Annotated in this window: 52 protein-coding genes, 1 rRNA gene and 1 pseudogene (1 of these 54 running past the window's edge); 13 read left to right on the top strand and 41 right to left on the bottom strand. The window is 53.7% G+C overall.

Annotated elements, in window-relative coordinates:
* From ACO0U8_RS21685 to pepQ, 5 genes are all read right to left on the bottom strand, one after another.
* Positions 1-74, bottom strand: a 16S ribosomal RNA gene (locus ACO0U8_RS21685); the annotation flags it as partial.
* 434 nt (positions 75-508) lie between these two features.
* On the bottom strand, positions 509-1048 hold the full coding sequence (gene hemG, locus ACO0U8_RS21690) for a menaquinone-dependent protoporphyrinogen IX dehydrogenase (RefSeq protein WP_056772043.1): 540 nt from the start codon (positions 1046-1048) through the stop codon (positions 509-511).
* A 21-nt stretch (positions 1049-1069) separates the two neighbouring features.
* Positions 1070-2521, bottom strand: coding sequence for a Trk system potassium transporter TrkH (gene trkH, locus ACO0U8_RS21695; protein ID WP_056772045.1), 1452 nt, complete (start codon positions 2519-2521; stop codon positions 1070-1072).
* A 37-nt stretch (positions 2522-2558) separates the two neighbouring features.
* Positions 2559-3170 carry an IMPACT family protein gene (locus ACO0U8_RS21700; protein WP_122096563.1) on the bottom strand — a complete coding sequence of 204 codons (612 nt, stop codon included), beginning with the start codon at positions 3168-3170 and terminating at the stop codon, positions 2559-2561.
* Positions 3170-4501, bottom strand: a complete 1332-nt coding sequence (gene pepQ / locus ACO0U8_RS21705; RefSeq protein ID WP_421671605.1) for a Xaa-Pro dipeptidase — start codon at positions 4499-4501, stop codon at positions 3170-3172. Before pepQ ends, ACO0U8_RS21700 begins: the two co-directional genes overlap by 1 nt.
* 189 nt (positions 4502-4690) lie before the next feature.
* Between pepQ and fadB the strand changes: the two genes are divergently transcribed.
* Both fadB and fadA read left to right on the top strand, forming a co-directional pair.
* A complete protein-coding gene (gene fadB, locus ACO0U8_RS21710; RefSeq protein WP_421671606.1) occupies positions 4691-6883 on the top strand; it encodes a fatty acid oxidation complex subunit alpha FadB in 2193 nt (730 codons plus the stop codon).
* A gap of 11 nt (positions 6884-6894) precedes the next feature.
* Positions 6895-8058 (top strand): acetyl-CoA C-acyltransferase FadA, encoded by a 1164-nt coding sequence (gene fadA, locus ACO0U8_RS21715; protein ID WP_056772057.1) that lies wholly within the window; start codon positions 6895-6897, stop codon positions 8056-8058.
* A gap of 126 nt (positions 8059-8184) precedes the next feature.
* Here the strand turns inward: fadA and fre are convergent, their stop codons facing one another.
* The 3 genes from fre to pepE form a co-directional block, all read right to left on the bottom strand.
* Positions 8185-8886, bottom strand: a complete 702-nt coding sequence (fre, locus tag ACO0U8_RS21720; RefSeq protein WP_056772058.1) for an NAD(P)H-flavin reductase — start codon at positions 8884-8886, stop codon at positions 8185-8187.
* Positions 8887-8934: 48 nt separating this feature from the next.
* Positions 8935-10425, bottom strand: a complete 1491-nt coding sequence (gene ubiD / locus ACO0U8_RS21725; RefSeq protein ID WP_421671607.1) for a 4-hydroxy-3-polyprenylbenzoate decarboxylase — start codon at positions 10423-10425, stop codon at positions 8935-8937.
* 167 nt (positions 10426-10592) lie between these two features.
* Positions 10593-11318 (bottom strand): dipeptidase PepE, encoded by a 726-nt coding sequence (gene pepE, locus ACO0U8_RS21730; RefSeq protein ID WP_421671608.1) that lies wholly within the window; start codon positions 11316-11318, stop codon positions 10593-10595.
* Between the two features lie 174 nt (positions 11319-11492).
* On the opposite strand from pepE, the gene rfaH reads away from it, so the two are divergent.
* Positions 11493-11981 carry a transcription/translation regulatory transformer protein RfaH gene (rfaH, locus tag ACO0U8_RS21735; protein WP_122096578.1) on the top strand — a complete coding sequence of 163 codons (489 nt, stop codon included), beginning with the start codon at positions 11493-11495 and terminating at the stop codon, positions 11979-11981.
* A 66-nt stretch (positions 11982-12047) separates the two neighbouring features.
* On the opposite strand, the gene tatD is transcribed toward rfaH, so the two are convergent.
* The 11 genes from tatD to katE all read right to left on the bottom strand — a co-directional run bounded on the left by tatD (position 12048) and on the right by katE (position 23505).
* Positions 12048-12836 carry a 3'-5' ssDNA/RNA exonuclease TatD gene (gene tatD / locus ACO0U8_RS21740; protein ID WP_421671609.1) on the bottom strand — a complete coding sequence of 263 codons (789 nt, stop codon included), beginning with the start codon at positions 12834-12836 and terminating at the stop codon, positions 12048-12050.
* A 68-nt stretch (positions 12837-12904) separates the two neighbouring features.
* Positions 12905-13672, bottom strand: a complete 768-nt coding sequence (gene tatC, locus ACO0U8_RS21745; RefSeq protein ID WP_056772070.1) for a Sec-independent protein translocase subunit TatC — start codon at positions 13670-13672, stop codon at positions 12905-12907.
* A 2-nt stretch (positions 13673-13674) separates the two neighbouring features.
* On the bottom strand, positions 13675-14337 hold the full coding sequence (gene tatB / locus ACO0U8_RS21750) for a Sec-independent protein translocase protein TatB (protein WP_421671610.1): 663 nt from the start codon (positions 14335-14337) through the stop codon (positions 13675-13677).
* Between the two features lie 3 nt (positions 14338-14340).
* Complete coding sequence (tatA, locus tag ACO0U8_RS21755; protein WP_056772075.1) at positions 14341-14610, bottom strand: twin-arginine translocase TatA/TatE family subunit; 270 nt, start codon at positions 14608-14610, stop codon at positions 14341-14343.
* 72 nt (positions 14611-14682) lie between these two features.
* Positions 14683-16314: a ubiquinone biosynthesis regulatory protein kinase UbiB gene (gene ubiB / locus ACO0U8_RS21760; RefSeq protein WP_056772077.1), complete on the bottom strand. Its 1632-nt coding sequence runs from the start codon at positions 16312-16314 to the stop codon at positions 14683-14685.
* Complete coding sequence (gene ubiJ / locus ACO0U8_RS21765; RefSeq protein ID WP_056772390.1) at positions 16311-16919, bottom strand: ubiquinone biosynthesis protein UbiJ; 609 nt, start codon at positions 16917-16919, stop codon at positions 16311-16313. Before ubiJ ends, ubiB begins: the two co-directional genes overlap by 4 nt.
* 13 nt (positions 16920-16932) lie before the next feature.
* The gene (gene ubiE, locus ACO0U8_RS21770; protein ID WP_056772081.1) at positions 16933-17688 is read right to left on the bottom strand and encodes a bifunctional demethylmenaquinone methyltransferase/2-methoxy-6-polyprenyl-1,4-benzoquinol methylase UbiE; all 756 of its coding nucleotides are present in this window, start codon (positions 17686-17688) and stop codon (positions 16933-16935) included.
* 153 nt (positions 17689-17841) lie between these two features.
* Positions 17842-19362, bottom strand: coding sequence for a DNA recombination protein RmuC (gene rmuC, locus ACO0U8_RS21775; RefSeq protein WP_122096556.1), 1521 nt, complete (start codon positions 19360-19362; stop codon positions 17842-17844).
* A gap of 157 nt (positions 19363-19519) precedes the next feature.
* A complete protein-coding gene (locus ACO0U8_RS21780; protein ID WP_390973918.1) occupies positions 19520-20068 on the bottom strand; it encodes a DedA family protein in 549 nt (182 codons plus the stop codon).
* 136 nt (positions 20069-20204) lie between these two features.
* Complete coding sequence (udp, locus tag ACO0U8_RS21785) at positions 20205-20966, bottom strand: uridine phosphorylase (protein ID WP_056772087.1); 762 nt, start codon at positions 20964-20966, stop codon at positions 20205-20207.
* Positions 20967-21222: 256 nt separating this feature from the next.
* A complete protein-coding gene (gene katE / locus ACO0U8_RS21790) occupies positions 21223-23505 on the bottom strand; it encodes a catalase HPII (RefSeq protein WP_414070147.1) in 2283 nt (760 codons plus the stop codon).
* Between the two features lie 159 nt (positions 23506-23664).
* On the opposite strand from katE, the gene ACO0U8_RS21795 reads away from it, so the two are divergent.
* A complete protein-coding gene (locus tag ACO0U8_RS21795) occupies positions 23665-24492 on the top strand; it encodes a dienelactone hydrolase family protein (protein WP_136374947.1) in 828 nt (275 codons plus the stop codon).
* 105 nt (positions 24493-24597) lie between these two features.
* On the opposite strand, the gene fsa is transcribed toward ACO0U8_RS21795, so the two are convergent.
* Complete coding sequence (gene fsa, locus ACO0U8_RS21800) at positions 24598-25263, bottom strand: fructose-6-phosphate aldolase (RefSeq protein WP_056772089.1); 666 nt, start codon at positions 25261-25263, stop codon at positions 24598-24600.
* An 11-nt stretch (positions 25264-25274) separates the two neighbouring features.
* Positions 25275-27779, bottom strand: a complete 2505-nt coding sequence (gene ptsP, locus ACO0U8_RS21805; protein ID WP_421671611.1) for a phosphoenolpyruvate--protein phosphotransferase — start codon at positions 27777-27779, stop codon at positions 25275-25277.
* 369 nt (positions 27780-28148) lie between these two features.
* Here ptsP and ACO0U8_RS21810 point away from each other — a divergent pair, with 369 nt between their 5' ends.
* The 5 genes from ACO0U8_RS21810 to ACO0U8_RS21830 are packed head-to-tail and all read left to right on the top strand — an operon-like array spanning position 28149 to position 33109.
* Positions 28149-29228, top strand: a complete 1080-nt coding sequence (locus tag ACO0U8_RS21810) for a PTS fructose transporter subunit EIIC (protein ID WP_421671612.1) — start codon at positions 28149-28151, stop codon at positions 29226-29228.
* Between the two features lie 16 nt (positions 29229-29244).
* Positions 29245-29574 (top strand): PTS fructose-like transporter subunit IIB, encoded by a 330-nt coding sequence (locus ACO0U8_RS21815; protein WP_122096552.1) that lies wholly within the window; start codon positions 29245-29247, stop codon positions 29572-29574.
* Between the two features lie 16 nt (positions 29575-29590).
* Positions 29591-31888, top strand: coding sequence for a formate C-acetyltransferase (locus ACO0U8_RS21820; RefSeq protein WP_421671647.1), 2298 nt, complete (start codon positions 29591-29593; stop codon positions 31886-31888).
* Positions 31854-32741: a [formate-C-acetyltransferase]-activating enzyme gene (locus ACO0U8_RS21825; protein WP_421671613.1), complete on the top strand. Its 888-nt coding sequence runs from the start codon at positions 31854-31856 to the stop codon at positions 32739-32741. Before ACO0U8_RS21820 ends, ACO0U8_RS21825 begins: the two co-directional genes overlap by 35 nt.
* Positions 32742-32764: 23 nt before the next feature.
* On the top strand, positions 32765-33109 hold the full coding sequence (locus tag ACO0U8_RS21830; protein ID WP_390973905.1) for a PTS fructose-like transporter subunit IIB: 345 nt from the start codon (positions 32765-32767) through the stop codon (positions 33107-33109).
* A gap of 39 nt (positions 33110-33148) precedes the next feature.
* Here the strand turns inward: ACO0U8_RS21830 and ACO0U8_RS21835 are convergent, their stop codons facing one another.
* From ACO0U8_RS21835 to metE, 3 genes are all read right to left on the bottom strand, one after another.
* Positions 33149-34012, bottom strand: a complete 864-nt coding sequence (locus tag ACO0U8_RS21835) for a helix-turn-helix transcriptional regulator (protein WP_421671614.1) — start codon at positions 34010-34012, stop codon at positions 33149-33151.
* A 158-nt stretch (positions 34013-34170) separates the two neighbouring features.
* Positions 34171-34935 (bottom strand): SDR family NAD(P)-dependent oxidoreductase, encoded by a 765-nt coding sequence (locus ACO0U8_RS21840; RefSeq protein WP_056772109.1) that lies wholly within the window; start codon positions 34933-34935, stop codon positions 34171-34173.
* Positions 34936-35158: 223 nt separating this feature from the next.
* Entirely contained in the window at positions 35159-37438 is a 2280-nt protein-coding gene (gene metE, locus ACO0U8_RS21845) for a 5-methyltetrahydropteroyltriglutamate--homocysteine S-methyltransferase (protein WP_421671615.1), read from the bottom strand.
* Positions 37439-37542: 104 nt separating this feature from the next.
* Here metE and metR point away from each other — a divergent pair, with 104 nt between their 5' ends.
* Positions 37543-38478, top strand: a complete 936-nt coding sequence (gene metR, locus ACO0U8_RS21850; RefSeq protein ID WP_056772115.1) for an HTH-type transcriptional regulator MetR — start codon at positions 37543-37545, stop codon at positions 38476-38478.
* Here metR and ACO0U8_RS21855 read toward each other — a convergent pair.
* Positions 38384-39283 carry a carboxylate/amino acid/amine transporter gene (locus tag ACO0U8_RS21855; protein WP_183850413.1) on the bottom strand — a complete coding sequence of 300 codons (900 nt, stop codon included), beginning with the start codon at positions 39281-39283 and terminating at the stop codon, positions 38384-38386. The genes metR and ACO0U8_RS21855 overlap by 95 nt on opposite strands.
* Before the next feature lie 202 nt (positions 39284-39485).
* Between ACO0U8_RS21855 and ACO0U8_RS21860 the strand changes: the two genes are divergently transcribed.
* Both ACO0U8_RS21860 and ACO0U8_RS21865 read left to right on the top strand, forming a co-directional pair.
* On the top strand, positions 39486-39788 hold the full coding sequence (locus ACO0U8_RS21860) for a DUF2756 domain-containing protein (RefSeq protein ID WP_056772401.1): 303 nt from the start codon (positions 39486-39488) through the stop codon (positions 39786-39788).
* Positions 39789-40035: 247 nt separating this feature from the next.
* Positions 40036-40710 carry a hypothetical protein gene (locus ACO0U8_RS21865; RefSeq protein ID WP_414070156.1) on the top strand — a complete coding sequence of 225 codons (675 nt, stop codon included), beginning with the start codon at positions 40036-40038 and terminating at the stop codon, positions 40708-40710.
* Between the two features lie 54 nt (positions 40711-40764).
* On the opposite strand, the gene ugpQ is transcribed toward ACO0U8_RS21865, so the two are convergent.
* From ugpQ to ACO0U8_RS21935, 14 genes and pseudogenes are all read right to left on the bottom strand, one after another.
* Entirely contained in the window at positions 40765-41505 is a 741-nt protein-coding gene (gene ugpQ, locus ACO0U8_RS21870) for a glycerophosphodiester phosphodiesterase (protein ID WP_420804199.1), read from the bottom strand.
* A 2-nt stretch (positions 41506-41507) separates the two neighbouring features.
* The gene (locus ACO0U8_RS21875) at positions 41508-42581 is read right to left on the bottom strand and encodes a sn-glycerol-3-phosphate import ATP-binding protein UgpC (RefSeq protein WP_217202721.1); all 1074 of its coding nucleotides are present in this window, start codon (positions 42579-42581) and stop codon (positions 41508-41510) included.
* Positions 42582-42587: 6 nt separating this feature from the next.
* Positions 42588-43433 carry a sn-glycerol-3-phosphate ABC transporter permease UgpE gene (gene ugpE, locus ACO0U8_RS21880; RefSeq protein WP_056772126.1) on the bottom strand — a complete coding sequence of 282 codons (846 nt, stop codon included), beginning with the start codon at positions 43431-43433 and terminating at the stop codon, positions 42588-42590.
* Entirely contained in the window at positions 43430-44317 is an 888-nt protein-coding gene (ugpA, locus tag ACO0U8_RS21885; RefSeq protein WP_421671616.1) for a sn-glycerol-3-phosphate ABC transporter permease UgpA, read from the bottom strand. The genes ugpE and ugpA overlap by 4 nt, the downstream gene beginning before the upstream one ends.
* Positions 44318-44483: 166 nt before the next feature.
* On the bottom strand, positions 44484-45797 hold the full coding sequence (ugpB, locus tag ACO0U8_RS21890; RefSeq protein ID WP_421671617.1) for a sn-glycerol-3-phosphate ABC transporter substrate-binding protein UgpB: 1314 nt from the start codon (positions 45795-45797) through the stop codon (positions 44484-44486).
* A gap of 202 nt (positions 45798-45999) precedes the next feature.
* Positions 46000-46479, bottom strand: a pseudogene (locus ACO0U8_RS21895) (Hcp family type VI secretion system effector).
* Between the two features lie 3 nt (positions 46480-46482).
* Positions 46483-46743 carry a hypothetical protein gene (locus ACO0U8_RS21900; protein WP_183850402.1) on the bottom strand — a complete coding sequence of 87 codons (261 nt, stop codon included), beginning with the start codon at positions 46741-46743 and terminating at the stop codon, positions 46483-46485.
* A complete protein-coding gene (locus tag ACO0U8_RS21905) occupies positions 46730-47344 on the bottom strand; it encodes a hypothetical protein (RefSeq protein ID WP_238485032.1) in 615 nt (204 codons plus the stop codon). Before ACO0U8_RS21905 ends, ACO0U8_RS21900 begins: the two co-directional genes overlap by 14 nt.
* 340 nt (positions 47345-47684) lie before the next feature.
* Complete coding sequence (locus ACO0U8_RS21910; RefSeq protein ID WP_421671618.1) at positions 47685-48872, bottom strand: PLP-dependent aminotransferase family protein; 1188 nt, start codon at positions 48870-48872, stop codon at positions 47685-47687.
* 131 nt (positions 48873-49003) lie between these two features.
* On the bottom strand, positions 49004-49705 hold the full coding sequence (gene livF / locus ACO0U8_RS21915) for a high-affinity branched-chain amino acid ABC transporter ATP-binding protein LivF (protein WP_122096540.1): 702 nt from the start codon (positions 49703-49705) through the stop codon (positions 49004-49006).
* 13 nt (positions 49706-49718) lie between these two features.
* A complete protein-coding gene (livG, locus tag ACO0U8_RS21920) occupies positions 49719-50489 on the bottom strand; it encodes a high-affinity branched-chain amino acid ABC transporter ATP-binding protein LivG (protein WP_013577465.1) in 771 nt (256 codons plus the stop codon).
* Positions 50486-51775: a high-affinity branched-chain amino acid ABC transporter permease LivM gene (locus ACO0U8_RS21925; protein WP_056772153.1), complete on the bottom strand. Its 1290-nt coding sequence runs from the start codon at positions 51773-51775 to the stop codon at positions 50486-50488. The genes livG and ACO0U8_RS21925 overlap by 4 nt, the downstream gene beginning before the upstream one ends.
* A complete protein-coding gene (livH, locus tag ACO0U8_RS21930) occupies positions 51772-52698 on the bottom strand; it encodes a high-affinity branched-chain amino acid ABC transporter permease LivH (RefSeq protein WP_056772157.1) in 927 nt (308 codons plus the stop codon). The genes ACO0U8_RS21925 and livH overlap by 4 nt, the downstream gene beginning before the upstream one ends.
* A gap of 174 nt (positions 52699-52872) precedes the next feature.
* Positions 52873-53985, bottom strand: coding sequence for a branched-chain amino acid ABC transporter substrate-binding protein (locus tag ACO0U8_RS21935; protein WP_056772160.1), 1113 nt, complete (start codon positions 53983-53985; stop codon positions 52873-52875).
* Positions 53986-54389: 404 nt separating this feature from the next.
* Here ACO0U8_RS21935 and panM point away from each other — a divergent pair, with 404 nt between their 5' ends.
* On the top strand, positions 54390-54791 hold the full coding sequence (gene panM / locus ACO0U8_RS21940; protein WP_421671619.1) for an aspartate 1-decarboxylase autocleavage activator PanM: 402 nt from the start codon (positions 54390-54392) through the stop codon (positions 54789-54791).
* A gap of 44 nt (positions 54792-54835) precedes the next feature.
* Here panM and ACO0U8_RS21945 read toward each other — a convergent pair whose 3' ends face one another.
* Positions 54836-55753 carry a LysR family transcriptional regulator gene (locus ACO0U8_RS21945; RefSeq protein ID WP_421671620.1) on the bottom strand — a complete coding sequence of 306 codons (918 nt, stop codon included), beginning with the start codon at positions 55751-55753 and terminating at the stop codon, positions 54836-54838.
* 117 nt (positions 55754-55870) lie between these two features.
* Positions 55871-57671, bottom strand: partial view of an autotransporter domain-containing protein gene (locus tag ACO0U8_RS21950; RefSeq protein ID WP_421671621.1) — the 3' portion only. 1352 nt of this gene lie beyond the right edge of the window; only the last 1801 of its 3153 coding nucleotides appear in the window; its start codon lies beyond the right edge, outside the window — the gene reads right to left on this strand; the stop codon is at positions 55871-55873.

Consider the following 57671-nt stretch of genomic DNA (forward strand, 5'->3'; position numbering starts at 1 on the left):
TGCTACCGCTCGACTTGCATGTGTTAGGCCTGCCGCCAGCGTTCAATCTGAGCCATGATCAAACTCTTCAATTAAAAGTTCGATTTGCTTAAACAAGTTAAGCGATGCTCAAAAATTAACTTTCGTAGTACTCTTATAAGTGAACAAGTCACCTAAATGAATTACTGCTTGGTCACTCTTTAAGACTTGATATTTTTTGCCACCGAGGTGGCTGATATCGTCTTGTGAGTGCCCACACAGATTGTCTGATAAATTGTTAAAGAGCATGCCGCGGTTCGCAAGGAATCTTATGCGGCGCGGGAGGCGTATATTACGTTTTCCCGCTGAAGAGTCAAGAGATTATTCATTCGAACTTTCATCTTTTTCTCTTCCTGTCCGAGCGACTTCTCAGTCGTTGTTCCCGGTCAGTGGAGGCGCATTATAGGGAGTTCTCAGAAGGCCGCAACCCCTAATTTCAAAAAAATTTCTGAGTGCTTTTTTTTTGGTCTAAACGTTGATAAAGACCGCATTACAGCGATTTTTTATACGATATTTGCCCAAAATCCTCAGCGAATTTGGCAACCTGCTGCCAGTCGGTGTACTCCACTTCTTTACGGGTATCCGTTTCCCCACCGGTCATACGCATAATAAGTTGGATCATGACCTTATCGAACCAGCGATATCGTGGATAACGTAATGCTCCGGCGAAAACGCCACAAATTGCCGGTTCCCACGGAGAGGCCAGCAGAAACTTACGCACATAGGCATTGGTTTGCGGGCTGCGCTTCTCAGGCTTACGGGCGGTGAGATTCACGCCAAAGAATGCAGACGGCATTTGATTCAAGGTGTCGGCATGTTTTTTAACGAATTTATCCAGCACCGGATTGAAGTGGCCGTAACGTATAGAAGCGCCAATCATCACCTGGTCGTAGCTTTTCAAATCCACATGCTCAGCGTGTGCCAGATCGATGACATCACAGTTGCACTTCTCTTTAAGCACACTGGCTATATAAGAAGAGATGGCATGGGTCTGCCCGTCACGACTTGAGTAAAGTATCAACGCTTTCATTCTTGTTTCCCTTTCATAAACTTATTCGCGCCAGAACGTCGGCGTGAACAGGACTAATAGTGTGAAGACCTCGAGACGGCCAAACAACATGGTGACGATCAGGATCCATTTCGCCACAGAGTTCATGGATGCAAAATTATCGGCGACAACGCCCAGACCCGGCCCCAGGTTATTGAGCGTGGCCGTGACCGCAGCAAACGCCGAGAAGTTATCGACCCCCGTCGCGACAATCGCCAGCATGCTGACTATAAATACCAGCGCGTAAGCGGAAAAGAATCCCCACACGGCTTCGATGATGCGTTCAGGCAGCGCACGGTTACCCAGCTTGATGGTGTAAACCGCATTGGGGTGGACCAACCTTTTCAGCTCGCGCGTCCCCTGTAAGTAAAGCAGCAGGATACGGATAACCTTCAGACCGCCACCGGTTGAACCAGCACAACCTCCGATAAACGCAGAGCACAATAATAGAAGAGGCAAAAACAGCGGCCATTTCGAAATACTGTCGGTGGTGTACCCCGCAGTGGTTGCCATGGAAACCACCTGGAAGAAGGCCTGATTAATGGTTTCCAGACCTGAGCCGTAAACATTGTGGATCCACAGAACCAGCGTACAGATGACCACCAGCGTAAATTGCACCCCGATGAACATCCGGAATTCCGGGTCACGCCAGTACACTTTGAGATTACGTCCGCTGAGTACCGCAAAATGCAGGCCGTAGTTACAACCGGATATCAGCAGGAACACAGCGATAATGCTGTTGATGGTGCCGCTGTGAAAATATCCAATACTGGCGTCATGGGTTGAAAAGCCGCCGATAGCGATCGTCGAGAAGCTATGCCCGATAGCATCAAACGCGGACATCCCCGCGCCCCACAGCGATAATGCACAGGCAATAGTCAGAAGTACGTAAATCAGCCAAAGGGTTTTCGCCGTTTCCGCAATACGTGGCCGCATCTTGTTATCTTTCAGCGGTCCCGGCATTTCAGCACGGTACAGCTGCATCCCGCCGACGCCCAATATCGGCAGAATCGCCACCGCGAGCACAATGATCCCCATACCGCCAAACCATTGCAGCATCTGTCGGTAGAACAAAATGGCTTTAGGTAATGAGTCCAGCCCCACCAGCGTCGTCGCGCCCGTCGTTGTCAGGCCAGAGAAGGATTCAAAGAAAGCGTCGGTCAGCGACAGATTCGGCCGCTCGGAAAACAGAAAGGGCAATGCCCCGACGCTGCCCAGCACCGTCCAGAACAGCACCACGATCAGGAAACCCTCGCGCGGCTTCAGCTCACTTTTCTGCTTTCGGTTGGGAAGCCAGAGGAATAAACCAATCGTCAGGGCGACAAAAAACGTCTGGCTGAACGCACGTCCTGCGCCGTCGCGGTAAATCAGGGCGACCAGGCCGGGAATAATCATCGTTCCGGAGAACAGGATGACGAGCACCCCGACGATGCGTGTTATGGCACGAAAATGCATGCTGGTGCGTTCCTCAGCGAATTAACCATAGAAAAAATTATGAAACCGGACGCAGGATGAGCGTGCCACGGCTGATATCGAATAAGTGACTGACGGTTGCTGTTGCCTCTGCAGCAGGCAGCGCCAGAACGAGATCGACAGCAGCGCCATACTCACTGCGTAAGATATGTCCGCCGACTTGCGAAAGCAGCGTTTCCACCAGCTGTAACTGGCTGTAATCACACTGCACCGCGTATTCTGCCAGCGGAACTTTTTGTTGCACGGTAAGTTGTTTTAAAGCTTGCTGAACGCCGCCACCATAGGCTTTCACCAGCCCGCCGGTGCCCAGCATAATACCGCCATAATAGCGCACGACGACGGCGGTGATCTCCCCGACACCGCTTCCCATCAGTTGGCTGAGGATCGGTTTACCCGCTGTACCTGCAGGTTCGCCGTCATCAGAAAATCCCAGTTGCTGAGAATCATCCGGCGCGCCAGCCACAAACGCCCAGCAATGATGACGCGCTGCCGGATGCTGATGGCGGATATCCTGAATAAACGCTTTGGCCGCTTCAACGCCTTCTGTTCGTGCCAGTAGGGTAATGAAGCGGCTTTTCTTTATTTCCTCGCTGAAACTGACTGACTCAGCGGGAACCCGATACGGCTGCATCAGGCCAGCTTCAGGTCACGGGTCATGTTTTCGATGCGATTATCGTGGATAACAATGTTGTCCTCGATACGGATCCCGCCAAAAGGCTTCAGCGCTTCAATGCGATCCCAGGCGAAGTGCTTACTGAATTGCCCCTCGCGCAACGGTGCCAGCAGCGAATCGATGAAATACAGACCCGGTTCAATGGTCAGCACCATACCCGGCTCAATCACACGGGTACAACGCAGGAAAGGATATTGCGAAGGGGCGGCCTGATGGGTGCCCTTATCATCCTGCATGAAACCGGCAACGTCATGCACCTGTAACCCCAGCGGATGCCCAAGACCATGTGGCAGGAAAGGCCCGGTCAGGTTCTGTTCCACCATGGCGTCTTCGCTGATATCAACCACCAGCTTGTGCGCTTTCAGCAATTTGGCGATACGGTGATGCATCTGAACATGATAGTCGGTGTAGCGCACACCGGCCTTGATCGTGTCAATTAAAGCCAGTTCCTCCGTATTGAGGTCTTTCACCAGTGCGGCGAAATCGCTGTCCGGCTTCCCGGCGTAGGTACGGGTCAGATCAGCGGCGTAACCGTTATATTCCGCACCGGCATCCAGCAGGAAGCTGCGCATGTCGGCAGGCGGCTGGTTATCAAGCGTGGTGTAGTGAAGTACCGACGCATGTTCATTGAGCGCAACAATATTGTCGTACGGCACATCGGTATCACGGTGGCCGGTGGCGGTGAGATACGCCAGGTTGATGTCGAACTCACTCATGCCGGAAAGGAACGCTTCTTTCGCCGCACGATGACCGCTGACCGCCACTTTCTGCGCTTCACGCATACAGGCCAGTTCATAGCCGGTTTTATACGAGCGATGATAATGCAGGAAATCCAGCACCGCTTTCGGGTTCACGTTGGCAGCAGGCACGCCCAGGCTGATAGCACGATCCTGGCTCGAACCGATGTAACCCACGCGCTTAAGATCCACCGGCAACTGGCCTTTGATCTCGTCGGCATTGGCCAGCGGCGTAATCGCGATTTCTTTGGTCCAGAATGAATCCGGCAGGGGCTCGTGGCTGTGCCAGTAGTCAACCGGCGAATAGAACCACAACTTAGGCGCATTCACGCCATCCACCCATAACCAGCAATTTGGCACTTTGGTGACCGGCACCCAGGCTTTGAATTGCGGGTTCACTTTGAACGGATAACTGTGATCATCAAGGAAGGTCGTTATCAGTTCACCGGAGTGAATCAGTAACGCATCAAGCTGAGAACGTTGCAGAATTTCGCGGGCACGCGACTGCAACGTGGCGATATGTTCTTTATAAAGCGTAGAAAGCGATTCCATCCAACTGTCCTTATTTCACCGGAAAGACGATGCAGCATCTTACCACAGCCTTACGGCTGCCATAGTCCCGGAAGGTTTGTGATCTTGCCTGCAAATAAAACACATCTCATTTGCAAATTATTAACATAATAACCACACTCGAAAGCATCTGGTCATACCAGATCATCACAGATGATTCAGGAGAGACACATGCTTTACCAAGGCGAAACATTACACCTGCACTGGCTCGACGACGGGATCGCCGAGCTGGTCTTCGATGCTCCGGGCTCCGTAAACAAGCTCGATACCCAAACGGTTGCCAGCCTGGGCGAGGCGATCGCAGTGCTCGAGAAACAGTCGGGTCTGAAAGGTTTACTGCTGAGCTCAGCAAAACCGGCATTTATTGTCGGGGCAGATATCACCGAATTTTTATCCCTGTTCAACGCGCCCGCCGAGAAACTGCATGAGTGGCTGAATTTCGCCAACAGCATTTTTAACCGGCTGGAAGATTTACCGGTACCCACACTTTCCGCCATCAGCGGATATGCCCTGGGCGGCGGCTGTGAATGCGTGCTGGCGACGGATTTTCGTATCAGTACCGCCGATGCGCGCATTGGCCTGCCGGAAACCAGCTTAGGGATAATGCCGGGTTTTGGCGGTTCCGTGCGTCTGCCGCGCCTGATTGGCACTGACAGCGCACTGGAAATTATCGCCGCCGGAAAAAATATCAGCGGGAAAGAAGCCCTGAAAATCGGGCTGGTGGATGCGGTTGTCGACGCCGACACACTGCGCGACGCCGGGATCACCATGCTGAAAAATGCCGTGGCCGGCAAACTGGAATGGCAAAGCCGTCGCGAACCCAAACGTCTGCCGCTGAAACTCAGCCAGATTGAAGCGACGATGAGTTTCAGCGTCGCCAAAAGCATGGTCATGCAGAACGCGGGGAAACATTACCCTGCGCCGATGACCGCGGTGAAAACCATTGAAGCCGCCGCACGTCTGGGCCGTGACGATGCGCTGAAACTGGAAACAGCCAGTTTCGTTCCCCTCGCGCAATCTAAAGAAGCCCGCGCGCTGGTCAGCATTTTCCTCAACGATCAGTTCGTCAAAGCGAAAGCCAAAAAACTGGCGCAAGGCAGCGAAAAACCAAAGCAGGCTGCGGTGCTGGGGGCGGGCATTATGGGTGGCGGGATTGCGTATCAGTCTGCCCTGAAAGGCGTACCGGTTGTGATGAAAGACATCAGCGACCAGTCCCTGACGCTCGGCATGAACGAAGCGGCCAAGTTGCTGAATAAACAGCTGGAGCGCGGCAAACTCGACGGTCTGAAAATGGCCAACGTGCTGTCGACCATTCATCCGACGCTGGATTACAGCGGAATCGAACGCGCCAGCGTCGTGGTCGAAGCCGTCGTGGAGAATCCGAAAGTGAAAGCTGCGGTGCTGGCGGAAGCGGAATCGCTGCTCGACGCCGATACCGTGCTGGCTTCCAACACCTCAACCATTCCGATCGACCAGCTGGCTTCTTCACTGAAACGCCCGGAAAACTTCTGCGGCATGCACTTCTTCAATCCGGTGCATCGTATGCCGCTGGTTGAAATTGTGCGTGGCGCGAAAACCTCAGACAAAACCCTTTCACGCATTGTCTCTTACGCGCTGGCAATGGGTAAAACGCCGATCGTGGTGAACGACTGCCCGGGCTTCTTCGTCAACCGCGTGCTGTTCCCGTATTTCTCCGGTTTCAGTTTACTGCTGCGTGACGGGGCCGATTTCCGCCAGATCGACAAAGTGATGGAAAAACAGTTCGGCTGGCCGATGGGCCCGGCATATCTGCTGGACGTCGTGGGCATCGACACCGCGCATCACGCGCAGGCCGTTATGGCCGCCGGATTCCCGCAGCGTATGGCGCGAAACTACCGTGACGCCATCGACGTGCTGTTCGATAACCGCCGTTTCGGCCAGAAAAATCAGCTGGGCTTCTACCGCTACAGTGAAGACAGCAAAGGCAAGCCGCGTAAAGACGTCGACGAACAGGCTGTCAGCCTGCTGGCTGATAATCTGAAACCGGCACATGCAGAATTCTCACCGCAGGACATCATTGCCCGCATGATGATCCCGATGATTAACGAAGTGGTGCGCTGCTTCGAAGAAGGCATTATTGCCAGCCCGGCCGAAGCCGATATGGCGCTGGTATACGGCATCGGTTTCCCTCCGTTCCACGGCGGCCCGTTCCGTTATCTGGACACGCTTGGCACGGCTGAGTATCTGAAAATGACCGAACATTACGCGCACCTGGGGCCAATGTATCAGGCACCGGACGGGCTTCGCGCCAAAGCGCAAACCAATGAAAGTTACTACCCGGTTGCGGCTGCGCTGGAAAACATCAGCACCGGCAATCAGGCATAAGGACCGAAATCATGGAAAACGTAGTCATTGTTGACGCAGTCCGCACGCCGATGGGCCGTTCAAAGGGCGGCGCATTTCGCCACGTCAGGGCTGAAGATCTCTCCGCGCATCTGATGCGCGCCGTGCTGGCCCGAAATCCGGCGCTGAACGCCAAAGATATTGATGATATTTACTGGGGCTGCGTGCAGCAGACGCTGGAACAAGGCTTCAACATTGCCCGCAATGCGGCGCTGCTGGCGGAAATTCCCCACAGCGTCCCGGCGACCACGGTTAACCGCCTTTGCGGTTCTTCCATGCAGGCACTGCACGACGCTGCCCGCGCCATTATGGTCGGCGACGCACAGGTCAGCCTGATTGGCGGTGTGGAACATATGGGTCACGTGCCGATGAATCACGGCGTGGATTTCCATCCGGGGCTGAGCAAAACCGTGGCGAAAGCGGCGGGAATGATGGGGCTGACCGCTGAAATGCTGGCGAAAATGCACCAGATCAGCCGTGAAATGCAGGATGAGTTTGCAGCACGTTCGCATCATCGCGCCCACGCGGCCACGCTCGCCGGACACTTTGCCAATGAAATCGTCCCGACCGAAGGCCATAACGCAGAAGGCGTGCTGACCCGTTATGATTTTGACGAGGTGATCCGCCCGGAAACTACCGTCGCAACGCTGGCGGCACTGCGTCCGGCGTTTGACCCGGTCAACGGCACCGTCACTGCGGGCACGTCCTCTGCCCTCTCCGATGGCGCATCGGCGATGCTGCTGATGAGTGAATCGCATGCCAAATCTTTGGGCCTGAAAGCCCGCGCGCGAATTCGGGCGATGGCGGTGGTCGGCTGCGATCCGTCGATTATGGGTTACGGCCCGGTCCCGGCGACGCGCCTGGCACTGAAACGCGCCGGACTGAGCGTGCAGGATATCGGCCTGTTCGAACTGAACGAAGCCTTCGCGGCACAAGCCTTACCCTGCGTGAAAGATTTGGGGCTGCTGGAAACCATGGAAGAGCGCGTCAACCTGAACGGCGGCGCGATTGCACTCGGTCATCCGCTTGGCTGCTCCGGTTCACGTATCTCTACGACGCTGCTGAACCTGATGGAACGCCGCGACGTGCAGTTTGGCGTTGCGACCATGTGCATCGGTTTGGGTCAGGGCATCGCGACCGTTTTCGAACGCGTCTGAGTTTTACGCTTTTCTGCATAAACAAAAAGCGGACAGATTGTCCGCTTTTATGAATCTTATCTGCCCGTTTTAGTTGCCGTTTTCCCGCCTGTCAGGGGCGGGTTTTTTCACGACGGTGGCGTCACATCAAATGAAAGAGAACGCATCACCAAACAGTCGATCTTCCAGCGCGCCGCGCTCTGCAACAAAGCGCTCGCGGGCGATTTTTGCCATCTCAAAACGGCCTGCGATATAAATATCGTGCTCCGCCAGCGAGGTGAAATCCTGCAACACCGCGCTCAGAACGGTACCGCTTCTGCCCTGCCAGCCGTCTTCAGGCTGTTCCACCACCGGGATCACTTTCAGATTCGGGTGATGAATGCTCAGTGCTTCCAGCTCGCCCAAATCGTACAGATGCTTCAGCTCGCGCCCGCCCCAGTAAATGGAAATATCGCGATGAGGCTGTTGCTCAAGCGCGGTGATCAGAATGGAACGCACATAAGAAAAACCGGTGCCGCCCGCAATCAGCACCAGCGGACGCTGGCCTTCTTCGCGCAGCCAGGCATCGCCGTGAGGAATATCCACGGTAATCGCCTGTTCTTTCAGAATGCGATCCATCACCGCCATCGCGTACAGATTCAGTTCGGAGGCGCCGATGTGCAACTCAATCACGTTGTGTTCAGCAGGCGTGGAGGCCAGAGAGAACGGACGCTTATCGCGCTCGTCCATCACGACCATCAGATACTGACCCGCGCGGAAAGAAAAAGGCGCTTCCGGCAACAACCGGACCCGATACACCGTATCGGTAATCGCCTCAACGGAGGTCACTTTACAGCTCAAAGTTGTCATGCGTTCCCTCTGTGGGTCATCAAAGCAAAGCGTGGGACAAAGAGTCGATTATTTTTTCGCATCGTCTTTATCATTAAAAATAGCGAGCTCATCCCAGATGGCATCGATACGGGCGGTGACGGCAGGATCCTTCACTATCGGACGCCCCCACTCACGCTGTGTTTCACCCGGCCATTTGTTGGTCGCATCCATCCCCATTTTCGAACCGAGGCCCGATACAGGCGAGGCAAAATCGAGATAATCGATCGGCGTATTTTCGACCAAAACCGTATCCCGTGCGGGATCCATTCTGGTGGTAATCGCCCAAATCACGTCGTTCCAGTCACGGGCATTCACATCGTCATCGCACACAATCACAAACTTGGTGTACATGAACTGACGCAGGAATGACCAGACACCCATCATCACGCGCTTTGCATGACCAGGGTACTGTTTCTTCATGGTAACGACAGCCATACGGTAGGAGCAACCCTCCGGCGGCAGATAAAAATCAACAATTTCCGGGAATTGTTTCTTCAGAATCGGCACAAAGACTTCATTCAGCGCCACGCCCAGCACCGCGGGCTCATCCGGCGGACGGCCGGTATAGGTCGAATGATAGATGGGATCTTTACGCTGCGTCATATGTGTGATGGTGAAGACCGGGAAGCTGTCTACTTCATTATAGTAGCCGGTATGGTCACCATACGGGCCTTCCGGCGCCATCTCGCCCGGCTCGATATACCCTTCGAGCACGATTTCCGCACTGGCAGGGACTTCGAGATCGTTGGAAATACACTTCACCACTTCGGTTTTATTACCGCGCAGCAAACCGGCGAACGCGTATTCAGACAACGAATCCGGCACCGGCGTCACCGCGCCCAGAATGGTGGCGGGATCTGCACCCAACGCCACAGAAACCGGGAAACGCTGGCCGGGATTCTTCTGGCACCACTCCTGAAAATCAAGCGCACCGCCGCGATGGGATAACCAGCGCATGATGACTTTGTTTTTCCCGAGAACCTGCTGGCGATAAATGCCCAGATTCTGACGGGATTTTTCCGGCCCACGGGTGACAGTCAGACCCCAGGTGATCAACGGCGCGGCATCTTCCGGCCAGCACTGCATCACCGGAATGCGGGTGATATCCACCTCGTCGCCTTCCCAAATCTCCTGCTGACAAGGTGCGGAATGCAGCACTTTTGTCGGCATGTTCAGCACCTGCTTAAACTTCGGTGCCTTATCGTATAAATCGCGCAAACCGCGTGGCGGCTCAGGCTCTTTCAGAAACGCCAGCAACTCACCGACTTCACGTAACGCACTGACGTCCTCTTTGCCCATGCCCATCGCCACACGCTCAGGTGTGCCGAATAAATTACACAGCACCGGCATGTCGTACCCTTTTGGATTTTCAAACAACAACGCCGGGCCGCCCGCACGCAGGGTACGGTCAGCAATTTCGGTCATTTCCAGGTAGGGATCGACAGACTGAGTAATGCGTTTCAGTTGGCCTCTCTTTTCGAGTAACGAGAGGAAGTCACGTAAATCACGGTATTTCATGCTGATTCTGAGTCGCCGGGTTGAAGGAGAGCATTATAGAGCCTCTCCGGGGTTGTTGCTGCCTTTTTGTTATCAGCAGGTAAACGCCGATAATGAAAAACCAGTGTAACCGCCAGAAACCAACGCTGTTGGTCTGACGGTGCGCAAATCGTCTGCCGATGATCCGATCACAAACAGGTAAAGGGTACCCACGCGCTCAACGCCTGGGTGTCATGATATTCCTGAATCTCATGACCATGCCGGAACACTTTGAAGCCCTGATTTCTGGCGCTGAAATAGCTCAGCTCATCGCCGGATACCTGCAACAAACTGCCTTCACGCAGCGCAATGACCGCCTCTGACGGATTCACCGCGCAAAATTCGGCAATGCGCTCGTCACGGGTTTCACCCATGTGGCCACTCAGGTGTGCATCGATGTAATGCGGATTGATTTGTACCGGGAACAGACCAAGAGAGGGCAGCACCACTGAATTGCGGACTGGCATATCATTGGTGGTACGAATACTTGGCGTTGCCACGTTACAACCCGCACTCCAGCCGATATACGGCACATTGCGTTCACGCACAGCGCGCTGAACAGGGACGATCAGCCCCTTCTCATGCAGCATCTGGTTGAGCATCCAGGTATTGCCGCCGCTGACCAAAATACATTGCGCACTGGCAATAGCGTGTGCCGGATTATCTGCGTGATGAATGCTGGTGACTTCAATGCCCAGCACATCGGCCAGCGCACCGGCGCGCTCATCATAATCGCTGCGGATCAGTGCGTAGGGGATCAGCACGGCGGAGGTGATCCCGCGGGATTTCAGCACCGCCTGGATACGATCTTTTGCATAGCCCAGTAATTCAGATTCACCGGAAAGCTTACCGTTGCTCAGTAAGAACAGCTCCATGACGCTTCTCCTGACTGTAATAAGAGGAAGATAAAGGGATAAGTGTGCACTTTTCTTCGATAATAAAAGATAACAGACCGACAATCAGCAAACGTCTGCACAGAATCTCACTGCCTGTATCTCAGGGGCAGCTTTTGTTATGCTGCCGGAATCAACGTTTTAATGTGGGAAACTATGGAATCCTGGTACTTACTCTATTGCAAACGCGGCCAGTTGCTCCGCGCCAAAGAACATCTTGAGCGCCAGCAAGTAAACTGCCTGACGCCCATGATCACCCTGGAAAAGATGGTGCGCGGACGCCGCACGCCTGTCAGCGAACCCATGTTCCCGAACTACATGTTCATTGAGTTTGACCCTGAACGGATCCACACGACGACGATCAGCGCCACGCGTGGTGTCAGCCATTTCATCCGCTTCGGGCCAAAACTGGCGACCGTGCAACCTCAGGTGATCAAACAACTGATGGAACCGCCGACGATTGACATTCGCGATCCTGAAACGCCGTATGAAGGCGATATTGTTTTGATCACTGAAGGGATTTTCGAGGGCATCGAAGCCATTTATACCGAGCCTGACGGCGAAGCCCGTTCGCTGCTGATGCTGAATCTGATTAATCAGCCTGTCCGTCAGAGCATAGACAATACGCATTTCCAGAAACTCTGAGCGCATTTTCTCTGTCTGTGCCCTGCAAAAAAGCACCGTTAAACGGTGCTTTTTTATGTGAAACATTCAGCGCGCTGGCAGGGCAAACATTTTGCGCGCGTTATCATCGGTGATATCCGCCAGCCACTGCGGGTCTTCCCCGCGCCACTGCGCGACCTGATGAACAATGTGCGGTAAAAACGCCGGTTCATTGCGTCGGTTCTTCGGTTTGTTTTCCATATCTCTTGGTAATAAATAGGGCGCGTCGGTTTCCAGCATTAAGCGCTCAGCCGGGATCATCGGCAGCATTTCACGCAACTCCAGCCCGCGCCGCTCATCGCAGACCCACCCCGTAATTCCTATCGACAGGCCGAGAGACAAATACAGTTCAAGCTCATGCCGCGTACCGGTAAAGCAGTGAACGACACCGCCCGGTAAATCCGCAAGCCGGGGCTTGAGTAATGCAGCGAAACGTTCCCCGGCATCACGACAATGTAAAAACACCGGTAACTGCAACTCTGATGCCAGCGCAAGCTGTGCGGTAAACGCCGATTCCTGCTGCAAGGCAGGCGAAAAATTGCGATTGAAATCCAGTCCGCATTCACCGATCGCCACAACATTCGCTAATCCGGCCAGCTCACGGATGTCAGCTTCCACCTGCGCATTCCATTCACTGGCCTGATGTGGATGCACACCCGCCGTAGACCAGCAGAAATCAGGGTACTCAGCCGCCATTTTCTGCGCCTCACCACTTTCCTGCGCAGACGTACCTGTGATCAACATACCGCTCAGACCGGCGGCTCGTGCTCTTTCCACCACCTGCGGGCGATCTTTATCAAACTGATTACTGGTGAGGTTTATGCCAATTTCAAACATACATTGTCCTGAAACAGAAACCGCCCAGCAGGGCGGTTTCTGTTTTATAACGAAATAATCAAAGAGACTTACTCAGCCTGATCCGGATCGTTCTCTTTATCGACATCAGCGCGACGACGTCCGCCTACGTAGAAACGGGCAAAGAACACGCCGATTTCAAACAGCAGATACATCGGGATAGCCAGCAGCGTCTGAGAGAAGACATCCGGCGGCGTTAACAACATCCCGACCACAAACGCCCCGACCAGCACATACGGACGTTTCTTTTTCAGGTCTTCCGGTGTCGTCACACCACTCCAGCACAGTAAAACGATGGCAATCGGCACTTCAAATGAGACGCCAAACGCCATGAACAACGCCATCACGAAATCGAGATAGTTGTTGATGTCAGTCGCAATCTGCACGCCAGCCGGTGCGGTTTTCGCAAAAAAAGCAAACGCCAGCGGAAACACCACGAAGTAAGCAAAAGCCACGCCGAGGTAAAATAATGCAGAACTGGAGAACAATAACGGCATCATCAGGCGGCGTTCATGCTTGTACAGCGCGGGAGCAACGAATGCCCACACCTGATACAAAATGAACGGCGCGGAAACAAATACCGAGACAATCATGGTCAGCTTGATTGGCGTAAAGAACGGTGATGCTACGTCAGTAGCAATCATGCTCGCACCCAAAGGCATTTGCTCAATCAACGGTGAAGCCACCAGCTGATAGATGTCATTGGCAAAATAAACCAGACATAAAAACACCACTAAAATACAGACAATGGCGTTCAGTAGACGCTTACGCAGCTCAATCAGATGGCTGATAAGCGGTTGAGTATCTTCAACAGCCATGTTTAGCGCTCGCCTGTCGGTTTAGTGAGTGAAACCGGTGTTTCCGGCGCAGAAGGTTCAGCCACCGGTGCGTCAACGGCAACCGGTTTGGTCACGGGCGCAGAGGCAACGGAAGAGTCAGCGACAGGCGATTGTGCCGCCGCTGCCTGCACTTCAGCCTGTGCTGCCGCAGCATGGGCCGTTTTATTTGAAGCCAGTGCCGCATTCACCGCACTCAGTGGCGCAGCAGCCGGTGCTGAGGCCACGTTGTCAGCCGTGGCCGGCGAAATACCGGCATCATGGTGGGCTTCTGCATCATCGATCACAGGATTATGGATAGTGTTGCCTTCCGCTTTCGCTTCTTCCATCGCTTTATCGGCAGGATTGAGCCCTGAATTGATAGATTGCTTCATGGATTCAGCCGCTTCTTTCAGCTCATCCATGGAGGCTTTGATTTCCGGCGTGAGATTCTTCAGACCCGCCTCTTCGGCTTTCTTCAGGCTATCCTGCAATTCCTGAAGTTTCAGCTCCTGCGACAGCTCGCTTTGTACTGACGCGGCCATCGCCCGAAGCGTGCGGATCCAGCCTGCTACTGTTCTGACTGCTACAGGTAAACGCTCCGGCCCGAGAACAACCAGGCCAATCACCAATACCAGCAGCAGTTCACTAAATCCAATATCGAACACGGTTTATACCTGCTCTTTGTTTTGGCTCTTGGTGTCTTCTGCTTTAGCGTCCGGCTTGCCCTCGATAGACCTGGCAGCGAAATCAGCATCAGTTGGCGTAATGTCAGCGTCTTTATTTGCTTTTGACTGGCTATCATCTTCACTCATGGCTTTTTTGAAGCCTTTGATGGAAGCCCCCAGATCAGCACCCAGACCACGCAGTTTCTTAGTACCGAACAGCAGTACCACAATCACAACGAGAATCAGGATCTTAGTAATACTAATACCACCCATTATTTTCACCTCAAATAGGAAGGAACGACATTCATTGCCGTCCGCAAACGGCATTCAATTTTAAAACATGTTTTAGCTGGCGCGTCGCCAGCCAATCAGCCAGGAAACCGCGCCCGCGGTCATCAGGCAAGCCGGATAAATCTCGACGTTGCCTAACAGCAAAAGGGTGCCGCTTAATAACAACGTCGCCCCTATCCCCAAAAGATAACGAGACTGACCCTGACGGGAGTTCTGGTTGTGCATTTGGGAGGAAAGCTTTTCGATGTTGTACTGCAACAGCTTGTGCTGTTGCAGGCTCTGATAAACCAGATCGGGTAATTCAGGCAGTTTCTCAACCCAGAATGGCGCGCGCTCTTTCAGTGCGCGGATCATTGCCGGCAGACCTACCTGATCACGTACCCAGCTTTCCAGGAAAGGTTTCGCCGTTGTCCACAAATCCAGCTGCGGATAAAGCTGACGCCCCAGACCTTCTACATACAACAGTGTTTTTTGCAGCAACACCAGTTGAGGCTGGACTTCCATATTAAAGCGGCGCGCGGTATTAAACAGATTTAACAACACGTTACCGAAGGAAATCTCTGCAAGCGGCTTTTCAAAAATCGGCTCGCATACTGTCCGGATAGCAAATTCAAAGTCTTCAACATTGGTATCGCGCGGAACCCAACCGGAATCAACATGCAGTTCAGCCACTTTGCGATAATCGCGATTGAAGAAAGCGATGAAATTTTCAGCCAGATAGCGCTTATCTTCTTTGTTCAACGAACCAACTATGCCGCAATCGATACCTATGTAGCAAGGATCTTCAGGCGTTTCGTAGCTGACGAAAATGTTACCGGGATGCATGTCAGCATGGAAGAAACTGTCGCGAAAAACCTGGGTAAAGAAGACCTGAACACCACGCTCCGCCAGTAATTTCATGTTGGTGCCCTGTTTTTTCAGCGCCTCAACATCCGAAACAGGAATTCCGTAGATGCGTTCCATCACCATCAGACGCTCGCTGCAGTAGTCCGGATACACTTCCGGCACATACAGCATCGGGCTGCCTTCAAAATTACGACGCAGCTGAATGGCATTGGCCGCTTCACGCAGCAGGTTCAGCTCATCAAGCAACGTTTTTTCATATTCGCGAACCACTTCACGCGGACGCAAACGGCGACCATCCGGTAGCAGAAGCGGCACCCAACCGGCAAGGCGCGACATCAGACGGATATCTGCTTTGATGGTCGGTAAAATATCCGGGCGGATCACCTTCAGAACGACAGGTTTGCCATTCTCTTTGAGCACCGCGGTATGCACCTGAGCAATCGAGGCGGAAGCCAGCGGCGTCTGGTCAAATTCATCGAACCAGTTTTCCAGCGGGCCGCCCAACGCGGTATCAATTTGCTTACGTGCCAGCGCGCCATCAAAAGGAGGAACGTGATCCTGAAGCAGAGCAAGCTGGTCGGCAATATGAGGCGGGAAAAGATCGCGACGTGTAGACATCATCTGGCCGAACTTGATCCAAACCGGACCTAATTCTTCCAGCGCAAGACGCATACGCTCACCCAGCGGCTTTTCTTTATGACGATTTGGTAACCAGAAAAACAGATAACGGCCCATGCGCAGCGGCAACGTCAAACGGATTTTAGGGATGAGTTCGTCAAGGCCGTAGATGAGAAACATGCGGATAATCAGATATAAACGTCGCATTTCCCTTGGCGTCACGGTTTGCCCTCCAGTTTTTCGATACGTTTCTCCAGTGTATCCAGCTCGCCTGCCAATGCGGAGACTTCATCACTAAACCACACCACTTCCAGCGGACCGGGAGCCATTTTCCACTCTTCAGTCAGCGTCTGCGCGACGTAGTTTTGCTGATGTTTAAGCCCTTTTTGCAGGAAACGGAAACCGCCCTGCACCGCCTGGCTAACGCCCTGAGCAGCAATATCACCGATATAAGGTGCCAGGAATTCCGCTGGTTCCCACTCGGCCATATCCAGCAACGCAACCAGTTGCTGCACCACAGAAATATCGCCTTCGACCACCAGCTCACCGCTGCGCATGAGCGGCGATAACTGCTGGCGATCGCGCAGCTTATGCAACACGGAGAGTGTTGAGGTGACGGTGCAATCTGCCACGCCATCCCATTGCCCGAGGACATCAATTTTTTGCTCACTGAAGACAAACGTCAGCGGGGTACTCAGTTCCTGCAATTCAACACGCAGAACTTTACCTGCCAGACGCGTCCGCGCCGCCTTCATGCTGCGGTCTCTGAAAAGCAGGTAATTAAGCGGCGTCTCGATAGCGGCAGTCAGTAGCGGCGTTAACAACATCGGCATACTCATATCAGAATTTGAAACCCCGGTGCAGCGCCACAATGCCCCCGGTGAGATTGTGATAAATCACATTCTCAAAACCGGCGTCGCCCATCATGCCCTTCAGCGTTTCCTGATCGGGGTGCATGCGGATAGATTCAGCGAGATAACGATAGCTTTCGGCATCTTGTGCAACCAGTTCGCCAATGCGCGGCAAAATGTGGAAGGAATAGGTGTCATAGGCTTTGCTCAGCGGTTTCAGCTGGGGTTTGGAGAATTCCAGCACCAGTAAACGGCCACCCGGCTTAAGCACGCGGAACATTGAACGCAACGCTTTCTCTTTTTCGGTCACGTTACGCAAACCGAAAGAAATGGTGATGCAATCGAAGTAATTATCAGGGAAAGGCAGGGCTTCGGCGTTAGCCTGAACGTAGCTGACGTTACCCACAATGCCGAGGTTACGCAGTTTTTCGCGTCCCATTTTCAGCATGGAATCGTTGATATCCGCCAGAACAACTTCGCCCGTCTCGCCGACCAGTCGGGAGAACTTCGCGGTCAGATCACCGGTACCGCCTGCCAGATCCAGTACGCGCTGACCACGGCGGACACCGCTGCAATCAATGGTGAAGCGTTTCCAGATACGATGAATACCGAAAGACATCAGGTCATTCATCAGGTCATATTTTGCCGCAACGGAATGGAAGACATCTGCCACCATTCCCTGCTTGTCATCTTTAGCTACCGTGCGAAAACCGAAATGCGTAGTTTCCTGCGTCTGCTTTTCCATTTTATTTGCCTGCTTTTTCAGTCGAACTTTTGGGGAGAAGTGTATCAGAACCCGTTAGAAAGCCCCATCACCGATGCTGATTCAACATATTGCAAAGATTCATCATTTGAATCATAAAATCGGTCAAAACGAGTGCCCGGTGGCTAAGCATGATCACTCATGCGGGTTCAACGTCTGTTCTTCTTGCGCATCAGAAGTCTCGGGCAGAGATGCGGTATCCTCAGGCTCGTTTTCCGCTCTGGCTATCTCAGCCAGAGAGGGGCTGATAGGCCGTTTAACTTCAACGCCCAGCGCGCGAAAACTTTCCACCTGCCCGATGAGATTACCACGCCCTTGCGAGAGTTTATTCATCGCAGAGCGATAACTGCCCTGCGCTTTGTCCAGACTTTGCCCCATCGATTCCATATCGTCGACGAAAAGGCGCAGTTTGTCATACAGGCGCGCCGCGCGATCGGCGATACGTTTAGCGTTCTGGCTTTGATGCTCGTAGCGCCACAAATTGCTGATGGTACGTAATGCCACCAGCAGCGTTGTCGGGCTGACAAGCATAATGTTGTGCCGGAGTGCTTCGCTGATCAATTCGGGCTCCCGGTCGATGGCCAGCAGAAACGCAGGTTCGACGGGGATAAACATCAGGACATAATCGAGGCTGCGCAAGCCGGGAAGCTGCTGATAATCTTTGCGCCCCAGTAAACGGATATGCCCGCGAACCGACGCGATATGCTCGTTGAGCGCCACTTCCCGTTCGCCATCATCTTCACTGTTGAAGTAACGCTCATAAGCCACCAGCGTCATTTTGGCGTCAATCACGACGTCTTTGTTCTGCGGCAAACGCACCACAACGTCAGGCTGCATCCGGCTGTTACTGTCTACCTGCACGCTGACCTGCGTCTGATACTCATGCCCCTCACGCAACCCGGAGGCTTCAAGCACACGGCTGAGTACCACTTCGCCCCAGTTGCCCTGGGTTTTATTATCGCCTTTCAGCGCTTTGGTCAGGTTGACGGCTTCGCGCGCCATCTCAACATTCAGCTGCTGCAGATTACGGATTTCGTGCGCCAGCGTATGCCGTTCTCGCGCTTCCTGACCAAAGCTGTCCTGCACCTGACGGCGGAAACCATCAAGCTGCTCGCGCAACGGCAGCAAAAGTTTATCGAGGCTCTGTTTGTTCTGTTCATCAGCGCGGCGGCCGTTTTGCTCGAAGATGCGGTTCGCGAGATTTTCGAACTGGCTGCTCAGACGCTGCTCGCTGTTGATCAGCAGGCGCTGTTTATCTTCGGCGGCCATGCGGGTTTCATCCAGACGGGTGGAAACCTCACGCAACTCGGCTTCCTGCGCGCTGTTGATTTCACGCTGCGCGCGCAGCTCCTGATTCAATTGCTCGCACTCGTTTTGCCAGTGCGCCAGCAACTGCAATTTTTCCTGACTGGCCGCCTGCAGGCTATGAAGCTTGCGCAGTTCCAGCTCTGCTTCCCGGATTTGCTGCAATGAGAACTGCCGGTCACTTTTAACCGTTTCGTTTTCTGCTCTCACCTGTTCCAGCGATTGCTCCAGAAGACGGCGCTGAGTCTCGAACTCAGTTTGCTGTTGTTGCTGACGTAAACTGGCCACCAGCCAGCCCACAACTAAGCCGATTAACCCCGCGCCCAGGGCAGTCAGAATGCTGATATCCACACGTTTTCCCTCTTCAAATCACCTGCGGTCACGGTAATAGCAGGCTGTATGGATGTCCAGTCTATTTTCTGTTGCATCGCGCCTTTGCGGGATGCCTTCCAGAATGGAATTTCTCTGCATTTCCCCCCTTGCGACGGCCAAAGGCAGAGCGCAGGATTCACAACCAGCGGCTCAGCCATTGGATACCAAACGCACCCGGCGCAAGAATGCCGAAGGCCCAGATCAACGCCGAGCTGACGTTGGCAATCTGGAAATACTTTTGTGGCATACCGCAAATTCCGGCGACCAGTGGAACCACGGCGCGAAGCGGGCCAAAGAAACGGCCGATGAATGCACCCGGCATGCCCCATTTATCAAAAAAGGCATGGCCGCGAACTAACATTTGCGGATGGCGGGAGAATGGCCAGAAATTACCAACGCGATCCTGGTAATGGGCACCGACCCAATAGGAGAGCCAGTCGCCGAAGAACGCCCCGGCTGCCGCTGCCGCCCAAATGGGCCAGAAAGGAATACCGGTTTCGCCAATCAGTGCGCCGAGCCCGAGCAAAATGAAGGTTGCAGGAAGCAGCAATGACAGGAAAGCGAGCGACTCACCGAACGCCAGAAAGAAAACAATCGGCGCAGCCCATACCTGATGAGCGCGGATGAAAGTGGTGGTGTAATCAAGAATGTCGTTAACAGTCAAAAATGCAGTTCCTTTTTTCATGAAAGCGGAGGCGGAATGAAAGACAGTATTCCAGATTCACTATTAACATGACCTTAACAGATCACCGGCAATGGGCAAAAAAATGGGCCGCCAGAGGCAGCCCATCGGGGTGATATCTTGTTTGAGAACGGTAAAATCAGACCAGGCGGCGGGCGGCTTCTACCACGATCTTAACCGCGTGGCTTTCTGTCTTTTTCATGGTTTCTGCATCAGGAATTTCCTGCTGCGTACGGTTCACAATGACACCGGCAACCATACCTGCACGCAGGCCCTGGCTTGCACACATGGTCAGCAGGGTGGCAGATTCCATTTCATAGTTCATGACGCCCATTTCCTGCCACTCTTTCATCGATTCTTTAAAGCGACGAACCACGCGGCCAGAGTAAGTATCATAACGCTCCTGGCCTGGGTAGAAGGTGTCAGAAGACGCGGTCACGCCGATGTGAGTTTGTGCACCCACGGACTCAGCCGCAGCAACCAGCGCAGTGGTACAGGCGAAATCGGCCACTGCCGGGAATTCCATCGGTGCAAAGTGCAGGCTCGCGCCATCAAGGCGAACGGCGGCGGTGGTGACCAGCACGTCGCCCACACTGATGTGTGGCTGGATGGCACCGGTAGTACCGACGCGCAGGAAGGTACGGATGCCGAGCTGAGCCAGCTCCTCAACCGCGATAGAGGTGGAAGGACCCCCGATACCGGTTGAGCAGACAATCACAGATTTGCCGTCAAGCTCAGCGCGCCATGAGGTAAATTCGCGGTGGGAAGCCAGGCGAACCGGGTTCTCCATCAGTTTGGCAATCTTCTCAACGCGCTCAGGGTCGCCGGGTACAATCGCCAGCGTCGCGCCGTTTAAATCTTTTTTGGCCAGGCCAAGATGGAAAACTTCAGGCTGAGACATAACAAACTCCTCTGTGTGTAAGGTCATAAATTGGCAGGAGGAACACCCGGCAACTGTACTGAACATTGTGACGTTATTTCGTGATGGCCGTCACTATGATGTAACAACAAGAATAACGCATACATTTAATTTGTGATGTTAGTCACAAATTACAGCGCAAAAGACGAATTTTTAAACGGTCTGATTTCGTGGCAGGCATAAAAAAGCAGGCATTGCCTTATAACAAGGCTCTGCCTGCCGGGTGCGGGTTAACCTGTCAGGCAGGAACAGCATCTGCCGCAGCGCTGCGTGACCAGATCCGGTGTTTCGCTAAGTTTTTCACAAAGGCTTTCAGCAAGGCACCTTCCGCTTTTTCGCCTTCTATGATCCCCTCTTCCGCCACATCATCTTTAAGCCCCAGCAATGATTTGAAGCGTCGCGCATCACCGCTCAGGCCAATAACTTTCAGATGTTTATAGGCTTCAAGGACGTAATGCCGCGCATCCCCACTCATCAGCAATGCGTCGATATGCCCGTGCGGCACAATCACTGCGTCAACCGTGATCGACGGCGAACCGGCAAACGTGGCATCAATCGGCAATGTCGAACCATCATCGGCCGTGACCGTGCCTAAATGGCTGGCCAGCAGTTTAGGGTGAACGCCAACGGCCTGAAGCGCCTGCAAGGTTTCCAGCACATCCGCTGCATTGACACCGTCACCTAATAACAGCGCGACCTGCCGCCCTTTAATCACGCCTTTGCCACTGGCATACAGGCTGAGAGAAGGATCGCTTTCCAGACCATTTACCGGTTTTGGCGGTTTGATTTTCAGCGTGTCCGGCGAAAGCGTAATGCCGACATTTTTCGCCACTTGTTGGGCCAGAGACTGATCGACGCGGGCCAGTAAATCAACAACACGTTCGCGGATGTAAGGCCGCACAACTTTGGATAACTCAAACGAGAAAGCGCCTGCGATATGCTCCTGCTCCACCGGCGTCTGACTTAGCCAGAACAGGCGCGGCTGCGCATAAAACTCGGCAAACGATTCACTGCGCTGGCGGACTTTTTCCGCATCAATGCGTTCAGGATAGCTTTCAAACCCGCCGCCCGATGCTGCCGGAGGGGTTTCTCTCGGCCAGTTATTGTTAATGGAATTCGGCTCATAGTTCGCCGGATTGGTATCAACATCCTGGCGGTGCATGCCGTCACGCTGGAAATTGTGGTACGGGCAGGTTGGCCGGTTAATCGGAATTTCGTGGAAATTTGGCCCGCCAAGACGGCTGATTTGCGTATCGGTATACGAGAAAAGCCGCCCCTGCAACAACGGATCATTAGTGAAATCAATGCCCGGTACGACGTGGCCGGGGTGGAAGGCGACCTGCTCGGTTTCGGCAAAGTAGTTGTCCGGGTTACGGTTTAGCACCATCTTGCCAATAAGCTGCACCGGCACCAGTTTTTCCGGGATCAGTTTGGTCGGGTCGAGCAAATCAAAATCATATTTGAATTCGTCTTCTTCCGGGATCAGCTGAACACCCAACTCATACTCAGGATAATCACCGGCTTCAATGGCTTCCCATAAATCACGGCGATGGAAATCCGCATCTTTACCGGCCAGTTTCTGCGCTTCATCCCACAGCAACGACGCTTTACCTGCCAGTGGCTTCCAGTGGAAACGGACAAACGTGGATTTTCCCTTCGCATTCACAAAACGGAAAGTGTGGATCCCGAAGCCTTCCATCGTGCGATAGCTGCGCGGGATCCCCCGATCGGACATTGCCCAGAATACGTTATGCAGCGTTTCAGGTTGCAGCGAGACGTAATCCCAGAAGGAATCGTGCGCGCTGGCCCCCTGCGGGATTTCGTTGTGAGGTTCAGGTTTCACCGCATGCACAAAGTCCGGGAACTTGTGGGCATCCTGAATGAAGAATACCGGCGTGTTATTGCCGACCAGATCGTAAATGCCTTCATCGGTATAAAACTTGGTGGCCCAGCCGCGAATATCGCGGACAGAATCCGCAGAGCCGCGTGATCCCTGCACGGTAGAAAAACGCACAAACACGGGGGTTTGTTTTTTCGGATCAGACAGGAAACTGGCTTTGGTGACAGATTTCATACTGCGGTACGGCTGAAAATAGCCATGTGCCGCAGCGCCACGGGCATGAACGATACGTTCGGGAATGCGCTCGTGGTCAAAATGCGTAATTTTCTCGCGAAGAATAAAATCTTCCAGCAGCGTCGGACCACGGCTTCCGGCTTTCAGCGAGTTTTGATCATCAGAGATTTTCGTCCCCTGATTGGTGGTCAGCGGCTGCTTCTCACCATTTTTACGATGCCGCTCCAGCGCATCGAGTTTGGCATTGGTATTTTGCGGGCTTTTCGCGCTACCGGAGGCCGTGGGCTCTTTGCCCGGCGGCGTCGGTTGTGGCGATGGCTGATAAGCACTGTCGGCAGGTGCCAGATCACCCAGGCCGGGTTGTGTGGATTTAATGCCCGTGGCGGGGGCGCGGCTTACCGGTTTTGACTCACTCTTTTTGGACACTTTTGAAGGTAATTTCGACATTGAACAAGACTCCAGCTAGACGTTTAAGGCGTTCTTTAGGTCTTCCGTGACATTTTTCCTCACTAACTTTTAACTATAGAACATCTCATCTGCCTTGCTGTTGCGGCTTTCCGGCTATAGTTTTAATCCATCGCGCAAATTTTCTGTATGGAGACTCCAATGAAAAACGACGAAATCCTCCCCCTGAAACAGGCTCCGACCAGCTTTGCACCGGCCGTAACGCCGGTGGCTGAAACTACCGTTCACACTGATACCGATGGCCTGCACGCCGGCCAGACCACCATTCCCTCGCAGGGAGAAGACCTGCCCGCCTATCTCGCCCGTCCGGAACATTTCAGCGGTAAGCTGCCTATCGTTCTGGTGGTGCAGGAGATTTTTGGTGTGCACGAGCATATTCAGGATGTCTGCCGCCGGCTGGCGAAACAGGGCTATCTGGCTATCGCGCCGGAGCTCTATTTCCGTCAGGGCGATCCGCGTGATTACACTGAAATCAGTGAGTTGTTTGCCAAACTGGTGAGCAAAGTGCCGGATCAGCAAGTACTTTCCGATCTCGACCACGCGGCACACTGGGCCTCTCAGCACGGCGGAGATATCACAAAATTAGGCATTACCGGTTTCTGCTGGGGCGGCCGTATAACCTGGTTGTACGCGGCGCATAATCCGCAGCTGAAAGCGGGTGTGGCGTGGTACGGCAAACTGGTCGGTGACAAAACGCTGACCAGCCCGATGCAGCCGGTAGATCGCGCTGCGGCGCTGGATGCACCGGTTCTGGGGTTATATGGCGGGGAAGACTCCAGCATTCCTCTGGAGACGATTGAAACCATGCGTCAGGCCATCCGCGCAGCCAATGCCAATGCGGAAATCGTTGTCTATCCGGAGGCCGGACACGCGTTTAACGCCGATTACCGCCCGAGCTACAACGCTGAAGCCGCCGCCGATGGCTGGAAGCGGATGCTGGATTTCTTTGCACAGTACGGCGTGAAATAAGACCGGTGTGAAGTAGAATTCACAGCCGTTAAAAATGATAAAAAGCCCGGCAGGTTGACCTGTCGGGCTTTTTTACGCGAAATGCTGTCTCAGATGCTGAGCAACTCAGCTTAGCGTTTTCACACCGAACGCGCCCTGCCAGTCTTCTTCAAACGCCACGACGGCCGCCTGAACCGCCGGTGCGCCGATAAACTGCTCCGCCACATCCACCGGAAGGGTGATCGACTGGCAGCCCGCCAGCAGACACGCCAGCGCCTGACGCGGCGTTTTGAAGCTGGCCGCCAGCACTTTGGCCTGCGGCGCATGAAGCGTCAGTAATTGCTGCAACTCCGTCACCATCGCAATGCCATCACCGCCCTGAGCGTCCAGCCGGTTGACATAGGGGGCGACATATTCTGCACCGGCGAGGGCGGAAAGCAGCCCCTGCCCTGCGCCGTACACGGCCGTTCCCAGCGTCGGGATTTTACGGGTGCGCAGAATTTTTATCGCCGCCAGCCCTTCGGCAGTGACCGGCACCTTCACAATCAGCCCCGGCACGCGCGAATGCAGTAACTCCGCCTCTTCCACCATTCGGTCGGCCTGATTCGCCAGTACCTGAGCGAACAGTTTTCCTTCGCCACCGAGCGCGTCACGCAGCGCCGGTAAGACCTCCCACAAGGAGGTGCGCGCTTTAGCGATTATGCTCGGGTTAGTGGTGACGCCCTGCAGCGGTAAAATACGGGATAAACGTTTGACTGCGCTTATATCCGCGGTGTCCAGATAGAGTTCCATGCCATCTCCTGTCAGAGTTCAAGCTCTTGTTTCAGCAACGCTTCAATGTGCGCTGCCGTGGTCGAATGCATCAACGCATCCCGGAAACTGTCATGCATAATCCGGCGCGCCAGTTTAGAGAAAATACGCATGTGCTGGTCACCGGCAGCGTGTTTATTCAGCGTCAGCATGATCACAAACTGCGCTTCTTCATCGCCCCACTGCACCGGTGCCTTGAGTTTTGCCACGCTGATGGTCGACTGTTCAATGTGCTCAGATTTGGTGTGCGGGATAGCAAAACCAAAACCGAGTCCTGTCGAAAATACCGCTTCACGGGCCCAGACGTCTGCGGCAAGCTTGCGCGGGTAGCGGCATCGCCCTGCCAGCATCAGGTTATCAACCATGCCTTTGATCACTTCTTCCTTGCTGCGCCAGTCGCTGTTCAGCGCCACACATTCTGTCGTGATGAGCGGCGCGTCGTTCGCCGTCATGCGAAACTGCGCCAGCAGGTGTTCAACCTCCAGCGAGGTGCGGCACTGCATGGCGCGGTTAAGCAGCAGGCGGCATTCGCGGCTGTCGAGTTTCGCCAGTCGCGCTTTGGTCACCGGAACTGACGGCGCGTTCATACTGATTTCATCCAGCCCCAGGCCGACCAGTAACGGCAGCACAGAGCCTTTTGCGCCCAGTTCACCGCACAGGCCAATCCATTTACCGTGGCGATGGACTTCACGCACCACATGATCGAGGCCACGCAGAAACGCCGGATTCAGACTGTTGTAATGGCGGGTCACTTTGGCATTATCGCGGTCAACCGCCAGCAGATATTGCGTCAGGTCGTTACTGCCGATACTAAAGAAATCAATCTCTTCGCAGCATTGATCGATGATGAACATCACCGAAGGGACTTCCAGCATGATCCCCAGCTGAATTTTTTCATCAAACGGGATTTGCTCGCTGCGCAGCGACTGTTTGGCTTCCGCCAGACGATCTTTGATCCACAAAATCTCTTCCATTGATGAGATCATCGGGATCATGATTTTCAGCGACCCGTGCGCCGAAGCACGCAGGATCGAGCGCAGTTGCGTGTGAAACAGCGGTAAAAATTCCTGATAGATACGCACGGCGCGATAGCCAAGGAAGGGGTTGTTTTCAGCGGGAATGTTCAGGTAATTAACCGGCTTATCACCGCCGATATCCATCGTACGCACGATAATGGTTTTGCCGTTAGCCGCTTCCGTCGCCTGACAGTATATGTTGTACAACTCATCTTCAGAGGGCGCACTGGCGCGATCCATATACAGCATTTCTGTACGGAACAGCCCGACGGCTTCGGCACCGTTGCCAAAGGCCGCGCTGGCTTCAACCGAGTGCGCAATATTTGCCGCCACTTCCAGACGAACGCCGTCAGCGGTGTAACCCGGCTTATCAAGATACTCACTCTGCTGCTGGCGCAGTGCCTGATGCACCGCTTGCTCCTGACGATAGTAGCGCTGCACCGGTTCCGTCAGCGCACAGGCGATCAACCCCAGATCGCCGTCGATCTGCACTTCCTGTCCCAGATACGCCTGCAAAGGCTCCGGATCGACGCCCACCAGCGCAGGGATATTGAACGACCGCGCCAGAATGACGGTGTGAGACGTGCTGCCGCCGCTGCCGAGCAGCAGGCCTTTGAGATGTTTTTTATCCAGTTCGAGAAACTGACTTGGCGTCAGTTCGTCTGCGAGACAAATGCTGGCTTCGCTGAGTGTTTGCTGGGGAGCGAAACGCGCTTCTCCGTAAATGTGTTGCAGCAACTGGAAACTGACATCACGAATATCCAGTTCGCGCTCACGTAAGTAGGCGCTGGAAGATTGTGCCAGTTGCGCACTGAAATGTGCGGCGGTATCCACAATACTTTGCGCGCAGCTCTTCCCTTCCATGACGTGGCCCAGCAGCGCATCGCGCAGGCTGTTATCACGCAGCAGAGAGCGATGAGCCTCCAGCACGGCTGTGAGGGTGCCGCTGCCTTCCATCAGCTGTAATTCAATGGATTTTTCAAGCTGCGCCAGCCCGGCGGAAAGCAGACTTTGTTCTTTATCCTTGCCCTGTGACTCAGGCAAATCGGTAAGCGCCGTCAGATTCACGTTTGAGAGGGTAATCAGCCTGCCCGATGCACAGCCTTCACTGACCGAACGGGCGCGGTAAACCACCGGCGAGAGATGCGCTAAGGATTCAGGAAGCGGTTCGAGCTCTGCATTTTCCGGGTGTTCAGGAAGGGCTTCATCGCACAGTGGAAATGTGTGTTCAATAAAATGCGTGAGAGCGGCCAGGGCGGCGTCTTCATCCGCTCCCTCGACCGTGATGTGGCATTCATCACCAAGCAAAATATCTGCGCCGATCAACGACAGCACGCTTTTACAGTCAGCGGTGCGGCCGGTACGGGTGTTATGCCACTGAAACGCTGCGGTAAATCCATTGCACAACGTTTCTATATGGCTCGCCGGACGGGCGTGAACCCCATTTACCAGTACACAGGTGAAGCTCAACTTCTTGGTCATTTCTGAATCCTCATCCCAGATTCCGGTGAAATTTACCGGCTGTTGCAGAATAAGAGCCGCAAGCGCCCGCTGGCTACCAGACAAAAATGGCAAACACTGGATAAATGTAATGTATGAGATTTTTTGCGAGGCAGCTCACAGTGTACAGGGGTTGAGGATTCTGCGGTTTATTTGGGTTATTTGAACCTGCTCGCATTTTCAATCGAACATTACAAAAGTCCAGTAAAACACAATTTTGTCCACTATTAGCGCCACGGCCGTCAGCCTATTGTTGTCGTCGATACCCTTTCAGTATCTGGGCTTTTTTCGTTATTCAGCCCTGATATTTGCGATCGTTAAGCCCGACACCAGCCGTTCCCGGAGCCAATCATGAAAGACTTGCTCAATATTCTAAAAAATATCCGTCAGCACCTGATGACTGGCGTCTCCCACATGATCCCCTTTGTTGTCGCGGGGGGCATTTTACTGGCCATCTCCGTCATGCTGTACGGTAAAGGCGCCGTTCCGGACCCCCTGACCGATCCCAATCTCAAAAAGCTGTTTGATATCGGCGTCGCCGGTTTAACCCTGATGGTGCCCTTTCTGGCTGCCTACATCGGGTATTCCATTGCCGATCGCTCTGCACTGGCTCCTGCCGCCATCGGTGCCTGGGTTGGCGCCTCATTTGGTGCCGGTTTTTTCGGCGCAATCATTGCGGGCCTGCTGGGCGGCATCATTGTTTTCTATCTCAAGAAGATCCCGGTTCCTAAGATCCTGCGCTCAGTGATGCCGATCTTCGTGATCCCGATCGTCGGTACGTTGCTGACGGCGGGGATCATGATGTGGGGGCTGGGCGAACCTGTCGGGCTGCTGACCACCTCGCTCACCCAATGGCTGCAAGGCATGCAGCAGGGCAGCATTGTGGTACTCGCCATCATTATGGGCCTGATGCTGGCTTTCGATATGGGCGGGCCGGTCAACAAAGTTGCCTACGCCTTTATGCTGATTTGCGTGGCGCAGGGTGTGTATACGGTGGTCGCCATTGCGGCGGTTGCCATCGCCACACCTCCCCTCGGTGTAGGTTTCGCGACGCTGATTGGCCGTAAATATTACTCCACCGAGGAGCGTGAAGCCGGCAAAGCGGCCATGCTGATGGGTTGCGTCGGCATCACTGAAGGCGCGATTCCTTTCGCCGCTGCCGACCCGCTGCGCGTTATTCCTTCCATCATGTTCGGTTCTGCCTGTGCCGCGGTGACTGCCGCCCTGCTCGGCGCAGAGTGCTACGCGGGATGGGGCGGGCTGATCGTACTGCCTGTCGTTCAGGGCAAATTTGCTTACATCGGCGCGCTGCTGGTCGGCATGGTCGTCACCGCCCTTTGTCTCAATCTGCTGAAATATCTGGCGGCCAAAAAGCAATCCAACAAGACACATCAGGAATCTGACCTGGACTTAGACTTCGAAATTAACTGACATCAGGGAATTAACTATGACCAAAATTATTGCTGTTACTGCGTGCCCTTCCGGCGTTGCCCATACCTACATGGCAGCAGAGGCCATCGAACGCGCAGCGAAAGCCAAAGGCTGGGAATGCAAAGTGGAAACTCAGGGATCAATCGGTCTGGAGAACGAACTGACCGCCGAAGACGTCGCTGCCGCCGACATCGTGATCCTGACCAAAGATATTGGCATCAAATTTGAAGAGCGTTTTAAAGGCAAAGTCACCGTTCGCGTAGGCATCAGTGACGCAGTAAAACGCGCTGACGCCATCATGGAAAAAATCGCAGCACACCTGACTAAAGCTGCCGTCACGGATTGATCACAAGGAGAATATGATGACGTCCCGCACCGAACGACTGAAAGCCGCACTGTTCGCCAGCCCGCGTGAAATCTCGCTGGAACGTGCCCTGCTGTATACCGAAAGTCACCGCAGCACGGAGGGCGAACTGACTCTTGTGCGCCGTGCTAAAGCCACGGCATACATTATGGATAACGTTGAGATTGCCCTGCGTGAAGACGAGCTGATTGCCGGTAACCGAACGGTCAAACCGCGTGCGGGGATCATCTCTCCTGAAATGGACCCTTACTGGCTGCTCAAAGAGCTGGACGCGTTTTCCACCCGTCCGCAGGACCGTTTCACGATTTCCGGGGAAGATAAACAGATCTATCGCGGGCAGCTTTTCCCTTACTGGGAATCGCGCTCAATGAAAGACTTCATCAACAGCCAGATGCCGGAAGAGGTCACGGCGGCCACCCGGACCCAGATTTTCAGTATTAATCAGACCGATAAAGGCCAGGGGCACATCATTATCGATTACCCGCGCCTGCTTAATTCGGGTCTGGACAATTTAGTGGCTGAACTTGTGCAGCTCAATGATCAGGCGCCGGATAACGCCTTTTATCAGGCGGCACTGATTCTGCTTAAGGCCGCACAACGGCATATTTTGCGCTACGCCGCACTGGCTGAAAAAATGGCGGAAAGCTGTCAGGACGACACAAGAAAACAGGAACTGGTGCGTATCGCTCACGTCTCGCGCCATATTTCCGGCAATAAGCCGCAGGATTTCTATCAGGCCTGCCAGCTGTTCTGGTACATGAATATCATTTTGCAGTACGAATCCAACGCCAGCTCATTGTCACTTGGCCGCTTCGATCAGTACATGCTGCCGTTCTACCAGCATTCCCTTTCACACGGCGAATCCCCGGCGTTTCTTAAAGAGTTGCTGGAAAGTCTGTGGGTGAAATGCAATGACATCGTGCTGTTACGCTCCGCCTCCAGCGCCCGTTACTTCGCCGGTTTCCCGACCGGTTACACCATTTTACTGGGTGGCCTGACAGAAACCGGCCGCAGCGCCGTCAATGTGCTGTCGTTCCTCTGTCTGGATGCCTACCAGAATGTTTGCCTGCCGCAGCCGAATCTCGGGGTGCGGGTCAATGAACTGATTGACCGCCCGTTCCTGCTAAAAACCGCCGAAACCATCCGAATGGGGACCGGTATTCCGCAAATTTTTAATGATGAAGTCGTGGTGCCTGCCTTCCTTAACCGCGGTGTTTCGCTTGAAGACGCGCGGGATTACGCCGTGGTGGGCTGTGTGGAATTATCGATTCCGGGAAAAACATACGGCCTGCATGACATTGCGATGTTTAACCTGCTGAAAGTCATGGAACTGACGCTGCACGAAAATGAAGGCAACGCGGCAATGACTTATCCTGAACTGGTGGAGCAGATCCGCCAGAAAATCAGCCATTACGTCAGGCTGATGGCGCAGGGCAGCAATATCTGTGACATCGGCCACCGTGACTGGGCACCGGTTCCCCTGCTGTCTTCGTTTATCGAAGGCTGTCTGAACAGCGGCAAAGACATTACTGAGGGCGGCGCGCGCTACAACTTCTCGGGGGTCCAGGGCATTGGTATCGCGAATCTCAGCGATTCCCTGCACGCGCTCAAAGGCATGGTGTTTGACCAGCAACGTCTGACGTTTGATGAGCTACTCGCTTCGCTGAAAGAGAACTTTGCCAGTGAAGAGGGCCGCGCCATCCGCGCCCGGCTCATCAACCGCTTCGAGAAATATGGCAACGACGTTGATGAAGTGGATTTAATCAGTGCCGACTTACTGCGTTATTACTGCAAAGAGGTCGAGCAATACCGCAACCCGCGTGGCGGCCAGTTCACTCCGGGTTCTTACACGGTGTCGGCACATGTGCCGCTGGGCGCCGTGGTCGGTGCAACGCCCGATGGACGGTTCGCCGGTGAGCAGCTTGCCGACGGCGGCCTTTCCCCGATGCTGGGACAAGATCACCAAGGGCCGACCGCCGTCCTGAAATCGGTCAGTAAACTCGACAATACTCTGCTGTCTAACGGGACGTTGCTGAATGTGAAATTCACGCCATCCACGCTGGAAGGTCAGCAGGGGCTGAACAAACTGGCGGATTTCCTCGGCGCCTTTACCCGACTGAAACTACAGCATATACAGTTCAACGTGGTGAACGCTGAACAACTGCGTGAAGCGCAAAAGCGTCCGCAGGATTTTGCCGGGCTGGTCGTCAGGGTGGCGGGTTACAGCGCGTTCTTTGTCGAACTGTCGAGGGAGATTCAGGATGACATTATCGGCCGTACCGCGCACCAGTTATGATATGCAGATCCCTGTGTTGAATGAGCCGGAAAGGCGCGGGCGCATTTTCAATATTCAGCGCTTTTCGCTCAATGACGGCCAGGGTATTCGTACCCTGGTTTTCTTCAAAGGCTGCCCGCACCGCTGTCCGTGGTGCGCCAACCCTGAATCGATGTCGCCACGTATTCAGGTCATCAAACGGCAGGCGAAATGCCTGAACTGCCGCACCTGTTTGCAGGATCCGAACGAATGCCCGAGTGGCGCAATGGAATATGTCGGCGAAGACATTACGCTGCCGGCGTTAATGACGCGTCTGCTCAAAGATGAGATTTTTTTCCGTTCGTCGGGCGGCGGTGTCACGCTGTCAGGTGGCGAGGTGTTGATGCAATATGCTTTTGCCGGTCAGTTACTCCGGCAGTTGCAGGCTTTGGGCATTTCGACGGCGATCGAAACGGCGGGCGATGCGCCGCTGGATCATCTGCTTGCGCTTACCGATCACTGCGATCAGGTGTTGTATGATTTCAAAATGATGGATCCCGCGCTGGCAAGATCGGTGCTCAATATGAACCAGCCAAGAGTGTTGCAGAATTTCACCGCGCTGACACAACGCGGCGTGAAGCTGCTTCCACGGATACCGCTGATCCCAGGCTTCACGTTAACGCCTGAAAATATGCGACAAATATTGGATTTCCTGAAGCCTTTCAAATTAACTGAAATCCACCTTTTACCCTTCCACAAATACGGTGAAGCGAAATATCCGTTACTGGATAAAACCTATTCAATGCATCAAACAAAGGTGCCGGATGCCGCAACTATTGCGCCGTTTTATGCGATGGCCGAAAAATACGGTTATAACGTGACGCTCGGTGGGTAAAACTTTTGATCAGAGGAAATACGATGTCGCTCAAACTGGTTGCAGTAACCGCTTGTATCAGCGGTGTGGCGCACACTTATATGGCGGCAGAGCGTCTTGAAAAGCTCAGCGCACAGGAAAAATGGCAGGTGAAAGTGGAAACGCAGGGCGCACTGGGCATTGAAAACATGCTGTCAGAAAATGATATCGCTCAGGCCGATATTGTTCTGTTAATCACCGAGATCCAACTGGAAAACCGCGAGCGTTTTGCCCACAGCCGCTGCGTTCAGACAGGCATGCATACCTTTTTACGCACACCCGAAAAAGTGATGACTGCCGTAAAGAAAATAGCCACCTCGCCACAGGGTACACACATCATCCTGCCGTAACCTTGCCTTCGCCAGGGTGCCCGCAAACTGCAAAACACATCACGCCTGTTCCTGCTCAAACTGGCTGCGATATTGCCGACGGTATTCCGACGGGGAACGTTCGGTGCTTTTCTTAAACTGACGGCAAAAGTAGTTACTGTCGGTAAATCCGCAGGCATGCGCCACTTCTTTCACCTTCATGTCGTAGCCTTTCAGCAGATTTTTCGCCTGTTCCAGCCGGACATAATTCAGATATTCATTCAGCCCGATGCCGCCGCTTTTTTGGAATAAATGCGATAAATAATTCGGCGAGATGTAGAAAGATTTCGCGATAGAATCGCGGGTCAGCGGCTCGCGAAAATAGACTTCGATATGCTGGCGGATGGCACTGAACAGAGCCTGGCTGCGCGATGCCGTTTGTACCGAAGAGCTGAACAGATCTAACGCATGGCTCAGCAGCCCTTTCACCAAAAATTTCGCGGTTTGCTGATCGCTTCTGTGCCACGCCAGCTCGTTCAGCGCCTGCAACATAAATGCCCCGACGCGCGGGCCGCGTCTGCCGATATTGCCCTTTTCGCTGGAATCAAAACCTGCGCCGTTCCAGTGGAGCAGGCTAAAACCCAGTTGCTGTTTGCCAAATAAAATACTCAGCGTGCGCACCGGCATCTGCCACCGGGGGCTGTTCCAGCCTTTCGCCGGAACATATAACACATCGCCGGTCTGCAAGATCGTCACCTGAGTCGTCCCCTGTTCGTCCTCCCATTCCATTACCTGTTCACCGTCCAGAATCAGCTCGAGACGCGGAAAATCGACCTGATAGGCCAGCGCAGGAACCGGATGCTGGTTGCCCGCATAATAAACCTGGCGGATGCCGTTGGTGGCTTCAAGTACCGGAGATAAAACAGAAAAAAGAGGATGAGTCATGGTCGTGCTACCTGTTTGCAGAATCACACCATGATAACCAACCTGCGCGGAAGGAAGAAAAAGAAGTCACAGATTTGCGAACATTGACGGGAAAACATTGACGGGAAAAGGGTTCACCGGCGGCTGTCGAAGCACGCCGGTGAACCGGACACAGCCGGTTATGCCTGCGGAGGCTGGCCGTTAGAGGCACTGAGGCCGCCATCCACCGGCAGATTTACGCCGGTCACAAACCGGGCATCGTGGCTGGCGAGAAACGCGATCACGTCAGCGATTTCTTCCGGCTCAGCGCCACGGCCAAGCGGGATGCGTTCTGCGAACTTATCCAGCAGAGGCTGATTGTCTTTTATCCCTGCCGCCATCTCGGTAAAGGTCAGCGACGGGCAAACCGCGTTGACACGCACGCCGTCTTTGCCGTGATCCATAGCAACCGAGCGGGTGAAGTTGGTCACGCCGCCTTTGGCCGCGTTGTAGAAACTCATGCCCCAGTCGCCGCCCATGCCAGACACGGATGAGATGTTCACGATGTTGCCTTTGCTTTTTATCAACGCGGGCATGAAGAAACGCGTGCAGTAGAAAACACCGCTCAGGTCGATGGCCAGAATTTTTTGCCAGTCCTCGAGACTTGCCTCGGTCACTTTCCCCTGGACGACCACGCCTGCGCCATTCACCAGCACATCCACCCGGCCAAATTTATCCCCGATGACCGCCGCCATTCGCTCGACGTCCTGCGCCGAAGAAACATCTGCCAGGTGAATATAATATTGCGTGCTGCTCAGCGTGCTCGCGACTTTCTCCAGTTTCTCTTTGGTTCGGCCAACCAGCACGACTATCGCGCCTTCATCAGCAAAACGCCGGGCCGTTGCCGCCCCCATACCTGAACCCGCGCCGGTCACGACAACCACTTTGTCTGTAAATCGGTTCATGTTCTCTCCCTGTTTTAAATGTTTGAAATGAATGAAACGTCCATTAAGCCTAGCGGACAACGCCACCTCGTGCGGAAACGAGCCGCCAAAATGGCCGCTAATCAGCCCGCAGCCACCGTATGACGCCGCCTGAGAGAGTCGTAACAAAGTACGAATGAGCGCCAAAAAAAAGGGGCACCGGAGTGCCCCAACTGTTTCAGCAACAACACAACAACTCTTGATTTCAGGCTTTCTCAGCGCGCAGACGTTTGGCGGCTTTGACCATGTTTTCCAGCGATTCGCGGGTTTCAGGCCAGCCCCGGGTTTTTAGCCCGCAATCCGGGTTGACCCACAGACGCTCTGCCGGAATGCGGTCCGCAGCTTTTCGCAGCAGATCTTCAATCCATTCCACGCTTGGGACATTCGGCGAGTGAATGTCATAGACGCCCGGTCCGATTTCGTTCGGGTATTCGAAGTCTTTGAATGACTCCAGCAAATCCATATCAGAACGCGAAGTTTCGATGGTGATTACGTCAGCATCCAGCGCGGCGATGGAATCCATGATGTCGTTGAATTCGCAGTAACACATGTGGGTGTGGATCTGGGTGTCATCACGGGCAACCGCGGCATTGAGTTTGAACGCATCCACCGCCCAGCGCAGGTACGCCTTCCACTCGGACTGACGCAATGGCAGGCCTTCGCGCAGCGCCGGTTCATCAATCTGAATGATGCCGATACCGGCTTTTTGCAAATCTTCCACTTCGTCACGTAGCGCCAGCGCGATTTGTTTGGCGATGGTTTCACGGCTGATATCTTCACGCGGGAAGGACCAGCAGAGAATGGTGAGCGGGCCGGTTAGCATGCCTTTGACCGGTTTTTCGGTCAGGGACTGGGCGTATTTCGCCCACTCAACGGTGATCGCGTCGGGACGGCTGACGTCGCCGATAATCACCGGCGGTTTCACGCAGCGGGAACCGTAGCTCTGTACCCAGCCGTTTTGCGTGAACACAAAACCGTCCAGATGCTCACCGAAGTATTCAACCATGTCATTACGTTCAGCTTCACCGTGAACCAGCACGTCGATATCCAGACGTTCCTGCTCTTTGATGGCCTGCTTAATGTGCTCGCTGATACCGGTGCGGTATTTGGTGTTATCCAGACGGCCTTGTTTGAAGTCCAGACGCAGGCCGCGGATTTCGGTGGTTTGCGGGAAAGAACCGATGGTGGTGGTCGGCCATGCAGGCAAATTGAAACGGGCACGCTGGGCTTTGGCACGTTGGGTATAAACGTTCTGTCGCTCAATATCGGCGCCGGTGATCGCGGCCACGCGCTGAGTGACTGCCGCATTGTTCACTCGGGCGGACTCACGGCGGGCGCGGATGGGCGCGCTGTATTGTGCCAGTTTCTGCTGCGCTTCCCCGGTGGGATTGTTCAGCGCGGAGGTCAGCAACGCCAGCTCGGCACATTTTTGCAGGGCAAACGCGAACCAGCTTTTCACTTCCTCATCCAGACGGCTTTCGACACTTAAATCGATCGGGCTGTGCAGCAGTGAACAGGAGCTGCCGATCCAGACATTTCGGCCTGCCACCAGCGGTTTCAGACGGTCAAACCAGGTGCTCAGATCCGCACGCCAGACGTTACGGCCATTGATCACCCCCAGAGAAATCAGCCAGTCTTCAGGCAGCGCGTTGAACACAGTTTGCAGGTCATCGCGACCGGCAACGGCGTCAATGTGCAGACCCTGCACCGGCAGCTGGCGGATGGTGTCGAGGTTATGCCCGACGCTGTCGAAATAAGTGGTCAGCAGCAGTTTGATTTTGCTCTGTTCCAGCGCGGTGTAGGCCGGTTTGCAGGCATCCAGCCATTCCTGCGGCAGTTCAAGCACCAGCGCCGGTTCGTCGATCTGCACCCATTCGATGTCGCGTTTTGCCAGCTCCGCCAGCACCTTCTGGTACACCGGCAGAATGTCGTTGAGCAGGGAAAGGCGGTCGAACTGTTCGCCCTTCACTTTGCCGAGCCACAGATAAGTCAGCGGCCCCAGCAGAACAGGTTTCACTTTGTGGCCGAGCGCCAGCGCTTCGTCCACTTCTTCCAGCAGTTGCGTCCAGGTCAGTTTGAATTTCTGCCCTTTCACAAACTCCGGCACCATGTAGTGATAGTTGGTGTTAAACCATTTGGTCATTTCCGCAGCGGCAGCCGGTTTACCGGTCGGTGCGCGGCCACGGCCAAGACGGAATAAAGTATCGAGGTCAACAGAGCCGTCGGCGTTCTGGTGACGTGCCGGCACGTTACCCAGCAGCAGGCTGGTGGTCAGAACGTGATCGTACCAGGCGAAATCGCCCACCGGCACCACATCCACGCCAGCTTCAGTTTGTTGTTTCCAGTGACGGGCACGCAGTTCGCGGCCGGTGGCCAGCAGTTCTTCCTGAGTGGAATTGCCTGCCCAGTAGCTTTCTTGTGCTTTTTTAAGTTCACGACGCAGACCAACGCGTGGAAAACCCAGAGTGTGATTCAGTATCGTCATCTTTTTAATTCCTGTTTAGCCATCCAGATGTTTACACATCCATAATCCGCAGGTAGTGTATATTCCACAAGCGCAAATTATTCATGACACAGTGAAGGACTCTCATGATCGAACTGAAACACCTGCGAACGTTGCAAGCACTGCGCAACACCGGGTCACTGGCCGCCGCCGCCTCACAGCTTCATCAGACCCAATCGGCCCTGTCGCACCAGTTCAGTGACCTTGAGCAACGTCTCGGTTTCAGGTTGTTCGTGCGAAAAAGTCAGCCTTTACGGTTCACGCCGCAGGGCGAAATCATGCTGAATCTGGCGGAACAGGTGCTGCCGCAAATCCAGCAGGCGTTGCAGGCATGCAATGAACCGCATCAGGCGTCGTTACGCATTGCGATTGAGTGTCACAGCTGTATTCAGTGGCTGACGCCCGCGCTGGATAACTTCCATCAGAACTGGCCGCAGGTGATGATGGATTTCAAATCCGGCGTGACATTCGACCCGCAGCCCGCGCTGCAACAGGGCGAGCTGGATATCGTCTTAACCTCCGACATCCTGCCGCGCAGCGGTCTGCATTATTCCCCGATGTTTGATTTTGAAGTGCGTCTGGTGCTGGCACCGGATCATCCGCTGGCGGCGAAACCGGTCATCACGCCGGAAGACCTCAGCAGTGAAACGCTGATGATTTATCCCGTGCAGCGGCAGCGTCTGGATATCTGGCGGCATTTCCTGCAACCGGCGGGCGTCAGTCCGGCACTGAAAAATGTCGATAATACGTTGTTATTGATTCAGATGGTGTCGGCGAGAATGGGGATTGCGGCGCTGCCCCACTGGGTGGTGGAAAGTTTTGAGCGCCAGGGTCTGGTCGTGACCAAAACCCTGGGCGATGGCTTATGGAGCCGGCTGTACGCTGCCGTGCGTGACGGCGAACAGCGTCAGCCGGTGACCGAAGCCTTTATTCGTTCGGCGCGGCAGCACGCGTGCGATCATCTGCCGTTTGTTCGCGACGCGGCACGACCCAACGCCGGTGTACCCACAGTGAGGACATAATCACTGCGGCTCCCACGATAAAGCTCGGCCAGTGCGGCTGCTGTTGCCAGATCGCCAGATTAACCAGCAGCCCGGCCGGGACGTGAAAGTTGTTCATAATCCCAAGTGTTCCCGCATCAACCTGCGTCGCACCGTAGTTCCACATGAAATACCCAAGCCCCGATGCGCCAATCCCCAGCCACACCAGAATGCCCCATTGCAGGTCCGTGGTCGGCAACTTTTGCGGATTGCCCCACAGAAACCACGCCACAACGGCGCACATCAGCGCACCGATATAGAACCAGGAAAACGCCGTGTGCTGCGGCACCGGACGGGTTTCCATCAGACGTTTATAGCCCACCTGCCCGATGGCAAAACAAATGTTCGCCGCCTGCACCAGCAGCAGACCGATGATGAAATGTTCACTGATGTGGTCGTAACGGATAATCGCTGCACCCGCCACCGCCAGCAGCGCGCTGAGCGCATAGCCGATGCGGATTTTGCGCCCGCTGATCAGGTCATAAATCAGCGTAACGTACAGCGGCGTCATCACGGTAAACAGCAGGAATTCCGGCACCGAAAGGTACAGATACGCCTCAAAGCTGATGAGATACATGATGCCAAGCTGCATCGCGCCCACGGCCATGTACAGCAAGATGGTGGTGAGCTGATGGCCTTTCCAGCGTAAAAACGGCAGGAAAACCAGCGCCGCCAGCCCTAAACGGACCAGCACGGCGAATACGCTGTCGACCTGTCCGGCGAGATAGACGCCAATCAGGCTGAAGGAAAAGGCCCACAAAATGGTGGTGATAATGAGTAAAGGCACGGCAGTTGAGCCCTAAAATGATAAAGATGGATGATTGTAGCGGAATGAAGGAAACCGCGAAGCGTGAAGGTGGTTGACGTCTGTTTAATTATAGAGCAAACGAGACGCATGCCACGCTTTGAGGGAAACGTGCCCTCAAATGACACGCTGTCGGGTGTGATGGCATACACTTAACGGATGACTGGAAATGGAGGATGAACCGATGAAACGCTTATATGGAATTATTGCCGTACTGCCATTGCTGCTTGCCGTTCACACTGCGGGCGCCGCCGACAAAGTGCCCAACGCTAACGATCCCCTGCTGACCAACCCGTCGCAACAGCGTATGCAACAACAGCAGCAGAACAATCAGCAAATGCAGAAACGCCAGCAGGAGCAGGATTTACGCAGCAGTCAGCAGCAGCAACAGCTTAAGCTGAAATCGCAAATCCAGAGCAATCAGCAACGGTTGCAGATCCAGCAGAATAACCAGACGTTAAACCAGAAGTTAAATCAGACACCATAATATGACCGGAGGCACTCAGTGCCTCTTAGTTTTTTAAAAGCCGTTCGCCTTCCCCGACTATTTACCTCCGGTAATATTACCGCATTAAATAAATCACGCCTTCCCTAATATTTTTATTAATGCTTTAATCTTCCTGGCCGACAGGAATAACGTCGTTCTGCCCCAGAAACAACACAATGAATAAAACAGGGTTAATACCTGAAGACGCATTGATAGATTTTTATAAAGCTAAAAGGGAAATTGTTGCATGAAAGTTTCAACAGGGATTGTCGTCGTCGCTGCAAGCTTATTATTATCCGCGTGTGCCACGACTCAATCTGAAAAAATCACTGCCGCTAATGGCAGCAGTGTTGGCTTGTACTCTGGTTTTGCTTCAGCAGATATGAATAACAACCGCTCGCCCGATATCTATTTACGTGAAGTGACGCCCTCTTACACGGCGGCAGGCGTGGGGCTGAATGTTCTGACATCCGTGCTGGCCGGAGGAATTGCCGTAAATTCCTTCAGTAAGGAAAACCTGAAAGGATCGGAGATCAAAGCCCTGCCAGAACCCACGAAAAACTACCTCACGCCAAGAGCCAAGCCTCTCATCGCAAAATGGCTGGAAAAAAACGGCAACGGCTATCAGTATAAAAACGATCTGAATATTGTGGCTGCACAGTGGTTGCTGGTTTATAAAGATCTCTCCAGCGCTAACTCTGATTATGAACTGCGCTATACCATTAAGTTCTACAAGAAACCTGAAGATGCGAATATGTTCTCCGCCTGGGTTATTGCAGAATGTACGCCGACTGTCGTGACCGCTCCGCTTACCGACTGGCAGGCAAATAACTATGCGCTGGTCACCAAAACTACCGAAAAATATATGGATTCCTGCCTGCTGGAACTGGATAACCAACTTCCACGCCTGCTGAAGCACTGAGGATTATTGCGGTGAAATGAATAAGGCGCGATGACCGCGCCTTATTTTTTGTTATCAGACAAAATCCGGCCCGATCACATCAATCTTATCCGTGCAGATGCAATCCACGCCCCAGCGCAATAATTCGCGGGCGCGCTCCGGGTTATTCACGGTGTAAACCAAAATATGCAGCCCGGCGTCTTTGATTGCCCTGACCCGCTCTTCGTTAAGCAATTTATGGTTGAGATGCAGGGAAACGCATTCCAGCTCATCGGTCAGCGCTTTCCAGTTTTCGTGCCATTCGTCAATCAGCAAACCGCGCGGCAATTCCGGTGCGGCTTTTTTGGCCGCGACCAGCGCGTCGAATTCGAACGAGGAAAGCAGCGGCGCAACGGCCTGATCTTTCCACAGTTCGCGGGCAGCCAGCGCCACCCCGGTGCCGGTTTTCTCATTGGTTCCGGTGGTCGGTTTGATCTCGATATTCACCATCATATTGTGGCGCGCACAGCGTTCGGCCACTTCGGCCAGCAACGGCAATTTCTCGCCTTTAAACGCGGCACCGTACCAGTCACCCGCGTCGAGCTGTTGCAGTTTTTCCCACGGCAGCTCCCCCGCCACGCCCCAGCCGTTGCTGGTGCGGTTGAGCGTATCGTCGTGCAGCAGGAAGATTTCCCCGCCCTGCGCCAGTTTGGCGTCAAACTCGATCATGGTGTGGCCGTATTTTGCGCCAACGTCGATGGCTGCCAGCGTATTTTCCGGTGCCAGTGCGCCGCCGCCACGGTGCGCCACAATGCGAGGGTAAGGCCAGGCTTTCATGTTCATTCCATCCGTAATCCGGTTTGAGTATCGAAAAAGTGTAACGCTTTCACCGGGAAATCCAAGCGCAACAGCGAGCCTGCCGTCGGAAACACTTCATGCGATAAACGCACCACAACGCCGCTGCCCGCCAGTTTGCCGTGCGCCAGATTATCTGCGCCCAGCAGTTCCAGCGTGTTAAGCACCATCGGGATCCCTTTTTGCTGATCGTCGGTCAGCTGAATGTGCTCAGGACGAACACCAACGGTCAGCTCCCGGCCACCCCATTCCGGGCGCGGAACCGGCAGCGGTAACTCAAAACCGTCTTCCATCACCAGCGACGTGCCGTCGCTGGTCAGCTGGCCGGGCAGCAGATTCATGGCCGGTGAGCCGATAAAGCTGGCAACAAACAGGCTGGCCGGACGGCGATACACTTCCGACGGCGTACCGATTTGTTCCGCAATGCCTTTGTTCATCACGATCACGCGTTCCGCCAGCGTCATGGCTTCCACCTGATCGTGGGTGACGTACAAACTGGTGGTGCGCAGACGGCGGTGAAGCTGTTGCAGTTCAAGGCGCATCTGCACGCGCAGTTTGGCGTCGAGGTTGGAGAGGGGTTCGTCGAACAGGAATACCGCCGGTTCGCGCACGATAGCGCGCCCCATCGCCACACGCTGACGCTGGCCGCCGGAAAGCTCACGCGGCTTGCGTTTAAGCAGCGGGCCGAGCTCGAGGATGCGTGCGGCTTCTTCAACGCGGGCAAGGATCTGCGCTTTGCCGAAGCCGCGAATTTTCAGGCCATACGCCATGTTGTCGAACACGGTCATGTGCGGATACAACGCGTAGTTCTGGAACACCATCGCGATACCGCGATCTTTCGGTTCCAGCTCGGTGACGCGCTGGTCGTTGATATAGATATCGCCGGATGTCGTGCGCTCAAGCCCCGCCACCATCCGCAGCAGGGTCGATTTTCCGCAGCCGGAAGGCCCGACCATCACGATAAATTCGCCGTCGGCGACGTCCAGATCGATACTCTGGATGATCTGGTTTTTGCCGTCGTAAGACTTGGTCACTGCCTGTAATTTCAAATTTGCCATTTCGGTTTACTTCTCACTGTCTACCAGGCCGCGCACAAACCAGCGCTGCATCAGGAGCACCACCGCCAGCGGTGGTAATAAGGTCAGGATCATGGCCGCCATCACCTGATTCCATTGGGTCGAGCCGTCGCCGGAGGAGATCATGCTTTTGATCCCCGCCACCGCCGTGCCCATCGAGGCATCGCTGGTGATCAGGATCGGCCACAGATACTGGTTCCAGCCATAAATGAAGGTGATAACGAACAGCGCCGCGAGATTGGTTTTCGACAGCGGCAAAACGATGTCCCAGAAAAAGCGCATGGCGCCTGCGCCGTCGATGCGCGCAGCTTCCAGCAGCTCATCCGGCAAGGTCATAAAGAACTGACGGAACAGGAAAGTGGCGGTGGCCGACGCCATCAGCGGCAGCGTCAGGCCGGTGTAGCTGTCGAGCATATGCAGATTGGCGATCACCTGCACGGTCGGGAAAATACGCACTTCCACCGGCAGCATCAGCGTCATGAAAATCAGCCAGAAGAACAGGTTACGCAGTGGAAAACGGAAATAGACAATGGCGAACGCCGACAGCATCGAGACGGAAATCTTGCCGACGGTGATAACGATTGCCATCACAAAACTGTTGATCAGCAAACGGCCAAACGCCGGGCTGTTATTGCCGACGCCCTGCGTCCAGATGGTGCTGATGTTTTCCCATAAATGACTGCCTGGGATCAGCGTCATCGGCACCTCAAAAATCTGTTTGTTATCCAGCGACGCTGCCACAAAGGCGACATACAGCGGAAACAAAATCACCAGCACGCCGAGCAGCAGCATGATGTGGCTGAAGATATCCAGCCCTCTGCGGTTTTCAATCATTGGTAACGCACCTTACGCTCGACAAAGCGGAACTGAATGAACGTCAGGCCGCAAACCAGCAGCATCAGAATCACGGACTGCGCGGCAGAGCTGGACAGATCCAGGCCGGAGAAACCTTCGCGATAGACTTTATAAATCAGCGTGGTGGTCGCCTGCACCGGGCCACCGGCCGTCGCGGCATCAATGACCGGGAAGGTATCGAAGAAGGCGTACACCAGATTGACCACCAGCAGGAAGAAACTCACCGGCGAAATCAGCGGCAGCACCAGATTGAAGAAACGTTGTACCGGGCCTGCGCCGTCGATCGCCGCCGCTTCCACCAGCGATTTAGGGATCGACTGCAACGCCGCCAGGAAGAACAGGAAGTTGTAGCTGATTTGCTTCCAGACCGACGCCAGCACCACCAGGAACATCGCCTGACCGCTGTTTTGCGCGTGGTTCCAGTTGTAGCCAATCGAGCCTAAAAAATGGGTGATCAGGCCCAGACCGGGGCTGAACAGAAACATCCACAAGACGGCGGCCACGGCAGGCGCCACGGCGTAAGGCAGGATCATCAGCGTCTGATAAATCCGGCTGCCGCGCACCACGTGATCGACCAGCGCCGCGAAAAACAGCGAAACGGCCAGTCCGATAAAGGCCACCATAAAGCTGAATTTCAGCGTGGTGTAGAAAGATTCGAGATAGTACGGATCCTGAAAAAGCTGCGTGAAGTTTGTCAGCCCGGCGAAGGTACTGGATAAGCCGAAAGGATCCAGCGTCTGCACCGAATACCACAGCGCCTGACCGGCAGGCCACAGGAAGAATATCGCGGTGATTAACAGCTGCGGCAGCACCAGTGCGTAGGGCAACCAGCTGCAACCAAAACCGGGACGGTGTGAACTCATGATGGTTTACTCGTTAATGCGATGACAAAAGGCAGGCTACGCCGGAGGAGGCGTAGCGAGCGGAGCCAGACCGGGTGCGGACAGCGCGCAGCTCCCGGCGCGGACACAACGTCCATGACGAGAGCAGGCACTGCCCAATCCAGACGGGCAATGCACAGTAGCCGACTTACTTAGTAGAAGCTTCGAAGCGACGCAGCAGTAAGTTCCCGCGCTGTACTGCGGTATCCAGTGCTTCTTTCGCCGTTTTCTTACCGCTCCACACGCTTTCCAGTTCTTCATCCACAATGGTACGGATCTGCGGCATGTTGCCCAGACGCAGGCCTTTGGTGAACGGTAACGGTGGCTTGTTCAGCATCTGGCGGGTAGCGACGTCAGAACCTGGATTCTTCTCGTAGAAGCCTTCTTTTTTGGTCAGCTCATACGCGGCGGTGGTCACCGGCAGATAACCGGTTTTCTGATGCCATTCGGCAGCGATGGCCGGCGTGGTCAGGAATTGCAGGAATTCGGCGACGCCTTTGTAGGTGTCTTTGTCTTTGCCGTTCATCACCCACAGGCTTGCGCCGCCGATGATGGCGTTTTGTGGTGCGCCTTTGATGTCTGCGTCGTAAGGCATCATGCCTACGCCGTAGTTGAATTTGGAATACTGACGGATGTCAGCCAGTGAACCGGAAGACGCGGTGGTCATCGCGCAATCGCCGTTGTAGAACTTGGCGGTGGATTCATCTTTACGACCAAAATAGGTGAAATCACCTTTTTTGTTCATGTCTTCCAGCATCTGGATATGCTTGATTTGTTCAGGTTTGTTGAATTCCAGAACCGCATCAGTGCCATCGAAACCGTTGTTTTTGGTGGCGATCGGCAGGCCGTGCCAGGCGCTGAAGTTTTCAATCTGGATCCAACCCTGCCAGCCGCTGGCATATCCGCATTTCATGCCCGTTTCACGCAATTTCTCGGTGTAGGCGGCCATGTCCTGCCAGGTTTTTGGTGGCTGATCCGGGTTCAGACCGGCTTTCTTGAACGCGTCTTTGTTGTAATACAGCACCGGCGTGGAGCTGTTGAAAGGCTGGGACAGCAGGCGGCCTTTGGAATCGGAGTAGTAACCGGAAACGGTTGGCACGAACTGAGACACATCCTGTTTAAGACCGGCATCGCTGAACACTTCGTAAACCGGCTTGATGGCTTTGCTGGCCATCATGGTCGCGGTACCCACTTCGTACACCTGCAAAATCGCCGGTGCATTACCGGTACGGTACGCGGCGATACCGGCGGCCAGGCTTTCGTCATATTTGCCTTTGTAAACAGGCACGATTTTGACATCAGGGTGCGTCTGGTTAAAACGGTCAGCCAGTGAGTTCACTTCTTTGCCTAACTCGCCATCCATTGAATGCCAGAAAGGAATTTCTGTCACAGCGAAAGCATTGGCGCTGAAAGCCAGCGCCAGCGCGGTGCCGATAACCGTTTTTTTGAGGTTGATGAACATGCCTGTCTCCTGAATTCTGCTGGTGTGCTGCAAGTGCAGCCTGAAGTATGCCGGGTAGAGTCGGGAGGTAAAATGACACGGAAAAATGACAATAAGGTTACGATAAAGTTAAGCGGTGATGACAGGCAGATGGCAAAAAATGAGGTTCATGGCGGTTTAGCGTAATGATAAACCGTCTTCAGGACGGCTTATCTTATTAGAGTTATGCAACGGTGCGTTCATTCCAGCTGTCTTTAAATATTATGTTTCCGTCAACATATTTCCACTGAATTGACTCATAGCGAATTTCAATATTTTCCAGATGCGTTCCTGTTCCCGAATCGGGATGAAGGCTCGGAGTAATGCCGGTGATCTTCACATTTTCCATGCGAATGTTGAAATACTCCGCTTATACACCAGCATCTGCTGTGTGATACATTTTTAATTCAGCGGATTTAAGTGTGATCCCCTGACTAATCGCACGGTAAAGTATGGGGGTTGTGCGATCAAATTCCTTTTTGAATAGGATCGGCGTATGAATACGCGTGCCTGTTAATTTTCCTGTATTCCTGTCCGTCGGAACTGTCAGATGATGTGAAAGTGATTTCACTTCAATAGAGCCAATACGCCCGTGAACATTACAGCTTCCGATAATAGGAGAACCATTTTCATCCGTTAACCACAAATAAGCAGGATTAGACATTTTTTATTTCCTTAATTTAACGTTTCTGTTTTTCTTCCTATAGCCTTCTATTTTTCCGATGTACTTTGATACACAGAAGAAAAAAACCAGCCATCCTGCGGCATAAACAAATTTCATAGGCCATACAACTGGCAGCATAAGGCATCCGATTAACCCGCCAACAAAAAGCACAGATTCAAAAAAATCCCATACTTTGACGACGGCAAATATCACACCTTTCGCAGCGCCTTTTGCAACAACCAGAAGCGGTTTATTGTGTGACATGCAGTTTTCGCCCTACAGCATCGATTATCCTGTCAAATTCAGGCTGCCCGCGCGTCGCACCTATGTGCACCGCATCAATGAACGGTTTAACCGCAGGTTCAAAAAGAAAGTAAGTAAGGTCATAATCCTGTGGGCGAAGGAGTCTGTAAATCTCCGGGACTTCGATGGCAAGGCTTTCTGACTTTCTTATTGAGCGCTCACTCATTCCCCCTATCAGTAAAATCATCGTCACCCTGCCAATCCAGTTTTTGGCACTTTGGGTACCGATAAATGACACTCTCGCAAGCACAGCAGCACCGATTACCGCAATTAGTTTCGCGGTAATTAAACGCCCTGCCACTGAAGATACGACACCACGATAGGCATTATTTTGTTTGTTTACTGAGGTATATTTATCGAATTCGTTAAATATAATCCCTACCGCATGTGTTATATGTTTGTAATTCAATATGTCATTATGTATTGCTTCAGCCATTCGGAAACGCTGTGTCTGATGTGCAAAGCGGGAGTCTGTATCAAAATACCCCAGGGCCAGATAACCCATATCCAAAGGAACGCTAAGTGCGCCATTAATTAATCCGGTAATTGTGGCGGGGGACATGATGATGTCTGAAATTCTATACGCAATATCTTCTATATCACTTGAAATATTATCGGTGTCTGCCACGATATACTTCCCTGATTTCGTGTTGAAAAAAAACATTAATACATAAATGGTTTAATGACAAGATATTATAAATTCCAATTCTTCTTCATTAAACGTGTGTTATATCGCTGAATATTAGGGAGAGATATGAACCAGTAGCCACTGACTTTGGCAGTCTATGCCGATGGGGGGTTACCCTTAGATTATCCCACTTTTCCGGACACCCACGCGATGAAGCAAAAAAATAAGGCGCATCAGGTTACTGATGCGCCTCAGGGAATACGATAAAGAGAAATTACAGCGCGCGTTTCAGGCGGGCCACCGCTTCGTGCATTTGTTCTTCGGTCGCCGTTGCGAACGACAGGCGGAAGGTCGAGTGATCCGGATTATCGGCATAGAAGAATTCGCCCGGCACAAACACCACGCCCTGCTCCAGCGTCTTTTTCATCCATTCAGCGCAGTTGCGCGGCTCGCGGAAACGCGCCCACAGGAACATACCGCCTTTCGGATATTCGAAGGTCAGCACGTCGCCCAGTTCACGCTCGAGCAGCTCAGCCATGACCTGACATTTCTTTTTGTACGCCGCACGGATGGTTTCGATCTGTGCAGGCAAACGCCCCAGGCCGAGATAGCATTCGGCAATTGACTGTGACAGCGCGCTGGCGTGCAGATCCGCCGCTTGTTTAATGATGGCAACTTTGTGCAGCAACCAGTCTGGCATGATCACCCAGCCCAGACGCAGACCCGGCGCCAGAATTTTAGAGAAGGTCGAGGTATAGATGATGTTCTCGGCGTGGCCGAACAACGCTTTCGACAGCTCAAACAACGTCGGCTGGCGTTCGTCGGTGAAACGCAGTTCGCCGTACGGGTCATCTTCAACAATCAGGAATTCGTGCTGTGCCGCCAGTTTCACCAGCTGCTCACGACGGGCGCGGCTCAGGGTGACACCGCTCGGGTTGCCGAATGTCGGCACCAGATAGACGCCTTTAATTTTGCGAGTTTTCAGCAGTTCAGCCAGTTCATCAACAATCATGCCGTCGCCGTCAGAACCGACGGAAAGAATCTGCGCTTCGGCCAGTTCCAGCGTCTGTAACGCCGCCAGATAGGTCGGTCGTTCCACCACGAAAATATCATCCGGGTTCACGACGGCACGCATCACCAAATCCAGCGCCTGCTGGGAACCGGCAGTGACCACGATGTCGTCGGCACCAGCAACCACACCACGCTCTGCACAAAGCTCAGCAATACGCTCACGCAGCGTATGGCTGCCTTCCGTCAGACCGTACTGGAAAGCGTGCTCAGGCTGTTCAGTGATCGCCTGCTGCGTGGCTTCGCGCAGGCCGTCGAAATCGAACAGCGCCGAAGAAGGAATACCGCCCGCCAGTGAAATAACGCCTTCCATTTTGCTGTGTTTAAGCAGTTCCCGGATGGCTGAGCTTTTGAGCCTGACCATGCGGGCGGCGAGTAAACCTTCTGTGTTCATGAAATGTTCCTGATGAGTAGCCAAGTTATAAGAATGTAAGAGTTGTTAATTTATCGACAAAATAAAAACCGCAAAGCGCCAGCCGTGCGGTTTTATAGATTTATCACAGATTTTTGAAATCCGAAGCCAATTTATGCGCCGAGATAGGCCGCACGCACCGCTTCGTTCGCCAGCAATGCCGCACCGGTATCTTCCAGTACCACATGGCCGTTCTCCAGCACATAACCGCGGTCGGCGAGTTTGAGCGCCTGATTGGCGTTTTGCTCGACCAGGAAGATGGTCATCCCTTCTTCGCGCAGTTGCTGGATGGTGTCAAAAATCTGCTGGATGATGATCGGCGCCAGCCCCAGCGACGGTTCATCGAGCAGCAGCAAACGCGGCTGGCTCATCAGCGCACGGCCAATCGCCAGCATCTGTTGTTCACCGCCGGACATGGTGCCGGAACGCTGCACACGGCGCTCTTTCAGGCGCGGAAACAGCGTAAATACGCGCTCCAGACGGGCATGAAACTGGTCGCGTGTGGCAAAGAAACCGCCCATCGCCAGATTCTCTTCCACCGTCATGCGGGAGAACACGCGGCGGCCTTCCGGCACAATCGCGATATCGCCACGCATGATTTTGGCGGTCTGCCACTGGGTGATGTCCTGCCCTTCGAAAATGATCGAGCCGTTCGTCGCACGCGGTTCGCCACATAAACTGCCGAGCAGCGTGGTTTTACCCGCACCGTTCGCGCCGATCAGCGTGACGATTTCCCCTTTATTAATACTCAGACTGACTTCATGCAGCGCCTGAATTTTGCCGTAATGGGCGGATACCTGATTGAATGACAACATCGTGTTCTGTCCCTTACCCTTCGCCAAGATACGCACGGATCACATCCGGATTGTTTCGAATTTCAGCCGGTGTGCCCTGCGCCAGCGGCGTGCCCTGATTCACCACGTAGATGCGGTCAGAAATGCCCATCACCAGTTTCATGTCGTGCTCAATCAGCAGCACCGACACGTTGTGCTGGTTACGCAGCTCGGCAATCAGCTGGTTCAGCTCTTCGGTTTCCCGCGGGTTCAGGCCGGCTGCCGGTTCGTCGAGCATCAGGATTTCCGGACGCGTCACCATGCAGCGCACAATCTCCAGACGGCGTTGCTGGCCGTATGCCAGATTCCCCGCCTGACGGTTGGCCAGTTCGAGCAGCCCGACACGTTCCAGCCAGTCGGCAGCGCGATCCAGTGCATCCGCTTCAGCGCGACGAAATCCCGGCGTTTTGAACAAGCCCGCCAGTACGCCGCTTTTCAGGTGCTGATGCTGGGCAACCAGCAGGTTTTCAATCACAGTCATTTCGCGGAACAGACGCACGTGCTGGAAAGTGCGCACCACGCCCATGCGGGCGATTTTCTGCCCCGGTAACCCTTCAAGATGCTGGTCGCGCAGTTTAATGGTGCCGCCGCTCGGCTTGTAGAAACCGGTCAGGCAGTTAAACACCGTGGTTTTACCGGCGCCGTTCGGGCCGATCAGCGAAACAATTTCGCCCTGGTTGAGGTTCAGCGCCACGTTGTTGACCGCCAGCAGGCCGCCAAAACGCATCATCAGACCTTCAACCGCTAACAGAGGTTGCGTGCTCATGCCTGTTCCCCCTGATCCGCGATTTGTTTCTTAGAAAGCTTCAGTTTGAGATGGACACGTTTCATCGGCAGCAAGCCCTGCGGACGCCAGATCATCATCAGCACCATTAACGCACCGAGCAGTAACATGCTGTATTCGTTCAGGTCACGCATCAGCTCACGGGAAACCACCAGCAAAATCGCCGCCAGAATCACCGCGAACTGCGAGCCCATGCCGCCGAGCACCACGATAGCCAGCACGAAAGCGGATTCCGCAAAGGTGAAGGATTCCGGGCTGACAAAGCCCTGACGCGCAGCGAACAGCGTACCGGCGAAACCGGCAAACGCGGCACTGATGGTGAACGCAGTCAGCTTGATGCGGGTCGGGTTCAGCCCGAGCGACCGGCAGGCAATTTCATCTTCACGCAACGCTTCCCACGCACGCCCCAGCGGCATACGCAGCAAACGGTTGATGATGAACAAAGTGGCGATCACCAGCAGCAGCGCCACCATGTACAGGAAGATAATGCGGTCGCTCGGGTCGTAGGCCACGCCAAAGAAGTTGCTGAAGGTGTCCCAGCCGCCGTCGCGCGGTGTGCGGCTGAATTCCAGCCCGAACAGCGTCGGTTTGGGGATCTGGCTGATGCCGTTCGGCCCGCCGGTCAGTTCGGTATTGTTGAGCAGCAGGATACGAACGATTTCGCCGAAGCCGAGGGTCACAATCGCCAGATAGTCGCCCCGCAATCGCAGAACCGGGAATCCGAGCAGGAAACCAAATGCCGCCGACACCAGACCGGCCAGCGGTAACGCTTCCCAGAACCCGATGCCGTAGTAGTGATTGAGCAGCGCGTAGGTGTAAGCGCCGATGGCGTAAAAGCCGCCGTAACCCAGCACCAGCAGGCCGGACAGCCCGACCACCACGTTCAGGCCGAGGCCCAGCATGATGTAGATGAGCGTCAGCGTGGCGATATCCACCGTGCCGCGTGAGACGATAAACGGCCAGGCGATGGCGGCGATAATCAGCACCAGCGCCAGCAGTTTTTGTTTCGGCGTCGAGCCGTCAAAGCTTGGCAACACCCAGCCCGGCCCGGAGATTTTTTTCAGGCTGCTGCTGACCATCGGACGGAACAGCTGGAACACAAAAACAATTGCACAACCGATGGCAATCCACGTCCAGCGCACTTCACCGGCCCCGTTGACCACCAGTTTTGTGCCATCGAGGCTCAGCTGCAATCCCATGATGAACGCGGCCAGCACCAGCAGGACGAAAGCGGAAACCAGCGCATTTAACAGATTCAGGCGCTTCATACTTTCTCAACCTCCGGACGTCCGAGAATACCGGTCGGCAGTACCAGCAGCACCACGATCAGCAGCGCGAAGGAGACCACGTCTTTGTATTCGGTGCTCAGATACGCCGAGGTCAGCGCTTCGGCCACGCCTAAAATCAGGCCGCCGATCATCGCCCCCGGAATGCTGCCGATACCGCCGAGAACCGCCGCGGTGAAGGCTTTCATCCCGGCCATAAAGCCGATGTACGGGTTGATGACGCCGTAGAACTGACCGAGCAGAACGCCCGCCACCGCCGCCATTAATGCGCCGATGACGAAAGTCAGTGAGATCACGCGGTCAGTGCTGATCCCCAGCAGGCTGGCCATTTTGAGATCTTCCGCACAGGCGCGACAGGCGCGGCCCATGCGTGAATAACGGATGAACAGCGTCAGCGCCAGCATGGCAACAAAGGTCACGATCCAGATGATCAGCTGCATGGTGCTGATGGTCGCCGCAAAGCCGTTAGCTTCGCCCAGTGTCCACTGGCCGGTCACCAGACTCGGTAAGGCGAGATCACGCGAGCCCTGGGTCAGGCTGACGTAGTTTTGCAGGAAAATAGACATCCCGATGGCAGAAATCAGTGCGATAAGACGTTTGGAGTTACGCACCGGCTTATACGCCACGCGTTCAATACTCCAGCCGTAGGCACTGGAAATCACAATCGCGGCGATAAAACCGGCACCGATCAGCAACCAGCTGGCGTCGATACCCATCATCATCAGGGCGGCGATTACGATAAAGGAGACATAACTGCCGATCATATACACCTCGCCGTGGGCGAAGTTGATCATGCCGATAATGCCGTAAACCATGGTGTAACCAATGGCGATCAGCGCATAGGTGCTGCCCAACGTGACGCCGTTGAACATCTGCTGAGTGAAATAGAGGAACTGCTCTGACATACCCTATCCTTATTAATCAAGGGTTTGAAAACTTGTGCTGAGACTGCAACCCGGCGCCTCATATAAAACCAGACGCCGGGCAGAGTAATGCGCTGTTCTGCTACTACTGCATAGCAATGCCAAAATCATTCTGGTTGCAGCCAACCCCCCTGCAACCTGAAGGATGCCGGGCATTTATTTGATTGGGGTAGACGTGCCGTCTTTATGCCACTCGAAAATACCGAATTCGAATCCTTTCAGGTCACCTTTATCATCCCAGCTCAGCGGGCCCATGACGGTATCCACTGACGCTGATTTGAGGTTTTTAGCAATATCAGCCGGTTCCATGCTGCCGCTGCGTTCCATACCGGTGGTCAGCGCCTGCAATGCGGCGTAAGTCGTCCAGACGAACGGACCGGTTGGATCCAGTTTTTTGGCTTTCAGTTCGTCAACGATTGGCTGGTTGGCCGGAACCTGGTCATAACGTTTTGGCAGCGTCACCAGCATACCTTCAGAGGCATCACCGGCAATGTTAGACAGTGAGGAGTTGCCCACGCCTTCCGGACCCATGAATTTCGCGTTCAGACCGGCCTGTTTTGACTGACGCAGGATCTGGCCCATTTCCGGGTAGTAACCGCCGAAATAAACGAAATCGACGTTTTCTTTCTTCAGACGCGCCACCAGGGTGGAGAAGTCTTTATCGCCTGCGGTGACGCCTTCAAACAGCACCACGTTGCCGCCGCCTTTTTTCAGCGCGTCCTGTACGGAACGGGCCAGGCCTTCGCCGTATTGCTGTTTGTCATGCACCACGGCGATACGTTTTGGTTTGATGGTGTCGAGGATGTATTTCGCAGCGGTCGGGCCCTGATCGGAATCCAGGCCGGTGGTGCGCATCACCATTTTGTAACCACGGGTGGTCAGGTCAGCGTTGGTCGCAGCCGGTGTGATCATTAACACGCCTTCATCTTCATAGATGTCGGAAGCGGGCTGAGTGGAAGAGGAACACAGGTGGCCGATCACGTAACGGATACCGTCGTTGATCACTTTGTTAGCCACGGCGACCGCTTGTTTCGGGTCACAGGCATCGTCATATTCGACGCCAACCAGTTTGTCGCCTTTTACGCCGCCTTTGGCGTTGATGTCAGCGATGGCTTGTTTCGCGCCAGTAAATTCCATATCGCCATACTGGGCAACCGGACCGGACATCGCGCCCACGATGGCGACTTTAATATCTTTTGCAAACGCGGCCTGACTCATTGCCAATGCAATACACCCTGCCAGCCAGATCTTACCCTTTGTTACTTTCATCCGATTACCCCGTTGATGTGTGTTGTGGTTTGCGCTTTCTTTGCCTGTTCAAAACGTCATCACTTAAGAAATTTAGTATAAGTAATAACGAGTTACCGGCTTATTTCGTCTTATTTTCGAATAAGACTTTATAATTCATATCATTAAACAGGAATTTTCTTCTGCAAATCAAATAGCACAATCAGAAATATGAGGTGTAAACAGAATTTTATCTGGGCATTAAATCGGTTCCCTGTCAGACAATCAGTGGTAAACGCTGGCATTATTGATTAAAGCCAACATTTATCGCTTATACAGGGATCGCCAAAAAAGTTTTCGCGCTGTTACTGTACAAAAAAAGTTACGCCCGGTTTTTAGCAGGATCCGCTACACTACACGCCTCCTTTTTTCAGACCTTCCGCATCATGAAATTAACGATTCAAAGACTCACCTCCCTCAGCGCACAAGACCTGATCGATCTGGCAAAAATCTGGCCTGAGCAAACGCAAAACGACTGGCAAGCCAGCCTGCAAAATGATCGTGCGCTGTTTGCGGCGGTGTTTAATGAACGCATTCTGGGTGCCGTGAAAATCCGGCTCAACGGCAGTCAGGGTGAAATCAGCGATCTGCTGGTGCGCGAAGTGACGCGCCGTCGCGGTGTCGGGTTATATCTGATGGAAGATTTGCAGGCACAATTGCCGCAGGTGAAAAGCTGGACAATGAAAGCCGAGCCGGAACCCGTGCTGGATGCCTTTATGACGGCGTGTGGTTTTCACCATGAAAATGGCCGCTGGATAAAAAACCTGCAGGGGCCCAGCAAACACTGAAGCCCGGTACAGGCACTTTCCCTGGTAAGGGAATGAAAGGTGGGTCAGAGCACGCCTGCAAATGCCTGCGTTGAAAAATGCCGGAGAATATCTTTAATCGTTTGGTCTGACGCCATCGATTTCTGATAACTCAGATAGACGGGTAAAGGCAGGAGTTTTTGGACGGAATCAATACATTTAATACTGAATATCTCTTTAAAATGGTCTAAAACCCATTTTGGTATGATGCAAATACATTCGCTGTTTTCCACCGTTTTCAGCAAGGTGATAAATGAATTATATTCCAGCAGACTGAAGAATCTCGACTTAGGAATGAACCCTTCAATTTCATCCTCTTTATTCTTCATCCGGTAAAATACAATATATTCTTCATTCTGAAAGTCCTCCTCTGTCAGGACATCTTTCACGCGGGGATGATTATCTGAGCAGATGTAACACAGCTCTTCATCCATTATTTTTACATTTTCGTAAGAACTGTCCTGACAGGGTGTGAAACCAAGAATAATTTCAGTCATGCCAGAAAAAGACATTGTAGACTCTGGCCTCTCAAAGGCCGAATCGTGAATGACCTGATATTTAGGGTGTTGCGACATCACCACGTCTGAGATATCGGAAAATAATCTGACACAAAGATAATCTGAACAGCGGATCACCAGTTTCTTTATAGCATTGGCATCAAGGAGCTGGTCAATATCTTCAATCAGTTTCACCATGTCATCATGCACTAAGAAATATAAATGCCTGGCGGTGTCCGTGGGAATCATCGTCTGGCAATCACGAACAAAGAGCGGGTCAAAAAAATATCCCCTCAGTTTATTTAATGACTGCGAAACTGCCGAAGCGGATACCCCCAGACGCGATGCGGTTTGGCTCACGCTGCCGCACTCAAAAAGTAAAACAAATAAAGGAAGCAGGTTTATATCAAATTTCCTGTATAGCTTATTAATATTATCGATGCTCATGAAAACTCCATTCCAGGTGATGACTCTCTTTTAAGCGCCATGACCAATGTCATTTTATGAAAACAGGGGATGAATAAAGCGGCCTCGCGGCCGCTTTGAAGAACGGAATAAAATGATTTAGAAGTTATATTGATAGCCTAAAGACAGACCTTTATCGACAATATCATCTTCTTTCCACTGATAAGCATCGAAGGCAAGTTTGCCGGCCTTGCCGCCATAACTCAGCCCCATTTTGGCGACACCATTAAAACCACCACCCTGCTGATCGTCGTTCATGGTAAAGCTGGCATTATTCGCGCCCTGCAAAGAGGCTTTCTGCGCAGATTGCGTATAACTGAGATTCGGCCCGCCTTCGAGCAAGGCATTCATCGCCCAGCCATTCGATGCCGCATATTTCATCTGAACACCGATGACAGCATCTACTGCCGTTTCGTTGCTGGAATCCATATTCAGATTGAAATCACCCGCGCCTCTTTCGCTGTAAGCATCGTTATTGGTATGGCGAAGTTTCATGCCCACAGAAGGGGTCAGATTTAAACCTTCTGCCACGTCAAACCCTCTGCTGAACTGGCTACGCCATTCCATGTACTGCTGGCTGTTGTCAGAACTGGCGGTCTGGTTAACACCGGAATAACGGATGCTGCGGTTACTTTCCAGCTGATGCACGTCGTAGCGCAGGGCGTTGGTCAGTTTCAGACTGCCAAAATCTACGCTGTGATTGATGCCGAAGAACTGGCTGTAACCGCCGGTCAACCCGTTATCACCCGCTTTGCTTTTGCCATCGATGCCGTTACCGTCCAGACGCGCAATACCGTACTGCATTTGCATCTTCTGACCTGCACTGAGGTCAAAACTCTGACTCAGGGCCATCATGTCATAACGGGTATCGTTGCCCAGTTCGCTGCGTTTATCGTTTTTATCCACCAGATTAAAACCAAAACCTGACGGCAATACGATGGCGTTATCGGCCAGCATATTGAAACGCTGGCTCAGCACACGCGCCTCTTTGAAAGCGGTGGTGGCATCCACGCCGGAAAGCTGACGCATCGCTTTATCGACTTCCGACGCGGTTTGCAGATTGAGGCTGCTATACAACGCGTTATTGGTGTAGTTCGCATCGAGCGTGGCGGCCATGTTCTGCGCGCTGGCATCACTGCTGACCACGTCCTGATAACTGTTTTTGCTCATCGTGACATCAACGTTGCCACTCTGATCAGTCTGCGCGCTGGCGGACCAGACGACGCTGGTTGACTGTATGTTTTCCGCGCCCTGAATATCTTCACCCACAAAGACATTGTCGAAGGTTTGGGTCTGGGCAGCGGTGCCGGAGGTAAAACCGGTATCAACAGAAACGTCGTTCAAATCAGCATGGCTGACCGTCATTGTCCCTGACGTGCCGGCGGCAGTGGTGCCTACGGTATAGTTGCTGACCGTGCTGCGGTAAACCGAGGTAGTATCGACAACAGTACCGGCTTCGCCTTTCACCAACCCATACGACGTCACACCCGCACGCACATTCACTTCACCGGTATTCACCAGATGCGCCGTGGCGCTGCCTGCGCGGTCAAACACATAGGAACCGTCGGCATTGATATTCACCGTGCCCTGGTTATAGGCCGTGACGTTGTCGCCCACCGCTTTAAAGGCCACAAGCCCGGTACCATTTTCCGCGATAGAAAGGCTGGAATCGCCAAGATTGATCGTCCCGTTGTTGACCAGCGTCGTATTATTTTGACCATACATTGCCACCGCATTACCGCCGCTGACGGTCATTGTGCCATTGTTGACAAAGGTATTGACCGTGCCGGCGCTGTTACCTAATGAAACTGCGGCCAGGGTGTTCGGAGAGATGAGATCTGGTTTAGCGCTAACCGAATTAAGCAGAGAGAAATCGATCAGGCCATCATTGACCGCATTG

Origin of the sequence: Rahnella sp. EDr1-12, from assembly GCF_049206505.1 — a bacterium.
Lineage (GTDB): Bacteria > Pseudomonadota > Gammaproteobacteria > Enterobacterales > Enterobacteriaceae > Rahnella > Rahnella rivi.

What these genes read in the sequence shown, in the direction of transcription:
- hemG (WP_056772043.1), bottom strand. Translation starts at nt 1,048, where the DNA reads ATGAAAGCGTTGATACTTTACTCAAGTCGTGACGGGCAGACCCATGCC.
- trkH (WP_056772045.1), bottom strand. Translation starts at nt 2,521, where the DNA reads ATGCATTTTCGTGCCATAACACGCATCGTCGGGGTGCTCGTCATCCTG.
- ACO0U8_RS21700 (WP_122096563.1), bottom strand. Translation starts at nt 3,170, where the DNA reads ATGCAGCCGTATCGGGTTCCCGCTGAGTCAGTCAGTTTCAGCGAGGAA.
- pepQ (WP_421671605.1), bottom strand. Translation starts at nt 4,501, where the DNA reads ATGGAATCGCTTTCTACGCTTTATAAAGAACATATCGCCACGTTGCAG.
- fadB (WP_421671606.1), top strand. Translation starts at nt 4,691, where the DNA reads ATGCTTTACCAAGGCGAAACATTACACCTGCACTGGCTCGACGACGGG.
- fadA (WP_056772057.1), top strand. Translation starts at nt 6,895, where the DNA reads ATGGAAAACGTAGTCATTGTTGACGCAGTCCGCACGCCGATGGGCCGT.
- fre (WP_056772058.1), bottom strand. Translation starts at nt 8,886, where the DNA reads ATGACAACTTTGAGCTGTAAAGTGACCTCCGTTGAGGCGATTACCGAT.
- ubiD (WP_421671607.1), bottom strand. Translation starts at nt 10,425, where the DNA reads ATGAAATACCGTGATTTACGTGACTTCCTCTCGTTACTCGAAAAGAGA.
- pepE (WP_421671608.1), bottom strand. Translation starts at nt 11,318, where the DNA reads ATGGAGCTGTTCTTACTGAGCAACGGTAAGCTTTCCGGTGAATCTGAA.
- rfaH (WP_122096578.1), top strand. Translation starts at nt 11,493, where the DNA reads ATGGAATCCTGGTACTTACTCTATTGCAAACGCGGCCAGTTGCTCCGC.
- tatD (WP_421671609.1), bottom strand. Translation starts at nt 12,836, where the DNA reads ATGTTTGAAATTGGCATAAACCTCACCAGTAATCAGTTTGATAAAGAT.
- tatC (WP_056772070.1), bottom strand. Translation starts at nt 13,672, where the DNA reads ATGGCTGTTGAAGATACTCAACCGCTTATCAGCCATCTGATTGAGCTG.
- tatA (WP_056772075.1), bottom strand. Translation starts at nt 14,610, where the DNA reads ATGGGTGGTATTAGTATTACTAAGATCCTGATTCTCGTTGTGATTGTG.
- ubiJ (WP_056772390.1), bottom strand. Translation starts at nt 16,919, where the DNA reads ATGTTGTTAACGCCGCTACTGACTGCCGCTATCGAGACGCCGCTTAAT.
- ubiE (WP_056772081.1), bottom strand. Translation starts at nt 17,688, where the DNA reads ATGGAAAAGCAGACGCAGGAAACTACGCATTTCGGTTTTCGCACGGTA.
- ACO0U8_RS21780 (WP_390973918.1), bottom strand. Translation starts at nt 20,068, where the DNA reads ATGAAAAAAGGAACTGCATTTTTGACTGTTAACGACATTCTTGATTAC.
- udp (WP_056772087.1), bottom strand. Translation starts at nt 20,966, where the DNA reads ATGTCTCAGCCTGAAGTTTTCCATCTTGGCCTGGCCAAAAAAGATTTA.
- katE (WP_414070147.1), bottom strand. Translation starts at nt 23,505, where the DNA reads ATGTCGAAATTACCTTCAAAAGTGTCCAAAAAGAGTGAGTCAAAACCG.
- ACO0U8_RS21795 (WP_136374947.1), top strand. Translation starts at nt 23,665, where the DNA reads ATGAAAAACGACGAAATCCTCCCCCTGAAACAGGCTCCGACCAGCTTT.
- fsa (WP_056772089.1), bottom strand. Translation starts at nt 25,263, where the DNA reads ATGGAACTCTATCTGGACACCGCGGATATAAGCGCAGTCAAACGTTTA.
- ptsP (WP_421671611.1), bottom strand. Translation starts at nt 27,779, where the DNA reads ATGACCAAGAAGTTGAGCTTCACCTGTGTACTGGTAAATGGGGTTCAC.
- ACO0U8_RS21810 (WP_421671612.1), top strand. Translation starts at nt 28,149, where the DNA reads ATGAAAGACTTGCTCAATATTCTAAAAAATATCCGTCAGCACCTGATG.
- ACO0U8_RS21815 (WP_122096552.1), top strand. Translation starts at nt 29,245, where the DNA reads ATGACCAAAATTATTGCTGTTACTGCGTGCCCTTCCGGCGTTGCCCAT.
- ACO0U8_RS21820 (WP_421671647.1), top strand. Translation starts at nt 29,591, where the DNA reads ATGACGTCCCGCACCGAACGACTGAAAGCCGCACTGTTCGCCAGCCCG.
- ACO0U8_RS21825 (WP_421671613.1), top strand. Translation starts at nt 31,854, where the DNA reads ATGACATTATCGGCCGTACCGCGCACCAGTTATGATATGCAGATCCCT.
- ACO0U8_RS21830 (WP_390973905.1), top strand. Translation starts at nt 32,765, where the DNA reads ATGTCGCTCAAACTGGTTGCAGTAACCGCTTGTATCAGCGGTGTGGCG.
- ACO0U8_RS21835 (WP_421671614.1), bottom strand. Translation starts at nt 34,012, where the DNA reads ATGACTCATCCTCTTTTTTCTGTTTTATCTCCGGTACTTGAAGCCACC.
- ACO0U8_RS21840 (WP_056772109.1), bottom strand. Translation starts at nt 34,935, where the DNA reads ATGAACCGATTTACAGACAAAGTGGTTGTCGTGACCGGCGCGGGTTCA.
- metE (WP_421671615.1), bottom strand. Translation starts at nt 37,438, where the DNA reads ATGACGATACTGAATCACACTCTGGGTTTTCCACGCGTTGGTCTGCGT.
- metR (WP_056772115.1), top strand. Translation starts at nt 37,543, where the DNA reads ATGATCGAACTGAAACACCTGCGAACGTTGCAAGCACTGCGCAACACC.
- ACO0U8_RS21860 (WP_056772401.1), top strand. Translation starts at nt 39,486, where the DNA reads ATGAAACGCTTATATGGAATTATTGCCGTACTGCCATTGCTGCTTGCC.
- ACO0U8_RS21865 (WP_414070156.1), top strand. Translation starts at nt 40,036, where the DNA reads ATGAAAGTTTCAACAGGGATTGTCGTCGTCGCTGCAAGCTTATTATTA.
- ugpQ (WP_420804199.1), bottom strand. Translation starts at nt 41,505, where the DNA reads ATGAAAGCCTGGCCTTACCCTCGCATTGTGGCGCACCGTGGCGGCGGC.
- ACO0U8_RS21875 (WP_217202721.1), bottom strand. Translation starts at nt 42,581, where the DNA reads ATGGCAAATTTGAAATTACAGGCAGTGACCAAGTCTTACGACGGCAAA.
- ugpE (WP_056772126.1), bottom strand. Translation starts at nt 43,433, where the DNA reads ATGATTGAAAACCGCAGAGGGCTGGATATCTTCAGCCACATCATGCTG.
- ugpA (WP_421671616.1), bottom strand. Translation starts at nt 44,317, where the DNA reads ATGAGTTCACACCGTCCCGGTTTTGGTTGCAGCTGGTTGCCCTACGCA.
- ugpB (WP_421671617.1), bottom strand. Translation starts at nt 45,797, where the DNA reads ATGTTCATCAACCTCAAAAAAACGGTTATCGGCACCGCGCTGGCGCTG.
- ACO0U8_RS21900 (WP_183850402.1), bottom strand. Translation starts at nt 46,743, where the DNA reads ATGTCACACAATAAACCGCTTCTGGTTGTTGCAAAAGGCGCTGCGAAA.
- ACO0U8_RS21905 (WP_238485032.1), bottom strand. Translation starts at nt 47,344, where the DNA reads ATGTCCCCCGCCACAATTACCGGATTAATTAATGGCGCACTTAGCGTT.
- ACO0U8_RS21910 (WP_421671618.1), bottom strand. Translation starts at nt 48,872, where the DNA reads ATGAACACAGAAGGTTTACTCGCCGCCCGCATGGTCAGGCTCAAAAGC.
- livF (WP_122096540.1), bottom strand. Translation starts at nt 49,705, where the DNA reads ATGTTGTCATTCAATCAGGTATCCGCCCATTACGGCAAAATTCAGGCG.
- livG (WP_013577465.1), bottom strand. Translation starts at nt 50,489, where the DNA reads ATGAGCACGCAACCTCTGTTAGCGGTTGAAGGTCTGATGATGCGTTTT.
- ACO0U8_RS21925 (WP_056772153.1), bottom strand. Translation starts at nt 51,775, where the DNA reads ATGAAGCGCCTGAATCTGTTAAATGCGCTGGTTTCCGCTTTCGTCCTG.
- livH (WP_056772157.1), bottom strand. Translation starts at nt 52,698, where the DNA reads ATGTCAGAGCAGTTCCTCTATTTCACTCAGCAGATGTTCAACGGCGTC.
- ACO0U8_RS21935 (WP_056772160.1), bottom strand. Translation starts at nt 53,985, where the DNA reads ATGAAAGTAACAAAGGGTAAGATCTGGCTGGCAGGGTGTATTGCATTG.
- panM (WP_421671619.1), top strand. Translation starts at nt 54,390, where the DNA reads ATGAAATTAACGATTCAAAGACTCACCTCCCTCAGCGCACAAGACCTG.
- ACO0U8_RS21945 (WP_421671620.1), bottom strand. Translation starts at nt 55,753, where the DNA reads ATGAGCATCGATAATATTAATAAGCTATACAGGAAATTTGATATAAAC.